We start from the raw sequence: 57,671 nt of genomic DNA on the forward strand, positions 1-57,671 counted from the left end.
TCAGTACGCGTCCCGATCCAACCGGCGGCTACAACACGGGCCTCGGCGATATCAATCTGTTCGACATATTTCTGCTGAGTCAGAGCGGAACGCAGATCGGCGTGGGGCCGCTCGTGACGTTGCCCACTGCGACCGACCCCAGCCTCGGCACCGGCAAGTGGCAAGCCGGCCTCGCGGCCGTCGTGGTGAACGCGAGCAAGGCCAGGTTGATCGGCGCGCTGATTCAATGGCAGCACTCGTTCGCGGGCCAGAGCAGCCGGCCCACCGTACAGTCCCTCACCGCCGAGCCCTTCGGCATTTTCAACTTGCCAGGCGGCTGGTATATCCGCTCCACCGGCATCTGGACGTTCGATCTGCAGCACGGCAGCTATTACATCCCCGTGGGCCTCGGTGCGGGCAAAGCATGGAAAAGCGGCACGACGATCTACAACGCATTTATCGAGCCGCAATATTCGGTGGCGCACTCAGGAGCGGGCGTGCCACGCTGGCAGATATTCGCCGGCCTCAATCTGACCTTCGGCAAGTAGATACGACAACTCGCGAGGCGCGAAAAAATGACGTTTCGTCCTTTACTGGTAGTGAGCGTGTTCGCGGCACTCGCCGCGTCCTGGGCGTCGCCGGGCTACACACAGACGAACGGCGCCGCGCCGCCCGCCGCGTTCACGGCGTCTGCCGCCGACGCGCGTGGCATCGCCAAAGACGCGTTCCTCTACGCGTATCCGATGCTCTACAACTACAAGACGCTGTACGAGCAGGCCGTGGATCCCGCCGCGAAATCCTACGTCGGCGGCTTTGGCCGGTTTCGCAATTATTCGCAGCCTTATGGCCCGGAGAAAAAGGACATCGTCACGCCGAACAACGACACGCCGTATTCCTGGGCGTGGCTCGATCTGCGGCGCGAGCCCTGGGTGCTGACGGTGCCGGCGATCCCCGACAAGCGCTATTACGTGTTCCAGTGGATCGATCTGTTCACCTATAACTTCGCGTACGTCGGTTCGCGCACCACCGGCGACGGCGCGGGCCACTACCTGTTCGCGGGACCGAACTGGCATGGCGAAACGCCCAAAGGTATCGACAAGGTATTTCGCTCCGAGACGGATTTCATCGTCACGCTGGGTCGCACCGCGCTGCTCGGACCCGCGGACGTGAAGAATCTGCAGGCGATCCAGAAGGGCTACAAGCTGACGCCGCTCTCCGCGTTCGAGCACAGCGCGCCGCCTCCGCCAGCGCCGAAGCTGTCGTTTCCGAAGTGGGACGAGGCGAAGGCGACCTCGATCGACTTCATCGCCTACCTGAATTTTCTGATGCAATTCACGCAACCGACCAACCCCGCCGAAGCCGATTTGATGCAGCGGTTCGCGACCATCGGCATCGCGCCGGGCAAACCGTTCGATGCGTCCGCCCTGCAACCGGATCAACGCGCCGCGCTCGAAGCCGGTGTCGCCGACGGCAAAGCCGCGCTCGCGAACGCGGAAAAACAGACTACGAGTTCGTTCGATCTGTTCGGCACGCGGCAGGATCTCGGCAGCAACTACACGACGCGCGCCGTGGCGGCCGCGATGGGCATCTACGGCAATACGAAAGAAGAAGCGGTGTATGTCGGCACCCGTCTGAATGCCGACCATCAGCAATTGCTCGGCTCGCAGCCTTATGTGATTCATTTCGACAAGCAGGATTTGCCGCCGGCCACATTCTTCTGGTCGATGACCATGTACGACTTGCCCGCGCGCCACCTGGTCGCGAATCCGATTCACCGGTATTCGATCGGCGACCGGACTCGCGGCCTCAAATACGGCGACGACGGTTCGCTCGATATCTATCTTCAACATACGTCGCCCGGGCCGGCCAGGGAGTCGAACTGGTTGCCCGCACCGGAGGGCGCGTATGACGTGATCGCGCGAATCTATGGTCCGGAGGCGGCGGTGTTCAACGGCAAATGGACATTCCCGGTCCCGCGGAAACAATAGCGGCGCCTGAACCAGAGAGGGGCTCGAATGAAAGCGCACAGCGTCCGGTATTGGCAAGGCCACACCACCCGTCTCGCCCTCGCGATGTGCGCGCTGGGCGCGGCGCAGGCATCGATGGCGACGGAAGGCGGCATAGGCCGTCCGATCACGGGGATGCAGGTCACGCCGTATGCCGGCGTGGTGCCGCCCACCGCCGACTGGATCGTGTCCATCACCTCGATCTATTACGAAGGTTCGCTCGGCGCGAGCAAAAGCATTCCGATTGCCGGCACCGTGACGGCCGGGATCAACTATGACATCTCGTACAACCTGATCAACGCGATCCGGACCTGGGGCATTACCGCGGGCGGCTGGAATTTCGCGTCGTCGTTCGGCGTGCCGGTTCAGTACACCGACGTGTCGTCGTTTCACGGACGCTTGCCGAACGACACCGCGACGCAGTTCAGCGATATCTTCTTCACGCCAGTGGTTGCGGGCTACCACCTGAGCAAGACCGATCACATCGCGCTCAGCGTGCAGATGTACGCGCCGACCGGCGCCTATAACCCGAACCGGCTCGCCAATGCCGGGCAGAACACCTGGACCTTCATTCCGACGCTGGCCTACACGAAGCTGATTCCCGCGCAGAACATCGAGTTGTCGGTGAACTACGGCATCGAGTTCTATACCGCGAATAGCGACACGCATTATCACAACGCGCCGCTCAGCGTCCTCGACCTGATGGCCGTGAAACGCTTTACAGGTGGCTGGGGTCTCGGCGTGATCGGCGGCTACATTCAGCAATTGGGCAACGACACGGGCGGTCTCGCCGAATTCACCGGCGGCTCGCGAGGTCATTCGGTGGGTATCGGCCCGATGGTGTCGTGGTCCGGCAAGGTCAGCAAAACACCGGTGTCCGCGTCGCTGCGCTGGGTCAATGAATTCGAAGTGGAGAACCGGCCCAAGGGCAACGCGGTGCAGTTATCGATCAGCGCGACCTTCCAGTAACGGACACGCGTGGCCTAGGGAGTGTCCCTGGGATTTCGCGCCGTTTGCAACACGCGTTCGCCAATCTGTCTTGATTAGACTGCAGGATGGCGTATTCGCGCGCTATACGGCGCATGGTGTCGATAGCCCGAGGTGCTACGCTCAGGAAAGCAGCCTTCGCGGCAGTGAGCCGCCGTTCAGCGGCAGAATCAGCAGCTATCAGAACATACCGCGAAGCGCGATTGCCTGTGAAGGGCGAAACATCGCTGCGGGAGCGACTGCGATGAAAATCAAAACTTATATTCTATTGACGCTGGTAGTGTTTAGCAGTGCTGCTTTCGGATGGCAGCCGCTGGCCTATCCCATTCGCAGTCAGAGCCCTTATCAGCGCAGCATCGACACCGCGACCTGCTATGCGGCGGCGAACCGGCAAACCAAAGTCAACATAGCGCACGAATCGCAGATTCCGCCGCGCCACCCTGCTGTTACCAAGACCTCATCGACCGGTGTGCCTTCGCGGCCGCCGTTGCCGCCCAGCAGCTTCTCGGCCACGCCGCCCGGCATCGGCATGCCGGCCGACGCGAGCGCGCCCGGCGCCAGCGCACCGGTTGCCACCGCCGCAGCGGGCGCGTCAGGGGCCAAGGCAAGCAACGCAACTAATCCAGCTAGTTCAGCCAACGCGACGGCGGCCACGCCCGCTTCGAATGCGACGGCGATGGCCGCCAATTCCGCATCGGCGACGAGTGCGGACAATGGCGCCTCGGAAACCGCCGCGGCAAGCGCAACGGAGGTCGCTGCGGCCTCGGGCGTGAAGCTGCCGCCGCTGCCGGCGCCCGAGCCGCCGATGACACAGTATTGGGCCGCGTATGGTGCATGCATGCAGGCGCGGGGTTACGTGGTAACACAGTAACCCGGCTTGCACGCCTCGCTGCGGAGCCTTGTTTTCCTTGATTGTGGCGTCCTGTATTCGACGCCCTTTTGCGAAACGGCAATGCTTAGCGACATTACTTCCGATCAGCATGATTATCCCCGATGCGGCCACTGCGGTGAGCCGCTAAGCGGCCGTTTTACGCGCTGTCCTTCGTGCCATGCGCATCCGGTCGAGACACTCGACGCGCATCCGGCGCCGCCTCCGTCTTTGAAGATTCCGTTGGAGCCCCCCCCCTCGACGATCGACGCGCGACTGCCCGCGCGCAGAATCTGGCGGCCTTCGTCGCGCGCGCTGGTCAATCCCTACGACGTGGTAGAGGAACCCGTGGTCGACGCGCCACCGCATCAGCGATTACGGCAGTCGCTGGTGATCAGCGGTTCGGTGCTGGTGGTGGCGTCCGCGGTGTACCTGGGTTTCATCCACAGCAACGACTCGGGCGTCGGACCGCCCATCGAAGTCTCGGGCAAGGTGAAGACGCAGAATGTCGTGCCGCCGATTGCGGTGGTTCAGCATCCCGCAGCGCCTTCGACGAATCGATCGGCAGCCGCGGCAGCGCAGCGGTCCACGACGATGGCGGCCCAGCATGCGCCCGTTGTCACCGCTCAGCGCCCGTCGTCAACCGCAAGCACAACCGCGACTGCGACCACAACCGCGACGACACAGCGCCCTACCGTCGTCGCTTCTCAACATGGTCCGCAGGTCGCCGCGCAGCACGCCGCAAACGCCACCGCCACCGAGACCACGCAGCGCCCTGCGATCGTCGCTTCCCAACGTAGCCCGGCTGTCACCAGTCAGCGGCCTACGACCGAGACGACGCAGCGCCCTGCGGTCGTCACCGCCCAACGCACCCTCGCCGCCAACACCCAACGCTCCGCGGCAGCCAACGAACAGCGACCGACACTCGCCGCCACTCAACGCACGCCGGCCACGGCCACGACCACCCCACGCCCCACGGTCATCGCCTCGCAGCGCGCCGCACCCGTACGCTTGCCGCCGCTCCCGCCCGCGAATCCACCGTTGCCCGCACCGCGCCGCGTCGCGGCCGCCGCGCCGGACACCCTGCGCACAGCAAGCAACGCCGGCAACTCCGGCAGCAACTCGCCGGATAAATCGCGCACGGACGTCTCGCGGCATATCAAAGCCGCACGCTTCGATCTCCAGCAAAACAATCTGTCGGCGACCCGCGCGCGACTCGCCGCAGCGATCGCCGTGCAGCCGGATAACCGTGACGCCCTCAACATGCGCTCCACGCTCAACACGCGCGAACAGCAACGCGACGCCCTGCTGAGCCTCGCGCGAAGTTGCGGCACGATCGCGCGCTGGACCTGCGTGCGCCATAGCGCGGGCAGTGCGCTGCAAATCGACTCGAGCAGCAAGGAAGCGCAGCGTCTCGTGATGCTCGCCGCGCGCGAAGCCGAGCCGGCGTTCACCCTGCCTGCGCCGTCCATACCCGATCCCGTGCCGGATCCACAGTTGGACAATCACCATTGATTGAGCCCGGCATCGCAAGACCCTCGCCGCGAAGCCACGCCATATAGACCAACGCGCCAGCGCGCCACGCCCTACCGCGTCGGCACCGCGAGCTTCACCTGATTGGCGATTGCGCGGTAGCGAGCCGCCGTATCCCTGAGCGTCAGACCGGTGAGCGAGCGTTGCGCCCGCGCCTGTCCCAACGCGGCGACCACGGCCTCGACATAGCACCGCATATCTTCGGTATCGACCAGTTGCACGTTCGGAAAGCCGTTCGCGAACGCGAAGGCCGGAATCCGGTTCGCCACGATCGGCACGCCGGAGGCCAACGCTTCGAGGAACGCCACGCTATGCGCCTCGGACTGCGACGGCATCACGAACACGTTCGACTCCGACAGCACACGCGCCACGTCGGTACGCGGCCCGGCGACCACCACACGTTCGCCGATGCCGAGCTGGTCGGCCAGCGCGATCACCTCGGCCTGATACTCGGGGTCTTCGATCACGCCGTAAAGCACGAGACGCGCGTCGTCCACCTGCTTGAGCACTTCGCTGAACGCGCGCACCGTGAGGAGCTGATTTTTCAACGCGGTGTAGCGGCCAATCTGCACGACTTGCGGCGCGCAATCGCTGCGCGCCACGCTATCCGTAAACGAAAAACGCGCCAGGTCCACGCCGTTGGGCACCACCGTCATCGACGGATGCGGGCCGATGGCCTTCACGTAATCGGTCACGCCTTGCTGCGACACGCCGATCACCACCCGCGCGCGACCCTTCAGGAGATGTTCGACGCGCCGGAACAGCGGCCGCTCGAAGTCGTTGCCCGCCGAATGCATGACGTACACGACCGGCACACGCAGCGGCAACGCGCGCGCGTAAAACGACGGAATGGTTGCGTGCGCGAAGATCACATCGGGACGGAAGCGCTGCACCGCGCGGAACAACTGCCACAGCTTGACGGGCAAACCGTGCCGATGCCGCGGGAACCAGCACTGCACGTCGTGGCTCTGCAGTTCCTCGCGCAACGAAGCGAAATCGGCATGCGCGGGCAGCAGCGACGCCACGCACACCGCCATCCCTTCGGCGGACTGGTCGAGCGCGAGGTCCTTCGCCAGGACTTCCGCGCCCGATAATCGTGGCGCAAGCACCAGATGGAAAACTCGCATCACGACGTCCTTGCAGTCAGCGTCCTGAATAGCATCCACGCCGCAGCGCAGCCGAGGCCGAGCGTCATCGACCAGGCAATGCCCGTCACGCCCCACCAATGCACCGCGGGCGGCGCACTCACCAGCAGCACGACGACCTGAATCGCCGACGCATGCACGGTCGCCTTCGCATCGCCCACCGCGCGCAGATACGCAACGAGCACGGCGATCAGCGCACCGATCGCCATGTTGATCACGAGGATCCGGAACAGCGGCACCGCGGGCAGCCAGGCCGCGCCGAGAATCAGCGAGAACAACGGCTCGGCGATCATCCTGAGCACCACGACGAACGCGGTCAGTCCCACCGCGATCGCCAGCAGATAGATCTTGATGACGCGCGACGCCGACTGCGGATTGCGCCTGTGGTGCGCCGCGAACGTGGGAAACAGGTATTGCGACATGGCGATCGCCGCATCGGCGAGCAGCATCTGCGCGAGCCGCGACGACATCTGATAGCTGCCCAGTTGCGCGGGCCCGAGCAGTTTGCCGACCACCACCTTATCGAACTGATTGAGCAACAGATTGATCACGCTGCTCGCCCAGATCCAGCGGCTGAACCCGACATAGTGACCGATGCCCGACCACACCGCGCGAATCGGCGGACGCGGTTTCATGGTGGCCCAGGTCAGCGTGCTCTTCAAGCTTTCGCCCGCCACGAGCCCGATCAGCACCGAAGCCGCACCCGCGCCGAAATACGCGAGCGCGAGCCCAACCGAGCAATCGACGAACGACGCCGCCACTTCGACGCCGGCAATGTGCTGAAAGCGCCGCTCGCGCTGCACCACGTAGTAGGTCGGTGAAGCCAGCCCGCGCAACAACGGCAACAACGCGGCCAGTTGTATCAGCACGAGCGAACCGTTCAGATGGAATTGACTGCTCAGCAGCGGCGCAAGCGCGACCAGCAGTAAAGAAATGAGGACGCCGCGCGCGGTCAGCGTCGTCCAGACCGCGCCGAGTTGCGGACGCGTGGGCGCATGCTCGCCCTGAATGACGGCCTGCGCGAGCCCGGTGTCGGACAGCGCTTCGGCAATCGCCACCGCGAGCAAGGCCACGCTCACGCTGCCGATCGCCGCCGGCCCGAGCATGCGGCCGATCGCGAGGAATTTGATCGCCACGAGGCCACGCACGGCGAACTGTTGCAGCAACACCCACGTTGCCGCACTCGCGCCGAAACTGCCCGCTATCGACACTGCCGGAAGCCTGATCGCCCGCAAGCTGTCTCTCCGTCAAAACCTGGTGCGGCCAGATGGGCGCCAGGCAGCGATAAAAGTATCGCTGCGAACGCCGCCGGCGCACAATTCATTGGGTTGCACCAGCAAGCTGGCGGGGTTTTCCTCGAACTCCAGTCTCGACCTTACCGCGAGAGAATCGGCGACAACCGCCATCAGCTAGGCGTGGTCAGCCTAAGCCAACAGACCCTGGTACGTTGGCACACAAAGCGGGTCAAATTAGCCATTACCCTTACGCGGGCGATGCTAACGTTGCTCCGCTAGCGCCTCGCAACAGCCGGCGCTCAGGTACTTTTTTCTCCTACCACGCACAGGTTACCGACGCGATGGAACAAGACTACGTCCTGATAGTGGAACCCAATCTGACCGGCCATCGCTGGCGCTATGTCGAGTGGACCATGCAGGCCTGCGCGGAAGCCGGTTACCCATGCATTCTGGTGACCGAATGCGCGAACGAAGATCACCGGCTCGCGCGTCAGATCACCGCCGCCAACCGCCCGGACCAGCAGATCGCGTTCGTCGATCCCGAAGAGCCGCAGCGCGGCCGTTTGCCGGATCCGAATCCGTACTGGCGCTTTCACCGCTACTTCAAGCGCGTGCATTCGATCCTCAGCCGCATGCAGAACATCCGCCTCGTGGTGGTGCCCTACGTCGATTACTTTTTCTATTCGTTGCCGTTTCTCGGCTCGCCGTTCGGCAAGACGCCATGGATCGGCATCACGATGCGGGCGACGTTCCACCACCACAAGGTCGGCATCAAGGCGCCCGATCGGCCGGTCGTCAACGCGATCAAGGCGCAGTTGTTCAAGCGCGCGATTCGCACCGGCGGACTGCGTACGCTGCTGACCATCGACCCCACGTTGCCCGAATGGGCCGCGCACCATTCGTCGAAGAGCAGCGCGAAAGTCGCCTATGTCGCCGATCCGTTTCCCGACGAGCACGCGGAAAATCCGGTGCTCGCGCGTGCGCGTCTCGGCCTCGATCCCGACCAGCGCTATCTGCTCGTGTACGGCGCGATCACCGAACGCAAAGGCATCTACGAACTGGTGCACGCGCTGACGCGGCTGGAACACGCACCGACGCTGATCGTCGCCGGCGAACAGGACGACGTGACCCGCCACTTCATGCGCAATCACGTGCGCAGTCTGACGCCCGCGCCGCTGGTGCTCGACGAGTTCATTTCTAACGACATCGAACGTGATCTGTTCTCCGCCTGCGACGCGGTGTGGCTCGGCTACAAGGGACACTACGGCATGAGCGGCGTGCTGGTGCAGGCGTACCGGTTCGGCAAGCCGGTAATCGCGACGGAAGACGGGTTGATTGGCTGGTTCAGCCGGCGCTGCGAGTTGGGGCCGATTCTGAGCGATTTGAGTTCCGCGTCGATTGGCCGCGCGATTACGGAAACCATGACGTCGTGGCCGCATCCGCGCGAAGCCGAGCCGGCCGCTCGCGAAGACCTGCTATCGCGGCACACGCTCGGGCAATTCAAGCAGACCTTGCTGCAGCAGATGGCTTGAGTTTCAGCGTCACGCCGCCCAACTCCGCGACACCTCCTCCGCAAAAAACGAGGCGTCCATCATTACGATGGACGCCTCGTCACATTCAGCCCGTCAATCTAACTAGCTAGCTAACAGCCGACCGCCACTACCGGCAATCGGCCACAACGCAACCCTCTCACTCAAGATAACTGCCCACCCGCGGGCACTTCCTCGCGCACCGAACTGCTGCGCTTTTCCGGGAACAGCGCGTTGCGCATCAGCAGGAACGGGTATTCGATCGCGCGCGTGGTCACGTAGCCGATAAAGATGGCAATCGCGAATTGCGCCGTCAGCGCGAGCACCCAGATCAGGCTCGGCGGAAATCCCATTGCCGTGGTCTTGCGAATCAGGATGTCGCCCGGCGCGAGCGCCAGCGAATGCCACAAGTAAATCCCGTACGAATAGAGGCCGATCCACGCCACGCCGCGGTAAATCCACGACTCGCGCAGCGAGCCGGAATACTCGAGCACCAGCACGATCAGCGCGGCGAAACCGAGCGCCTGAATCGTATAGCCGATGCTTTCGTCGAGCGCGAGATTTTTGGTCGCGAGCACCAGCCACGCACACAGGATAACGACGCCGAGAATCAGCAGCCCTTTGCGCCTGGCGAGCTGATGATAGACAGCGGGCTTCATCCAGTAGATCGCCGACAGAATCACGCCGACGAGCAAACTGTCGATCCGGTACTGCGTGTAGGCGAACGCGCCATCCAGATCGCCACCCGCCACCGCGAAGCAGCGCGCGGTCAGCACCACCGCGCAGATTCCGGTCAGCACGCCGACAATCGTCCATGCACCGAGCTTCCAGCGCGCAAACAGCAACAGCAGCGCGGGCAGCACGAGATAAAAGTGTTCTTCGACCGCGAGACTCCAGGTCTGGGTAATCGAGGTGCCCAGATAGTTCTGCAGGTGGGTCAGGTTCTGAACGAGGAAGGTATTCCACGGGTGCCGTCCGGCTAGCACATGGAAAGCAATCAGCACGTAGTAAGCGGGCCAGATGCGGAAAATCCGCCGCACGATAAAGCGCCGCGCATCGACGTGGCCGGTTTCAGCGTATTGGCGAAGCAACAGGCCGCCCACCAGAAAACCGCTCAGCGTGAAGAACAGATTCACGCCCTCGCGGCCGAAATTTTTCAGCGGATATTCGATGACCTGAATCAGGTAATTACCGGTTTGGACCGCGTGAAAGTGAAATCCCATCACCGCGATGATCGCGATGCCGCGGACGAAATCGAGTTCGATCGCCCGTCCCCGTGTCGTGGGCCGCGCCCCGCCGAAAAATTTCATGTTTTTCCCCTGTCATCTGGTGCAAGCGATCCCGCACTAGGGCATGGCCCTTTTTGCATCTTCCGTGGCTGCGTCCGTGTGTGCGCGCCAACTTCAAGACATTGGCCGACAACCTGTACCGATGTGCACGGCTCTTGCCGTAGCGAACTTGCATGGAACCCAGGTAAGCGCCAAAGCGCCAACGGGGGTCTATAGATAGGCACTTGCCGCCGTCGCCAGAACCCAGGCAATCGACGACGAATGCGGTCCAGGTAACTAACGTATTGGGAGATTCCCGCACAATGGCCCGATACGTGACCGTCCGCTGCAGACGGACGGCGAAACGACGGCGACGGGGGAGGGATCAGCAATGCGCCATCAGTATGCAACGCCCTGGATATGGATTTTTCTGCTTCCGCTTGCCTGGGACTACAAGGCCACTGACGCCAATGTAGGCCACCTCGCACAGTTCGTGTTCGTGGTCCCGGCGTTCGCCGCCGGCCTCGCGCTGTTGCTGGTCGCGCCGCGCTTTCGCGAGCGTTCGCGGCTGCGCTCGGTCGTCACCGCCAGCATGCTGCTATGCGTGTTCGGCAGCGTGGTGGCCCAGTTCGTGCAGGATAACGACGTCGGCAACTATCTGCGCACGCTGCTGCCCTTCGTGCTGTTCCTGCTCGGCTACCTCGTGGCATGCCGGCCGTGGAGCGAATCGCGCCTCTCCCAGTTCGAACGTGCGCTGTTCGTCGCCAATCTGATTAGCGCCGTGTTCACCTTCGTCTACGGCCTGGCGACCAGCGGCGATCTCGAGGAAGTGCGCTACCGCATCATCTCCGTGACGTTGCTCGGTTTGCAAGCCGTGCTGCTGCACGAGTTCGTCGTGGCGCGGCGCTTCTCGCTGTTCAACGTGAGCGTGTTCGCCGGCACCGTCGTCGTCGAATTGCTGAGCGTGACGCGCAGCCTGCTGCTCGGCACGGTGCTGCTGTTCCTGCTCGCCGTGGCGCTGAGCGCGCCGACACTTCAGCACATCTGGCGCGCGTTCGGCCGCAGCATCGTGGTCGGCGTCGTGCTGGCCGCGATAGCCGGCGTCGCGGTCGTCAGTTTCCCGACCGTCGCCGAACACTGGACGCAGCGCATTTTCGCGTCCGCGGAAACGGAATCGGGCAAGGATCCGACCACCATCACGCGTCTCGCGGAAATGCGCGACCAGTACGATCAGGTGACAGAATCGCCGTCCACCGTGCTGTTCGGCGAAGGCTACGGCCACTATTACCGCTACTCGCCGGCCTATCTGCCGGATCTCGCCGGACAGATCTCCGACGAAGATTTTTACGCGATCCACGAATGGGCCGCCGGCCACAATTTCTGGGTCTACCAGTTCTTCGCGGGCGGACTGCTGTTCGGCATCGGCATGCCGTTGGCGACGCTGGCGGCGCTGGCAATCTGCTTCTTCTCGTATCGCTACTGGCGCGCGGTGGTGCCCGACGCGCCGATGCTGCCGGTGCTCGGGCGCGCCATCATGCTGTTCGCCGCGTTGCCGGCCACATCGATCGGCGGCAATCCGCTCGGGCCGCGTTTTTCGGGCCTCGTATTCGGCATCGCGCTCGGCCTGATGATCGCCACGCACTCGCGCTTGCAGCGTGCGTTGCCGGCGCGCGTGAGACGTCCGCGCAGACCGCCGAATTGGCGGCCGGGCGTGATGCCCGATCTACCGGGTCGCATCCAGCCCGGCATGGGGCGTGCCGACCTGCCCGCCGCGCTCGGCGCGTCGCGCGGCTCGAACGACTCACGCGATGGACGTGATGGACGTGACGTACGCGATACCCGCGATACCCGAGCTTCTCCTTCATTCGGCGCGCTCGTGCCCCACACTTCGCCGACGCCAGGCGCCAACCGACCGACTATCGCCCGATGAAAATCCTCCATCTGCTTGCCAGTGTCGATCCCCGCGCGGGCGGTCCCGTCGAAGGCGTCCGCCGTAGCGGTATCGCGATGCAGGACGCCGGTCACGACATCGAAGTCGCCACCTGCGATGCACCCGGCGACGCCTACCTCGCCGCGTTTCCGTTCGCGGTGCACACCTTCGGTCCGACGCAAAGCCGCTATGGCCACAACCCGCGTCTCGCACCGTGGCTCGCCGCCAACGCGAAACGCTTCGACGCGGTGATCGTGCACGGTCTGTGGCAATACCACGGCTTCGCGGCATGGAAAGCGCTGCACAACAGCGAGGTGCCGTATTACGTCTACGTGCACGGCATGCTCGACCCGTGGTTCAAAGAGACTTATCCGCTCAAGCACATGAAGAAGTGGCTCTACTGGCCATGGGCCGAGTACCGCGTGCTGCGCGACGCACACACCGTCATCTTCACGACGGAAGAAGAACGCACGCGCGCGCGTCAATCGTTCTGGCTGTATCGCGCGAATGAGCGGATCGTGCCGTTCGGCACGACCGTGCCGCCGCTCGACGCCGCACCGCTGCGCGAAGCTTTCCTGCAAGCGGTGCCCGGTCTGCGCGGCAAACGCATCGTGCTGTTTCTCGGCCGTGTGCATGCGAAAAAAGGCTGCGATCTGCTGATCGACGCGTTCGCACGCGTGGCGGGCCGCGACCCGGCGCTGCATCTGGTGATCGCCGGTCCCGACGAAAGCGGTTGGGGCGTGACGCTGCGCGCACAGGCCCAGGCGGCCGGCATCGCGCATCGGCTGAGTTTGCCCGGCATGTTGCAGGGCGATCTCAAGTGGGGTGCGTTCCATGCGAGCGACGTGTTCGCGCTGCCCTCGCATCAGGAAAACTTTGGCGTGGCGGTGGCTGAAGCGCTGGGTTGCGGACTGCCCGCGCTGATCTCCGACAAGGTCAACGTGTGGCGCGAAATCGAAGCGGACGGCGCAGGCCTGGTGGCGCCCGACACCGTCGACGGCACCGAGAAGAATCTGCTGCGCTGGCTCGATCTCGACGACGCCGCGCGCGAACAGATGCGTGCGCAAGCGACTCGCACGTTCAATGCGCGCTTCCGGATCGAGACGATGGTCAGCGCGTTGACGGCGCTGCTGGAAACGAAGGGCGCGCCCGTCGATGAGCGGGACGACCCGACGCCGCTCGCCACGCTGTGCGAAGCGACGCAGCAAAGCCGCTAGGCCCGCGTTAAAAAACACGGCCCCAAAAAAGTAAGGCGCGCTCACTGCGCGCCTTACTTTTTCCAACGCTCACCCGACCCGATTCAACCGCACGAAGGCGTCACTGCTCCTTCATCAACGACGTCAGCGTCGACGCCGCGATGGGTAGCACCTCGACCTGCGGCGTCGCCTGAATCGACATCATCGCGCTGTTGGCCGCTTCCGCCCGCGTGTTGCCGACGATATCCGGCACATCGAGCTGACGCACCAGATGACCCGCGAGCCGCAACGACAACGCGGCGATCGTGATGGTCGGGAAGTTCGCGCCGACCGTCGGAAACACCGAACTGCCGCCCACATACAGATTGCTGATGCCATGCACCTTGCAATCGCGATCCACCACGCCTTCGCGCGGCGAGTCGTGCATGCGTGTGGTGCCCATGTGGTGCCACGTGCCCTCCAGCTTCGTCGGCCATGCGCGGCCTTCGAGCGGCGCGTCGAGTTGCACGTCGGCGACGCCGGCCAGTTGCAGCTCCTGCGCGAGCAGCGCGAAGGTTTTGTCGAACGTGCGTTGCACCTGGTCGCCCAGACGCCACTCGACCCGCACGCGCGGCATGCCGAAGCGGTCGCGTTTATCGGCCGACAGCGTGACGCGGCTATCCGGATCGGGCACGGCTTCGACGATCGCCTGCAGCGTCACGTCGGTGATCAACGCAGGCCATTGCAGCAGGCGCGTCAACCCGTAACCCACGGTATCCAGCGGATGCGCGATCATCGTCTCGATGTCCCGCTTCAAACTGCGCCCGGGCTGATCCTTCTGCAACAATGCTTCCTTGCAATGGATCAGCGCTTCGGAACCCGCGCTGCCCTCGCCGTACCATTTCGAATAGAGCCACACGCGGGAATTCAGCAGCTTCTCGCGCGCCATCCATTCCTGCTTCGGCGCGAACTGCGACGAGATCTTCGTGCCGTGCGCCGACACCGCGGCGTTCTGGTAGTGATACTTGATGTCGTACAGCTTGTTGCGCGCGTTGCCCGGACGAAAGCGGACCTTGCCCGACATCATGCGCGGATGATCCATGAAGTAGCGGCCCACCAGATCGTGCGCATTGCCGAGGCCGGCCGCCTGCACGTCGTTCGACGCGAGCAGCAGGCGCGCATTTTCGATCCCGCCGGTCGCCAGCACGAAAATCTTCGCCTGCATCGTGAGGCGGCGGCCACTGATCGTGCCGACTTTCACGCCGGTAATCGTGGTGCCGTCGGCGTTGGCGTCGATGTTCAACACGTTCGCATGCAGGTACACGCGCACCCGCGACGATTGCGACAGCTCGTCGCGATACACCTTGCCGAAACGCACCGGCGGGCTGAACTGCGCGACCGTGTCGCGCATGTCGCCGGTCGAGAGCGGCAGGCGGCGCACGTCGGGACGACCGATCTCGCGTTCCCAGTAAGCGGGGTCGAAATTCTGCGGGCCGAGCTTCAGCAGTTCATGCGTGCGCGCGTAGTACGGCGCGAGTTCGTCGAGACCGAACGGCCAGCCGCTGTGCGCAATCCAGTCGCGCTTCTCGAAGTCCCACGGATCGAGCGGACGGCACCAGCCACCCCAACAGTTGCTGCTGCCGCCAAAATAACGGCTGCGCGAGCCATCCGCGAACGAGTACGGTAAGCCGGCATTTTCGCCGCGATAGAGGTCGCGCGTTTCGTCGTCGGGACCGAAGCCGCCGCTCTCGAGCATGCAGGCGTCCACGCCCGCCCTCGACAGTTCGAGCGCCAGCGTAATGCCGGCCACGCCCCCACCGATAATGCAGACCGTCGTGTCAATGACCGTGTTCTGAGCAACCGTACGAGTGTCGATAAACATCCCCTGCTCCCGTCTTCTTCATGCATTTCCGGCGTGCGTCCCTGGCGCTTGCCGACCCGCCCGGATCGGCCAAGCAGACTCACGCGCGCGTCGCGACCCGGCGCCGTCGGCGTCGCCGCGGGCGTCGACCGGACGGCATCGGCGTTCCCATGGCGGCGCCCGGCATGTTCCGGACAGCACGACTTCGGCCTCCTCAGCGTAAAAACGCTGCGGTTCTATGTCTGTGGTTCAGGTCACTGAAGTAAACCGTTTCCGAATGAAACGGCACGGATTGCCGCCATACACGCCCTCGGCTTCGAGCGAACGATGCACGACCGACAACGGCGTCACCACCGCCGAACGGCCGATCGTCACACCCATCTGCACGACGCACTTCGAGGTGATCCACACCCCGTCTTCAATAACGATCGGCGCGACCTGCAAATCCATCGTGCCGCTCATATCGTGCGAGCCGGCGGTCAGGAACGTGCCTTGAGAAATGCAGACGTTCGAGCCGATGCGGATCGGCGCCTGGTTGTAGATCCACACGTCCACGCCGAACCAGCACTTGTCGCCCACTTCGAGATTCCAAGGCGCCTTTACGCGGATCGGATGCACGAACCGGCAACCGTTGCCGATCTTCGCGCCGAACAGGCGTAACAGCGCGACGCGCACCGCCGACAGCGGCAGCAGTTTGTTGTTGATCACGCAAGCTTCGAGCACGAACCAGATCAGTTCGATCAGCGGGCCGCGCGCCGCGCGATAGTTGCCTTTTCCAGCGAGACTCAGGTCGATGACACGACCTGTTTCGTGCGCCTCTTCGGCTTGCGGAGCACATCCGATCTGCGGATCGTCGGCAACGTTACCCATCAGCTTTCTCCGAACCACGAACGGTGGTAAACAGATTGCAGGCCACACTGCAGTTTCCTTACATTATGTTGCGGCGCCTTGCGCGACTTTGTGGCGTGGCCGTGTGGGCAAGCGTTTTGGCGGCTACGCGCGGCATGGATGGCGCACGATAGCTGTACCGTGACCGCATCACCCGGGGGACCACAATGAACAACTCGCTTCGGCAACCCGCCACCTGGCTGTTTCTCGCACTTAGCGCAAGCGTCGTACCGGCACTCGCATTCGCGCAGAACAATCCCGCACCGGCCGCTAACGCCGGCACGAGGTACGGCACCCTCCCGCAAGCACCCGTCGATCGTCGCGCCAAACAGCGCACCAGCGAACAAACCCTGCTCGGCGCACCGCGTCCTTACGGCACCGCCGACATGCAGCAAGGCGATACGGACGACGCGCAACGCACCGCCCTGCTCAACGAACAACGCATGACCGTGCTGGGTGGCGGGCAAGGCGCGCAACCCGCAGCGCTCGGCAGGGGCAACGGCAAGGCGCCTGCGCCCGGCGCGGCGCAACTGCGGGTGGCCGACCAGGCAGGACCGCAACTCAAGGCCGCCGACGGGCTGACGCCCGAAGGCGCCGTGAAGAACACGTACGCCGATCCGTACGCAACGGGCAAGCACGCCGTCTATCGTTCCCCGTGGTAAGTGCGCATTCATGACGTGGGCCGCTTGCCGGATCAATCCGGCGCGGCTTCCTCCGCCGTGGCCGGTTTGCGCCGGCGCCGGGCCGCCGCGGTCGAATGCCGAGCACCGAAAAACGGCGCTTCGGCTTTGACCCGTTCGCGTGGTGCGTCTTCACGTCCACCCAGGCGCTCCTCGAACGTGCGGATCGTCGCCTCCGGCGAGAGCGCACGCTCCGCATAACTGCGCGCGGCCTTGCCGAGTGCCGCACGACGTTCGGCATCGCCCGCGAGCATGGTGAGCGCCGCCACCAGCGCCTTGGCTTTGTCCGGCGGCACCACCACACCGCGCGGCGCGACCGCTTCGTAGAGCGCCGTGCCGCGACGCGCCATGGCCACGGTCGCACGGCCGCTCGCGAACATGCCGGTGAGCTTGGACGGCATCACCAGATCCGCCGCGTCGCCGCGTTGCGGCAGCACGTGAATGTCGGCGAGATTGAGTAATTCGTTCAGACGCTCGGTGGGCTGCAACGGCATGAAAATGCAGTTGCTCAAGCCCGCGCAACGTTCGAGCAGACTTTCGCGCGCCGCGCCGCTGCCGCAAAAAACGAACGTGAGATCGGTCCGCTCGGCCAGCATCACGGCCGCGTCGGCGAGCGTTTCGATCCCCTGCTTCGCGCCCATGTTGCCGGAGTACAGCACCACCTTCTGCCCGGCGGGAATCCCCAGTTCACGGCGATAGTCGCTGGCGCGCGAGAGCGGAAAAATCGCCGACACGTCGACCCAGTTCGGCAGGCAAACAATGCGCGAAGGCGCCACACCCTTGGCCGCCGCGCGCGCGCTCATCTGCCGCGTGATCGACGACACCGCATCGAACCGCCGCAACAGCGTGCTTTCGATCCAGCGCGCAAAACGCGCGCCGCGCGGGCTTTTCAGCAGGCCCAGTTCGAATGCCGCGTCGACCTCGTAGTCCTGAATGTGCAGCCATGCGCGCGCGCCGGTAACGCGTGCGAGCGTCAGCGCGGCGGGCGCACACATCAAGGTGGGAGCGATCAGCATGACCGCGTCGGGACGCCATACGGCCTGCCAGGCGATCAAGGGAAGCGAGCTCAGCGCGAAGCTCGCGAGGTGCACCATGCGCTTCAGGCCGCTCGGCCGCGACGGCACCCACAGCGGTGCGCGCCACAGCGATACGCCGTCGCGCATTTCGCGCTGATAGCGCCACGCCGCGTAGCCCGCCGTCACGCGCCACTCCGGGTAATAAGGCGGTGCGCACACCACACGCACCTCGTGCCCCCTGCGGGCTAGCAGCACGGCCATTTCCGCCGTGTACTTGCCTGTCCCCGTCAGTTCCGGCGCGTAGTTGATGCCGTAGATCAGGATCTTCATTATGGCTGCCAGAACAGGTTAGGGCTTCACAGGCGCGACGCCGCAACAGCGCGCGTCAATCGCTCAACATCAGGGCACAGCCTCGGGCAATATTCGCGGCGGCCGACGGCGGATCGAAACGGCGGATCACGTCCATGCAACGATGTGCGGTGCCGCCGGCGTCGGCGAAGGCTTCCATGGCCTTGAGCATCGTGCGCTGCAAGCCGGCCACGTCGCCCGCTGTAAACGCATAACCGCTCACGCCGTCGATCACCAGTTCCGGCACGCAACCGCAACTCTCGCTGACCACCGCCGGGCAACCGTGCGCGAGCGCCTCGTTGACCACCAGCCCCCACGGTTCGCTATAGCTCGGCAGCACCATGCAGGTCGCGCCGTAGTACTCGCGCGTGAGCGGCTCGTCCTGCAAACTGCCGGCGAACGTCACCGCGTCTTCGAGCGCGAGCTCGGCCACCTTCGCATGCAGCACCTCGGCCATCGGTCCGGTGCCGACAATGCGCAGCTTCGCCGCGGGAATACGCCGCCGCAAACCGGCGAACGCTTCGATCAGCGTGCCGATGCCCTTTTCTTCCGAGAGCCGCCCGACGTACAGAAACACCGGCGGATTACCGGCACGCGCGGCGACCCGCTCGACCAGCGCACGCTCCGGCGAAAACGAGCCGGGTAGCGCGGCCGCCTGGCACGGCACGAAGATCTTGTCGCGCTTCGCCCCGAGCGACAGCAGATACTCGCGGCTGCGTTCGCCGAAACCGAAATAGCCGTCGCACAGCGAGAAAAACACCCGCTTCGGGATCGACGTGAGCAGCTTCTTGGGCCGGTCGCGCGCGGTGGAATCGCAAAAAACCGCGCGCCGTTTGCCGGTCACGATGCACGCCGCCAGCATCGCCCAGTATTCCGGGCGGTGATAACCGGGCAGCACGATCAGATCCGACTTGGCACGCAGCACTTCCCACGTGAGCCGGGCGATCAGCTTCATTCTCGGCACGTCTTCGTAGCAGCCGTCGAAGAGTTTCTGCATCGGATAACGATGGAACGAGTAGTCCACGTCGGAGAAGCCGATCCGGTCATGCTCGGTATCGGCGATCTGCACCATCGAATAGCGGATCGCGCCCGACGCCGAGATGTTATGCAGGGCGGAGAACACCACACCCTTATGGCGCGACCATACGACGTTGTGGAAGATCGTGACTGACGCGGTCATGTGTATGCCACTCCAAAAAAGTCGTCCATGCATGCGTGGCGCGGTCCGCGCACGCACTGCGTTTGAGGCATTGCCAACAGCCGCTGTCGCGCGGCTATGCCTGCAACGCGGCGGCGCTCGAGCCGGCGTGCAGTTCGACGAATTCCCTATACGTGGCCGCGATACCCTCTTCAAGCCCGATCGTTGCGCGCCAGCCCATCTGCGCAAGCCGCGAGACGTCGAGCAGCTTGCGCGGCGTACCGTCGGGTTTCGAGGCGTCGAACACCAGTTCGCCTTCGAAGCCCACCACCTTGCAGATGCATTCGGCCAGCTCGCGAATCGACAGATCCTCGCCGACGCCGACGTTGAACAGCCCTTCCGTCACGTTGTGTTCCAGCATGAACAAGGTCGCGGCGGCCAGATCGTCGACATGCAGAAACTCGCGGCGCGGCGTGCCCGAGCCCCACACCGTCAAGCTCGCCGCGCCGCTCAGGCGCGCTTCGTGCGCCTTGCGCAGCAGCGCCGGCAACACGTGGCTACTGGCCAGGTCGTAGTTGTCGTTCGGGCCGTACAGATTGGTCGGCATCAACGCGACGTACTGCGTGTTGTACTGGCGGTTGTAGGCGTCGCACAGCTTGACGCCGGCAATCTTGGCGATCGCGTACGCGTCGTTGGTCGGCTCCAGCGGCGAGGTCAGCAGATACTCCTCGCGGATCGGCTGCGGACATTGCTTCGGGTAAATGCACGACGAGCCGAAGAACACCAGCCGCTCCACCTGCGCGCGATACGCCGCGTGAATCACGTTGGCTTCGATCACCAGGTTTTGATAGATGAACTCGGCCGGGCGCGTCGCGTTGGCGAGAATGCCGCCCACGCGCGCGGCGGCCAGCAGCACCACGTCGATCCGTTCGGTTTCGAAAAAGCGCTGCACGGCGGCCTGATCCGTGAGATCGAGCTCCGCGTGCGAACGGGTGATCACGTTCGGATACCCCGCGGCGGTGAGTTTCCTCATCAGCGCGGAGCCGACCATGCCGCGATGGCCCGCGACGAAAATGCGTGCTTGTTGGTTCATGGCCGTTACTCGTGATGTTCCAGCGCCGTGAATCCGGCCAGCGTGACCAGCGCGTCACGTCTCGCGATCTGATAGTCCGAGCGCACCATCTCCTTGACGAGCGACTCGAACGAGGTGGTCGGCTTCCAGCCGAGCTTCGCATGCGCCTTCGACGGATCCCCGAGCAGCGTCTCGACTTCGGCGGGCCGGAAGTAGCGCGGATCGACGCGCACGATCACGTCGCCGGGCGACATCTTGATCTCGCGCCCTTCGACCTTCTCGACAATGCCGACTTCATCCACGCCGCTGCCTTCGAAGCGCACGGTCACACCCAGCTCCGCCGCCGCGTGCTGCACGAACTGCCGCACGCTGTACTGCACGCCGGTGGCGATGACGTAGTCCTCCGGCATCTCCTGTTGCAGCATGCGCCACTGCATCTCCACGTAGTCACGCGCATGGCCCCAGTCGCGCAGCGCGGACAGATTGCCGAGATAAAGCGTCTTCTGCATGCCGACCGCGATCCGCGCCACTGCGCGCGTGATCTTGCGCGTCACGAAGGTCTCGCCCCGCACCGGCGATTCGTGATTGAACAGAATCCCGTTGCACGCATAGAGCCCATAGGCTTCGCGGTAATTGATGGTGGTCCAGTACGCGAACAGCTTGGCGACCGCATAAGGGCTGCGCGGATAGAACGGCGTGGTCTCCGACTGCGGCACCTGCTGCACGAGGCCGTACAGTTCCGAGGTCGAAGCCTGATAGAAACGTGTCTTCTTTTCCAGCCCGAGAATCCGGATCGCTTCAAGAATCCGCAGCGCGCCGAGGCCGTCCGCGTTGGCGGTGTATTCCGGTTCCTCGAACGACACCGCGACGTGGCTTTGCGCCGCGAGGTTATAAATCTCGTCGGGCTCCACGCGTTGAATCACGCGCAGCAGGCTGGTGGAGTCGGTCAGATCCGCGTGGTGCAGAAAAAGCCGTTGGTCCGGATCGTGGGGATCGCGGTAAAGGTGATCGATACGGTCTGTATTGAACAGAGACGACCGGCGTTTGATGCCATGCACGTCGTAATTCTTGGCGAGCAACAGCTCCGCCAGATACGACCCGTCCTGTCCGGTGATGCCGGTGATCAGCGCGACCTTGCGTTCCATGGAGCGACTCCTCGTGTGAGCTTTTAGATTTAAGTCCCGGCGCCCGCCGCCTGGTTGAAGGGTCCGCGGCGGGCTCCGTTGTCAACCTGCAATGCTGTCGTACCCGTAATACCCGCCCTGATAGCCCGAACCGAGGAACGCGCCTTCCTGCGGCACATCGGTCAGCAGCACCCCTCTGAGCCCGACCCCGCCGTTGCGCAGCCGCTTGGCCGTTTCGGCGATCTCGTTGAGCGGATGGCGGCCATGGCGCACCACCAGCAGCGTGGTGCCCGCGTGCTTGCCGATCAGCGTGGAGTCGGTCACCGCCAGCACCGGCGGCGTGTCGACGATCACGAGGTCGTAGTGCGATTTCAGTTCTTCGAGCATCGTTTCGAAACGCTTGCTCATCAGCAGTTCGGACGGATGCGACGGCAGCGTGCCCTTGGCGAGCACGTCGAGGCCCGGCAGCACGTCGCGCTGCACCATCGACATCAGATCGCCGCCGCTCAGCACGTCGGACAAACCAGGCTGATGGCCGATGCCGAAGTGCGAGTGCACGTCGCCGCGCCGCATATCGCCGTCGATAATCAGCACGCGCTTGTTCGCCGACGCCACCAGCGCCGCGAGATTCACGGACAGGAACGACTTGCCGGTATCGGGCCGCGAGCCGGTGATCATCACGACGTTGTTCTCGGCGTGATCGAGCGAGAGCTGCAACGAGGTGCGCAGATTGCGCACGCCTTCCACCGCGATATCTTCCGGCGCCTGTTGCGCGAGCACGTGCAGACCACGGCGGCGCAGCATGACGTTTTCCTGCAGACGCAACTGGGTCTGGCTGCGCGGCACGACCGCGAACACCGGTACGCCGAGCACCGCCTCGAGTTCGTCCGGGCGTTCCACGCCGCCGTACATCGCGCGCTTGAAGAAGGTCAGCAGAATGCCGAGCAGCAGGCCGCCGCCGAGCGCGATCAGAATCGCGATCACGCGCTTCGGCCGCACCGGTTCGTCGGGCGCTTCAGCGAAGTCCACCACGCGCACGCTGCCCACCTGGCCGGCCTTGGCCACGCGCAATTGCTGCGCGCTGTTCAGCAGGTTGGTGTACAGCTCGGTGTCGACATGCACATCGCGCAACAGACGCAATGCGGTCTGCTCCGTGTCCGGCATCACCGCCACGCTGCGATTCATGTTGGCGGCTGCGCCTTGCAACGCGGCGATCTGTGCGTCGAGCGCGGCCACCGCCGGGTGATTCGCGGTGAAGCGTTGCGACATCTCAGCGCGTTGCTGTTGCAGATCCATCAACTTGGTCTTGTTGTCGACGATCTGCTGCAGCAGCAGACGGCTTTCTTCACCAAGGTCGACCGTGCCGTGCGTGTTGCGGAACTTGTTGTAGCGTTGCTCGGCGTCGTCGAGTTCCTTGCGCAAGCCCGGCAATTGCTGATCGAGGAAAGCCAGCATGTGCTCGGCTTCGGTCGAACGGCTCTCCACGTCCTGCTTGACGAATTCGCGCGCCATGCTGTTGACGATCGCGGCGGTCAGGCCGCTGTCGCCGCCTTCGAGACTCGCGCGGATGATGCCGGACTGCAGCGTGGTTTCCTGCACCACTAGCGCTTTCTGCAGGCGGTCCACCGTGCTCAGCGTCGACGCGCGCGTCAGTTCGTAACGCGAGCCGGGCGCGCCGACCAGCTTGTCGACGTGCAGCGCGATCGGGCCGTCGGCGGTATCGGTTTGCACCGTCTCGCCCACCTTGCCCGACAGGATCGCAATGCCGTTCTTGTCGCGCAGCACATATGAATTGTCGCTGCCGGCAATCAGCGTGAAGGTCGTGTCGTACATCTCTTTCGAGGTGTCGAACTGCGACACCGTGATGCTCTCGTCACCCCATGCATAACCCGACAGGTTGATGAACTGCGGCAGCTTGAATCCCCACTGCCCGTTCACCAGCCCCGCGATCATGCCGCCGATCAGCGGCATGTAGCGCGGCGCGGCCGAAATGTCGAGGTGCAGCGTCTTGACGGTTTCTTCCGTGACGAGCCGCGACTTCAGCAACTCGATCTCGGCGGCGGTCGACGGTTTGGTGTCGAACATGCCGGTGAGCGGCGGCAACGAATCCTTGCCGTTCGCGTTGTTGTTCGCCGTCTTGTCCTCGACGTGGAATAGCACATCCGCGCGATACGTCGGCGGCGCGAGGAAGGCGTACGCGCACCCCAGCGCGAGCGCGATCAGCGTCACCATCACGATCGTGCGCCAGCCGCGCACGATCGTTCGCAGATAGTCCGACAAGTGCAGCTCGTCCGGTCCGGACACGTCGGTGTAGCGATTTTCGAAGTTGATTGCCATTTTCTTCACCCAACAAAGCCCGGCGGTTCAAGGTCAATTTGTACGTTTTTTATTTCGCAAGGACAGCGCCTGTCACGGCCGCGTTGATCGCCGGCAGCAGCAGGTTCAGCACACGGTTGAAGCGGACCAGTCCGCCCTGGCCGACATACACGACGTCTTTCGGTTGCAGCTCGAACTGATTGGCGAGCAGCATCGACACCGGCGACGTGGCGTCGAGGTGATAGACCTGCGGCGAATCGCTCATCGAGTTACGGATCACGAACAACTGGCGAGCCGCCGCCGTGTTCGAATCGAAACTGCCGCTGTCGGAAATGGCTTGCGACAGTGTCAGCGAGCCGTTGCGCATGGGCAGAATGGTCGCGGGCTTGTTGACCTCGCCCATCACATACACGCCGCTGTCTTCACGCGAGGCCACGCGCAGCATGTCGCCCGCTTGCAGATAGATGTCCGACGGATTGCGGCCGCGTTTGATCAGATCGTCCACATTGATCTGATAGGTGACGCCGTTGCGGATCAGATCAACGCGGCTGCGGTCCGCATTCGGGCTGAAGCCGCCGCCCTGGCTGATCGCCATGGTCAGCGACATCGGAATGTCGTTGAGCGATTGCGCGCCAGGAGTGCGCACTTCGCCGTCCACGTAGACCTGCGCGTTACGGAACGAGGCGACCCGTACCGTCACTTCCGGCTTCTGATACACGTTGCTCAGACGGCGATGCAGTTCCTTCTGGATCGCCGCGACGTCCTTGCCGGCCACATGCACGGTCCCGGCGTACGGAAACTGCACGTCGCCGCTTTCGTCGATCAGAAAGCCGGGCGCGGCGTCCGTGGTCTTGGCGTTCTGCGCGGGTTGCCCGAGCGCGGCGGCCAGTTCCGGGTGATCCCACACGACGATCTGCAGCACGTCGCCCGGGCCGACCTTGTACGCGGTCGGCTTGCCGAACAGCGCCACGGTCTGAGGCGGCAGCGTCGTGGACGTCTGCATCGTGTTCATCTTGCGCAGCAGCGCGAGATTGATATCGGTGATCGGGATCTGCTGTTGCGCCGAGGGATCGGTGCTGTAATCCCCACCCGTGTCCTGAATGGCGGCCGGCGTGATCATCCGTTGGCCCGGAACGCTTCCGCATCCGGACAGCAGTGTTGCAGTAGCGAAAACCAGGAGACTTCCCGTGCGTATACCAAGCGAGCTCATGATGTTTCCTCCTTGCGCCACGGCGTTGGTCCTCAGAGGAGGTCGCGCCAAGCGTGCTTGTTAACTACTTCTTAGTAAGCGTTTCGATGCACCAGTCCGGCAACGATCGTCGCGCCGATGATCCGCATGTCGAGTGCGAACGACCAATGCCCCAGGTAATACAGGTCATGTTCGACGCGACGCTCCATCTTTTCGATGCGGTCCGTTTCGCCACGAAAACCATTGATCTGCGCCCAACCCGTAATGCCCGGTTTGATGCGGTAGCGATTGATGTAGCCGGCAACCACTTTCTGATAGAGGTCGTCGTGCTCGAGCGCATGGGGACGCGGTCCAACGACCGACATGTCGCCACGCAACACGTTAAAAAATTGCGGCAGTTCGTCGAGGCTCGTGCGGCGCAGGAAAGCGCCCACTCGCGTGACGCGTGCGTCATGGCGCGTGGCCTGGCTGATCGTGCCTTTGGCCTCGGTGTGCAGACGCATCGAGCGAAACTTGTAGATCGTGAAGACGCGGCCGTCGGCGCCCTTGCGCTTCTGCTTGAACAGCACCGGTCCGCGCGACGAGCATTTCACCGCGAGCGCGATCGCCAGCAGAATCGGCGCGAGACCGAGCAGCGCGCTGGCCGCGAACAGGCGGTCGAAGATTTCCTTCTTCAGCATGGAACTGGCCGAGAGCGGCGACGCCACCAGATTGATCGCCGGCACGCCGAGCAGATCGATCACGCCGCTGCCTTCGAACAGCGCGAGGCTGCGCACGTCCGGCATGAAGCGGATATTCACCAGGTCGTCGCGGAACTCGCCGATCAGCGAGCAGATCAGCGGCTCTTCGGTAAGCGAGAGCATCAGCCACAACTCGTGGACGTCGTTGGTGCGGATGTACTCGGCGAGCGCGTCGACCTTGTCGAACACCGGTACGCGCGCGGCGGTCACGGGCGCCACGTCCGGGCGCGTGTTGTACACGGCGGTCGCGCGAAAACCGGTGGTCGGCGCGGAGTCGATACGGCGCAGAATCGCGTCGCACTGCGAGCCGCTACCCACAATCGCGACCTGATGCAGATTCATGCCGGCGCCGCGCGCACGCGCCAGCGCGGCATGGGCGATCAGCCGGTAGGCGATCATCAGGCCGCCGGTCACCGCGGTCCAGTACGAGAACCACAAACGCGACACGAAGTCCGCGCGATGCAGCGAATACATCAGCACCAGTGCCGAGGCTTGCACCATCAGCCAGGCGAGCGAAACCTGACCGGCCAGTTGAAGCTTGGAGCGGCCGCGCCACGATTCATAGACCCCGAAAGCCGGGAAGATGGCCAGTGCGAACGCGGCGCAAAACATCACGAGCGCCCAATAGAACCCGGTTTGAGCGAGGTAATCGAAGCGGATCTGCGACGCGACCGCCGCCCCCGCCAACACCAACGCGACATCGAAAACTCGCGCGAGCAAATCCTGAAACTTGCGCATTTTGCTTACCTCGTTCCTGACGTTCTTGTTCGCGAATGAGTCCTGGCCTTATTGCTGACGAACGCTGCCGGATCGGGCGCTGGCCCGCCCGATTCCCCTGCGATGAGAAGACGCGGAACGACCCGCGTTTTCTCACGGGCAGCGGCCGTAGTTGTCGTTGAACCTCACAATGTCGTCCTCACCGAGATAGGTGCCGGACTGGACTTCAATGATTTCGAGCGGCACCTTGCCCGGGTTTTCGAGCCGGTGGCGGGTGCCGAGTGGAATGAAGGTCGATTCGTTTTCGCTCAGCAGGAACGTCTCTTCGCCACGCGTGACGAGCGCCGTGCCGCGCACCACGACCCAGTGTTCGGCGCGGTGGTGATGCAGTTGCAGCGACAGTTGCGCGCCCGGTGAGACGACGATGCGCTTGACCTGGAAGCGCTCGCCGTGATCGATCGAATCGTAGAAACCCCACGGGCGACGGACCTTGCGATGCGCGTCGGCTTCGGGCGCGTGCTGCGCCTTGATGCGCGACACCAGCCCCTTGACGTCCTGCACGTGCGAGCGGTCGACTACCAGCACGGCATCGGCGGTTTCGACCACCACGACGTTGGTAGTGCCGACGCAGGCGACCAGCCGGCCTTCGGAGTGCGCATAGCTCGACACCGCACCTTCGAACGTCACGCGACCGCGCCCGGCGTTGCCGTTGGCGTCTTTGTCCATCGCGGCCCAGACGGCGTCCCACGAACCGAGGTCGGACCAGCCCGCGTCGAGTTTGACGACGACGCCGGAGGGATTCGACGGTGCGGTTGTGCTGGCACTTGCGGTCGGGTTCGCGGTGATGTCGCTCACGTTCGAGCCGTCCGCCGATTCCGTTGCGGGCGCATCGGTCTCGGTCAGCCGTTCCATCACCGCGTAGTCGATCGAATCGGCCGGTGCGCTCAGAAACGCTTCCAGCAACGGACGGAAATACGCGCCGTCCGTCTTGCCGCCGGTGAAGGCGCGCTCGCACGCCGAATGCATGTCCGGCTGCAAACGCTTCAGCGTGTCGAGCCACACACTAGCCCGCACGATGAAGATGCCGCTGTTCCACCAGTAGGTTCCCGCCGCCACGTATTGCGCCGCGATTTCTTCCGCGGGCTTCTCGACGAAACCGTCGATCGCGTGGCTGCCGTCGCCCAATGCAGCGCCGATACGGATATAACCAAAGCCGGTATCGGGCCGCGTCGGCGGCACCCCCAGCGTGGCGATCGCGCCTTGCTCCGCGTAGCGCGCCGCGCTTTCCAGCGCGCCCTGCAACGCGGCGATATCCGCAATCGAATGATCCGCCGGCATCACGATCAGAATCGCGTCGTCGCCGTCCGCGCACGCAAGCGAGGCCGCCAAGGTCAACGCGGGCGCCGTATCGCGGCGCGCCGGTTCGACCACCAGCCGTGCTTCGACGCCGTTGGCGTGCAGTTGCTCGGCGATCACGAAGCGGTGTTCCTCACCGCACACGATGATCGGCGCAGCGTCGACCTTCCAGCCGGACGGAAAGCCGTTCATGCGACGCGCGGTGGCTTGCAGCAGCGAATCGGAACCGACCACGTCGATCAACTGCTTCGGATAGTTCTCGCGCGACACGGGCCACAACCGCGTGCCCGAACCACCGGCGAGAATCACCGGGACGATGCGCGCACAACGCGCTCCGGCCGCTTCGGTAACTGCACCGTTCGGCCCGGCCGACGCAGCGCTCACAACTCCCTGGGTCAACATAGTTCCAATCCTTATCGTTCTCTAAAATCGACGGAAATACTTTCCGCAGGCCACGCGACGCGCGGCCTTGTGGCTGGCCTTGTCTGCGCTATTCGCCGACCATGCGGCGGCTTTGAATCCGGAACTCGGTGGGAGAAATTCTCATCCGCTTGCGGAACACTTTCGCGAGGCGGTCACCGTTGCCCATGCCGGTGCGCCGCGCAATCTTGTCGACCGGCAATTCCGATTCGGTCAGCAGACTGCAGGTCACCGCAAGGCGTTCGTGCAACAGAAAACTCGAGGGCGTGATGCCCATTTCCATCTTGAAGCGACGTAGAAAGTTGCGTTCGCTCATCGCGGCGAATTGCGCGGCGTCGGCGATCGAAATGGACTGCTGGCAGTTTTCCTGCAGCCAGCGAGCCGCCGCGCGGACCTTGTCGCCGGGGCTCAGGCCGCCGTCTTCGCCGAGCAGCGGCGCGAGGTTCGAGCAGGAATCGGCGAGCAGGCGTTCGGCCACCGTGCGCGCCGCACCGCCGCCCAGATCGCGTTTGATCATGGCGAGCGCGCTGCGCATCGATTCGAGGCGGTCGCCGGCGTCGGCGTTGGGGTTTGCGTTGGTGCTGGCGTTCGTGCCGGATTCTGTTGGACGCGTGGTGGCCGATTGCTGGCCGAATTCGCCGCTCTCTTTGCCGTCGGGCAGGTAAGCGGCGTCGAGTAACGCGCGCCCTTCGGCGATCGGCCGGATCATGCCGGTGTTGCGGCGCACCCGGCGCAACCAGGCGATCAGGCGTTCGTCGCCGGCGGCAGCGAAGGCGCCTTTGCCACCCGCCACGTACAACGCATCGAAGCCGCCGTAATGCCTCGCGTCGAGCCCGTCGGTCCAGACCCGCAGCGCGGACGACGAAGTCACCATGCCGCCGTCGGCCGACAGGAACGACACGTCGTACAGCCAGCCGCCAGAGCCGGACGAAGCCAGTTCGTTCGCCACCTGAAACACCTCGGCAACGACGCCCGCGCCTTGCAGCGAACAGTCGTTGAACATCAGTATCGCGATGCGACGCATTCCCTTGTTCGGAGCGTGCACCCAGCGCAGCATTGCAGACTCGAGACTCGCGCAGGTCATAGTCATCCTCGTCATAAAACGGATCTACTTTTCACCTTGAACGGCCACACAGAGAGGCCGGCTCTGTGCAGTGCATCATAGTCACCGTAAATCAAGCATTTAGCCGCCATGACCGATAGAGCAGACATGTTGGCGTGCGAATGGGGTGACCAGCCAGTGATTTTCGGAACAATTCTTCCCGGTCCGAATTTTCAGCGAATTAATTGCCGATTCGACATATGAAAGAATTGGCGTTCTGCGAATGTTAATGCAAATAAAAACGCCATTTCGTTCGCCAGCACACATACGGCAACCACTCGAAATACCGAAGCTACAATTTATTTTCAACCGACATTTGACCGTTTTGAAGCCGTTTTTTCTTGTGATAAATGATCAGCGAGTACAATTTGCTTTACTGCTTCAGCATTCGCCTGCCTGACGCCAATTCGACTTTCTTCTGACGATACGAACAGGGAACCGCATTAACGAAAAGCATCGCCTAATATAAGCACTTCACAGCGCTGCAAAATTATTTAATTGGTTGTTATTGGATCGGCTGAATATAAAAGCGACGATTAATGTTTCAAACGTGAAACACGGTAAAAAGACTGCTTTAACGAACCCGGCAATAGACGGGCCAATGGCGGAATGTGTCGGCTGCAAGACGGTACATTTCCGCCAGGGGATTGCGGAAATACACTATGTTGTTTGCGCAACACCTCGACGCGCGAAGCCGGTCGAGGCGGGTTCGACCTGGTGCGCTAGCAGTCCGCCGACGAATTCGCGCACGAAGAACCAGACGGGGAACACATGTCGAACGGATGCGAAGATCGCGCGCGGCGAACGCTCGCCAGCGCCTGGGGCACTCATGGACGGGCCTTGCGTGCGGCTACCTCGATGGCGGCTGTCATGCTGTCTATGTTCTGCGCAGTGCAGTGCAGCGCGTCCGGCGCAGCGCCGGACGCCAACATCGCGAAGGCCGGGGAGAAAGCCGAGTTCAGCGCCGACGGCAGGAAGTGGGCCACGTGCGCGGCGGAAAACGGCGTCTGCCGATTCGGCGGCACGCGCGACGTGCTGTACGGCACGCCCGAACAGCACGTCGTGAAATCTTTTTCAGGCAGTGCCGACTGCAATAACGGCGTGTTCGGCGATCCGGCGCCCGGTGCCGACAAGCGCTGCGCGGTCGCGCTCACGGAGCGTCGCGCGGACGCGGCGGGCAGCAATGCGTCTGCTTCAGTCAGCGACCGAAGCACGACGCTGGCCAGCTCACCCGCCGTCGCGGCAACCGAACTGAAAGCGCCGCCCGGCCAGGGCCTGCGCTGTTCCGCGCCGACCTCGCAAGTCAGCACGACAGCCGACGGCGCATTGCTCGAAGCCGACACACCGAGCGACGGCACGCGCCTGTTCGCTGTCACGCGGCCGTTCGCGCTGGTGTTCGTCACGCGCCCGACGCAAGCCGACACGCTTGTCTGGCAGATGCGCGATAGCTGGAACGCCGTGCGCGCCAGCGGACGCTTCGCCGTGCCGGCGGGCGCGACGCTCTCTACACTGAGTTGCGCGTCCACGGTAGCCGGCTACTTCGCGGTCTCCGCGTCGCTGGAACGCGCGCATGGACAACTCGAATCGCGCGGCACGCGTCCCGCCGGTATCGCAACGTTCGGCGTGCTGCCCGACACCGCGTCCGCGCTGCCCGCAGTGCGCTTTCCCGCTGAAGATCTGCATCGCTTCGGCGGCCAGGGCACCGCCTATCTCGCGCCGGGACAGCATTGCTGCGACGGCGACGGCTACCGTCCGGTCTATACCGCGCTCGGCTTGTCGTGGGTCAACGACAACCGCAACTGGTACGTCGAAGAGCCGAAGCAAAGCGGCACGTTCAATGTCGCGACGAAACAGCTCACGCCGTTCTTTCAGCGCGGCGACATCATGCGGCTGATCCAGCTCGACGGCATTCCGGCGTGGGCGAGTCCGACCGGCAAAGAAACGCACAGCTACGCGCCGACGTCGCTCGCGCAAATGAAGGAATACATGACGCGCGTCGGCGCTGAATCGAACCGCGTACGCACGACCTATTTCCCGCAGCAGCGCGACAACTACTATCAGGTGACGTGGGAGCCGGACGCCGACGGCGGCTTGCCGTGGCGCGACAGCGACGCAAATTTCATCGCCATGTACAAGGCGGTATGGGAAGGCATCCACCAGACCGATCCGCATGCGGTGGTGATGGGGCTCACGTATTCGTCGGTGCAGGGCAACGTCAAGTGGATGCGCCGGCTCGGACCGCAAGGCATTGGCCGCTATATGGATGGCATGTCGATTCACGGCTATTACGACATCGGCACGTCGCCGTCGCATCCGCCCGAACGCGTCGCCGACCCCGGCAATCGGGGCACCGTGTCCGGCGCGCTGCCCGCCGCGATGCGCGCGCTGCGCCACGAGATGCGTTTGTATCTGAAGCCCGGCGCGCCGCTGTTCGTGACGGAGACCGGCATCAGCTACGACATCGGCGAGTCGTACGGCAAGAACACGCCCAGCGCGAACGTTTTGTACGCGCAGGCCGCGGTGGTGGCGCGCACGCATCTGATCCTGCTCGGCGAAGGCGCGGACATGAGCTATATCTTCTACCTCGCAGATATGCCGGACGCCGCGCCCGGCTACGGGATCTTCTTCGAACTCGATCATCCCTCCGGCGCCTACGGCCCGGCGCGGATCAGCCCGAAACCCGCCGCGCTCGCGGTGGCCGCGATGACGCGAATCATTGATGGCACCAGCACGCTCGGACCGCTCAAGGCCTTGCCCGAGGGCGTTTATGCGTATGCATTCCAGCGGCTCGGCGGCGGCAGGATCGTGACGGCCCTCTGGACCCACGACAACGACGCCTGGAACGCCAGGTCCGGGTTCGACGCGAACCGCAGCGTGGACTACCGGTTGCGGGTCGACGCGCCCGGCACCGCGGGCAACGTGAGCGCGTTCGACATGATGGGCAACGTGACCAGCTTGCCGTACCGCGACGGCGTGGTGAGTCTGAAACTGTCGCCCGCGCCGCTCTATGTGGTGTCCGGCAATGCGAGCGTATTCAAGGACGCAGTGACCACGCCGGAGGGCTACGTGGCGCGTTAGAGGCGCGATCCGATGGTAGTTCGTCGTGATATGACAGGGCCGATGATGATTGGCGCACACAGCATTCGCGCGGTCACGGGTTAGCATGAATCTCGATACGCAGAAGCGGACGCCTCGCTATGAACGGCCTTGCATGGACCTTGCTGGTGCTGGCTGCGATGGTCGGCGCGTTTCTGTTCGCGACGATCGGCGCGGTGTTGCTCGCGCTGTTCCTGGCGAGCGTGACGAGCCGGCTGACTAAAAACGATGAGCATCGCGACTATTAGTGCTGGTGTGGTTGTGACTGTGGCTGTGACTGTGGTTGTGGCGACACGTTGACGACGCCTGGCGCCTGAGCCGTACTTAAGCGATGCCCAAACACCGCCCGTTTTGCCGGAGATCACATGCTGACCGAGATGGACTTTCTGGACATCGTCCGCCTGACGCCGCTGATCGCGATCGATCTGATCGTCAGCGATCACCAGGGCCGCGTGCTGATCGGTCATCGGCGCAACCGGCCGGCGCGCGGTACGTGGTTCGTGCCCGGCGGACGCATCCATAAAGACGAAACGCTCGACACCGCGTTCGCACGAATCGCCGACGCCGAACTGGGCATTGCCAGATTGAAGCGGTCGGGCGCGCGCTTCGAGGGCGTGTTCGAGCATCACTACAGCGACAACTTCGCCGACGAGCCCGACGTCTCGACTCACTACATCGTGCTGGCGTATGCGCTGACGCTCGCCAGCAGCGCGCCGATCGGGCGACCCGACCAGCACAGCGGTTATCTCTGGCTCACGCCAGCGGAATTGCTCACGCGCGCCGACGTCCACGAGAACACCAAGGCTTACTTCCGTTAGCCGATTCGCTGATTCGCTGATTTGCTGATTCGCCGTGCAAGCTTTCATCGAGCTGCGCGGTTCGACACCCGCGCTCGCCCACCCGCTCGCGAACTCCTCCCTACTGTGAGTTCGCCAACGCGCCACGCCATTCCGCTGAAGTATGATTGAGCCCTCCTTCAGGGCATCGAATCATTATGCGATCAACGGCAGCCAGGCTAGTTCGCGTTTCATCCTTTGCTTTGCTTGTGATTGTGTGGCTCACCGCGCTGCCGGGCGTCGCACGCGCGGCCGGTTGTAACGCCGGCACGCTGGTCACCGTAGTGGCCCATCTCGACGACGATCTGCTGTTCGTCGACCCCGCCATCGCCGAGCATCTCGACGCCGGCTGGTGCGTCACCACCGTGCATCTGATCGGCGGCGCCAACGGCGGCAACTTCGCTTATGTGCAAACGCGCGAACGTGCGTCGCGGCTTGCCTATGCACGCATGGCCGGCGTGCCGAACGACTGGATCGAGTCGAACGTGACGATCGCCGGCAAGCTGGTGCACCAGATGGTGCTGAAGGCGAAGCCTCAACTGCGCCTGCTCGAATTGCGTCTGCCCGGCGGTGGCGTGCGCGGCGGCCGCGTACCGCTCGGCCTGTTGTGGGAGCAGCACGCCACGCTCTCCACCTACCCCATGAACGACAACGGCACCGTGCGCCTGCAATACGATCGCGACGGCTTGTCGGCCACACTGCAGGCGATCCTCGCGCAGGCGACGCTCATCTACACGCTCAATCCGGACACCGTGCCGTTCATCGAGCATCCCGATCATATTTACGCCGCGCGCATTACGCGGCACGTCGCGCAGACGCTCGGCAAAAGCGTGCCGATCGTCTATCACGTGACCTATCCCACCGGCGGCTGGCCCGCTAATCTCCCGAGCGCCGAAGTGCAGCGCAAGCGCGATATCGTCGCCAGCTATTTTTCGATCGACGGCAGCGAGTCGTCGCATGTGTTCGGCGAGTTTCAATGGGACGGTAACTGGATCGCGCGCCGCTATGCATTCGCCGATCGCAGCGATCGTCGCGTCGCGGATTTCCAGTCGCATCCGATCCAGCTTTTCAACGCGGCCGCAAGCGAATGTCTGACCTCCGGGGGATCCGGCCGCGCGCCGATACTTGCCGCCTGTAACGGCTCAACCGATCAGCAATGGCGCTGGGACCCGCTCAGTGCGTATCCCGGCAATTCACGCAATGCCGCGCTCGTCAGCGTGGCGACGTCGCAATGCATTGCGGAACGCGACGGCTATCTGACCAGCGAGACTTGCGATCAGTGGGACATCGCGCAACGCTGGACGCCGTGGGACTTCGGCCTCGTCTATACGCCCATGCGTCATTGTCTCGGCGAGACCGGCGGCAAGCTCACCATGCGCGGTTGCGCGGCGCTGACCACGCGCTTTCGCTGGGCGGCCACCCAGCGCACGCAGGCGAACGATCTGCGGCTGGCGGGCGCAATGACGGGCGACGTGAGCGGCACCGGCAAGCAATCCGCTGTGTATGTGCAGCGCCAGCACGACGGCCCCGGCTTCAACGTCTACGCTGCGTCGCTCGCGAAAAGCGCACCGCCTGCGCTGTGGTACGCGAGCGCCGTGCCGTTCGATCCGCAAGCCACCGCGCCGAGTTGCGCGGGCAACGCGTTGTGCTTCGACAGCGTGCGCTTTCTGCTCGCCGATTTCGACGGCGACGGCCGCGCGGATCTGATGGTGATCACGGCACGTCAGGGCGGCACCGCGTTCTGGTTGCTGCGCAGTAACGGCAATCGCTTCGAAGCGCCGCGCCTGTGGCTACAAACCGGGCCCGAGTTCAAGCCGGAACTGACGCAGCAATATGTGGCCGCGGATTTCACCGGAACCGGTCGCGCCAGTGTGCTGATCGCGCAGAAGCGGGCCGATAGCGGACTCGATCTTTGGGTCGCCGCATCGCAACGCGCGTCCGCGTCCGCACCGACGCTTTTCGCTCAGGCGAAAAACCTCGCGCAGAACGCCGATCTGTTAGCGCTCAAGACATCGGGTTCACGTGCATCGCTGGTGGCAATGGAAGAACGCGACGGACGGCTTGCCGTCACGCCGATTGCCAACGACGGCACGCGCATGAACCTCGGCGAGCGCAAACCATTGCCCGCGAGTTTCATCCCCGGCTTCGTGAAGGTCGCGACCGGCGCAGTGCAGGGACCGGACAGCAACACGTTGATTCTGCTGACACCGCATCTCGACGGCTCGAACGACGACGCGTTGATCGACGTCGCCACCCTCGACATGGCGCAACCTGCAAGCGCACCGATCCACGCGGCAGCGTTGCACGGCATGTCGTGGTCGGATGTGTTTCCGGTGTTCGTGCGCGACCGGCATCGTGCGGCGCTCGTGCTGTATCGGCGAGTTGACGCGACGCTGGGGAATTTCTATTTCACCGGCGGCGCACCGGCGCTGACGCTCTATCCGGCGGGACAAAATCTCGCGCTCGGCGCCGCGCAGGAATTGGGCGAATTGCCGGGACTGTTTTCGGAGACGCTGCGAATCGACCGCCTCGCGCAATAGCGCGAGCGGATCGATTCGACAGGATTCGGACGGGGACTAAAACAGAGTACAGGCAGAGTTCAGGCGGAGACTTGCAACGGCTGCACGAATTTACGCGCGATCGTCATATAGCGATCCGCCGTGTCGTGCAGCGTGTAGCCCGACAGTTGCCGATCGGCGCGCGGCATGTCGAGCGCATGCAGCAAGGCGCTGCCGTACGCATCGGGATCGGCGGTATCGACCAGACTCACGCTGCCGAATGCCGTCGCGAACCCGAACGAAGCAATCCGGTTCGCGACGACAGGAATACCCGAGGCCAGCGCTTCCAGAAAGCCAATACTCTGCGCCTCGAAGCGCGACGGCATCGCAAAGACGCGCGACGAACGCAGAATCGCGGCCACATCGGAGCGCGGCCCACACACCTGCACCTTGTCCTGCAAGCCGAGTTGCTCGACGAGCGACACCACCGCCGCGTGATAGCCGACATCTTCGACCACACCGCACAACAGCAGACGCGCAGCCGGTTCGGTTTGCAGCACGCGTTCGAAAGCGCGCACCGTATGCAGTTGGCTCTTGCAATCCATATAGCGGCCGAGCTGGACGATCTGTTTGGCCGGCACGTGCAAGGCGGGCGCCGGCGCGTCGCCGTATTCGGCGAACTGCGAGGCGTCCACGCCGTTGGGAATCACCACCATCGACGGATGCCGGCCGATCTCGCGCAGGTAGTCGTCGATATTTTGTTGCGACACGCCGATGATCGCCTGCGCGCGACGTGACAGCAGACGCTCGGCGCGCTTCAACGCGCCGTTCTCGAAGTCATTGACGCCCGAATGCATCACCCACGCGATCGGCGTATGAACCGGCAGCAGGCGCACGTACATCGCGGCGAGCGTGGCATGCGCGACGATAAAGTCCGGCCGGAAACGACGCACCACGCGATACAGGTGCAGCAGCTTGCCGACCCGCCCATAGCGAACCTCGGGAAACATGCAGGTGACACCCGCCGCCTGCAGTTCGGCGCGGATATCCGCGAAGTCGGTCTGCTGCGGCAGCAGCGACGTCATACAGACTTCATGCCCGCCGCGCTGATGATGAATGGCGAGCCCTTTGACGAGTACTTCTGCCCCGGACAACCGCGGTGCGTGAACCAGTTGAAGAATTCTCACGATTGATCTCTCTGGATAACCGCCTATTTTGCGCAACGGATGAAGAAGCCGATCCCGCCAGGTTCGGGCCCCAAATGGCGCCTGCTTCCCACCATCTTTTATCTGGCGCGTTGCCGGTACGGAACGCGTCATGGTCTCGGTAAAACAGCGACAGATTCACTACACAATCCGAGTCGCGAAGAAACCTTACACCGAAGGTACAGCCCTTCTCCGCCATCTCCAAGGCTTTGCCCGCTATGCAATGAGCGCTAACGCCCATTTCTCTGCGGATTGGGCCCGCTCACTTGGTTAGGTATCCGTTCCATAGTTTTTCGACCCCATTTCAAAATGGCGGAAAAGTACTAGTTTCTCCTTACATAAGTTTTGATTGGATCAATGCAATTAGTACCGCGTATTTGTTCATACGTAACGACTCGTTACTTCTTTTAAACAGACGAGTCGGTATGGTGACGGTCGATTCTTCCCAATCGCTGCTTTATGTTACTTACAGAACAGTAAAAGCTTCATTGATCAGTGCAGCGAGTTCGCAAGCTGCGATCACTTGCGCTGTTCTGCGAAACGTCGGTTGTTTTCGTCGTACCTTCCCCCGGTCGTTCGATTCCGCCAGGCCAAACGTGACTCACGTCACGGTGGATTCGTACGACTTGAAATTCGCTGAAGAGAAACGTGTTTGGGGCCGACAACCCGGGAAGGCATCACCCTGGCGCAACCGGACAGTTGCGCACACCCGATGGCCAGTGCCGACCTTTCGTTGATCGGCCGGTCTGCAAATGAACCCCGTTGTTCGCCCGGACTCCCCACGCGCCTTGCGCGATGAGCTGGGCGAATCATCAGCAACGCAAGGCTGACAGATCGATGAAATCGCAACTACTCGTACTCTCGACCCTATCGCTCGCGCTCGCAGCCTGCGGCGGCGGTGGCGGTGGTAACGGCGCCACCAGCACGGCGGCGACCCAGGCCAACGGCGGCACCACCGCCAACGGCACGAACGGCACAGGCGGCTCGACCGGCAGCGGCAGCACCACGCTGAACGCCGCGGGCACCTCGAACGCGGCCATGAACTGCGCGGCGCCGGCCAACTCGTCGGGTTCGGGCAGCGCCACGATTTCCGCCGACACGCCCAGCGCCGACGGCACCCGCATCTTCCCGTCGGGCAGCACGTTCCAGCTCGCGTTCAGCACCAACGTGCCGGGCGCGGACACGCTGAACTGGGCCGTCACCGACACGCTCGGCAAAGTCGCCGCCAGCGGCAGCGCACCGGTGCCGAACGGCTCTACCACGATCACGCTGAATTGCTCGTCGACGCTCGCCGGCTATTTCGCCGCGACCGGCACGCTGGCGAAGAACGGCGGCCAGTTGCCGCAAGCCGGCACACGGCCGGTGGGTATCGCGACCTTCGGCGTGCTGGCGAATCTGTCCGGCGTCGTGCCGGCGGTCACCTATGCGCGTCAGGAGCAGCATCGCTTCGGCATGCAGGGCGCGAACGACAACGGCCCGCTGCTTGCCGACCTCGGCATCTCGTCGACGATCGACGACCGCCAGATGTCGACCATGGAGCCGAACGGCGCCAACACGTTCAACCCGGCAACCAGCACGCTCGATCCGTTCTACAAGTCCGGCAACGTGATGCGCCTGATCCGCCTCGACGGAATTCCCGCGTGGGCGAGCAGCACCGGCGCGTTCCAGGACGACGTCAGCGCGCCGACGAGCCTGTCGTACTACCAGAACTACATGAGCCGCGTGGGCACCGAATCGAACACGATTCGCTCGACCTACTTCCCGAACCAGTCGGCCAACTACTACCAGGTGACGTGGGAGCCGAACGAGTTCTGGACCGACACCGACGCCAATTTCGTCGCGCTGTACCAGTCCGTCTATCAAGGCCTGCACTCGACCGATCCGCACGCGGTGGTGATGGGCCCCACCGACGCGTTCCCGAGCCTGACCACGACGCGCCTGAAGCGCCTCGCGCCGCTCGGCTTCGGTCAGTACATCGACGCGGTCGCCACGCACGGTTACTACGACGCCGGCACCTCGCCGTCGCATCCGCCGGAGCGTTACGACAGCGATGCGTCCACCGCCTCGGGTTCGCTGCGCGGCCAGATGCAGGCGCTGCGCGCCGAAATGGCCACCGACTACCGTCCGGGCATGAAGCTGTTCTCGACCGAGGCCGGCATCAGCTACGACCTCGGCAGCGCGTACGGCCCGAACTATCCGACCGCCAACGTGCTGTACGCACAAGCGGCTGTCGCGGCGCGCATGCACATCATCACGCTGGGTGAAGGTGCGAATCAGACCTACGTGTTCTACGGCGCGGATTATCCGGGCGAAGTCGGCTACGGCACGTTCTTCGATCTGAGCGACGCGCAAGGCGCGTTCGGCGCGACCAACCTCAGCCCGAAGCCGGTCGCCATGGCACTCAGCGCAATGACGCACACGCTCGACGGCACCACGACGCTCGGTCCGGTGAACGGCGCGCCGAACGGCGTCTATGCGTACGCGTTCCAGCAACTGAACAACGGCGCGGTGATCACGGCTTTGTGGACGCACAGCAATAACGCGTGGAGCGCGAGCAGCGGTTTCAGCTCGACCTATAGCGTGCCGTACACCCTCACCGTCGATGCGCCGGGCACGAGCGGTACGGTAAAGCTGATCGACATGATGGGCAATGCGTCGACCGTGAACTACAGCAACGGTGCGTTGACGCTGAACCTGACCGAATCGCCGGTGTATGTGGTGTCGAACAATGCGTCGATTGCTCAGGCGAACTCGACGGTGCCGGTGGGTTACGTCGGTATGTAAGTGGTACTCGCGAGTTGCTATTCGCTACTCGCACGGATAAAAAAACGTCAGTCGGCTCACGGGCCGGCTGACGTTTTTTTTGGGCGGCTCATTTTCAGCGACTCGAACACGAGCCCGCCTTCGCCCGCGCTCAGCTTTCTCCCAACTGCCCTTCCAAACCGCTCAGTTCCTGTTCGCGCTCTTTCGACAGCTTGCCGATCGGCGGCCCCGCGAAACTCTTGCGCACGCCCGCGCCGTACCAGATCGTCAGCAGCACCGCGAGCAAACCGACGATCACGTACACCACTTTCTGATTCGGCGGCTGCATGCCGACATAGGCGAGCACCAGCGCACCGAACACCGCCGCCACCGCGAACGGCTTCGACAGCATGCCCAACTGGAACGGCCCATTCTCGGTCCACGTGCGGCCTTCGGCAAGAACGCCGGCAGCAATCGGCATCGCGTACGAGATGAACAGGAACACCGCGCTGCCCGCGCTCAACACCGTGAATGCATCGCCGTAGAGCGTCACCACGATCGCCAGCACCGCCGACGTCCAGATCGCCGCGCCCGGCGTGCGATGCGTCGCGTTCACTTTACGCAGCCACTTCGAGGCCGGCAAACCGCCGTCGCGGGCAAACGCGAACATCATCCGCGAGGTTGACGTCACCGCTGCGAGACCGCACACGTAGTTGATGAAGAACATCAGCAGTTCGATCACGATACGCAGCGGCCCTGGAATCGGCGCGAGAATCGCTTCGAAGAAGCCCGTGCCCTGCTTCACTGCCGCGCCGATATCCGGCATCACCAGCACGAATGCGCAGACCATCACATAGCCAAAGGTCGTCGACCAGAACACCGAACCGACGATACCGCGCGGCACGTTGCGCGCCGCTTCATGCGTCTCCTCCGAGGTATGCGCGGAAGCGTCGAAGCCGGTGATCGTATAGGCGGTCAGCAGCAGGCCCGACAGAAACGCCACGACCATGGTCTGCTTCGGCCACGCGCCGCCGTCCACACCGGTGAAGTTGGTGAACGTATAGAGCCGCGACAGATCGATCTTCACCGGCGAATACACCAGCAGCGACCCCACCAGCAGAATCGTCACCACGAAGATCAGATAGCCCGACAGGTCGGTGATCTTGCTGGTGATGCGAATGCCGCGATGATTGAGGAACGCTTGCGACGCGGTGATCACGGTGAGAAACAGCGTCTGCTGCCACCAGCCCAATGAATCGGGACTCACGCCGAACATCGGCGCGATCAGTGTGCGGAAGAACGGATCGTAGGTGCCGTAGTTGATCGCCGCGACCACGAACACGAGGCCGAGCAGATTGAGCCACGCGGTCAGCCAGCCCCACGTCTTGCCGCCCAGAATCGAACTCCAGTGATAGAGCCCGCCCGCGGTCGGATACGACGACGCGATCTGCGCCATTGCCGCGGCCACCACCAGCGCGAACAGCGAGCCGAGCGGCCAGCCGAGTCCGATTGAAGCGCCGCCCGCCGCCGACAAGCCCATCTGGAACGACGTGATGCCGCCCGACAGAATGCAGATCAGCGAGAACGACACCGCGAAGTTCGAGAACGCGCCCATGCGGCGGGACAGTTCCTGCGCGTAGCCCATCTTGTGCAACAGCTTGACGTCGTTGTCGGCGGAATCCGTCGACGGCACGGCCGGGTTGATGTCCATGACGCGATCCTTTGAACAGGGTGAAAACGAAGCGTCGGCGCGGCCGGGCCGCGCGACGCGCTAGCAGCTCACGCGGCCGTGAAGCAGTTATCGACGTACAGGTGTGCGCCGTTGACGAAACTGGCGTCGTCGCTGGCGAGGAACAGTGCGGCGCGCGCCACTTCGTCCGGCGCGCAGAGACGGCCTTGTTGCGCGGACAACGCTGCTTCGCTCGCATCGAAACCGTATTTCGCGAGTGCGCTGATTTCGCGACGGCCGTGCGGCGTGTCGATGAAGCCGGGACACACCGCGTTGCAGCGAATGCCGCGATCGCGATACTCGACCGCGATGGAACGCGCGAACATCGCGCATGCGCCTTTGGTGGTGCAATACAGCACTTCGAGCGGCGTCGCCGCCACCGACGAGATCGACGCCGTGCAGACAATCGAGCCGCCGCCTGCGGCGAGCATGTGCGGCAGCACGGCGCGCGTCATCATGAACATGCTCTTCACGTTGACGTTCATGAGCCAGTCGTAGTCGTCGTCGGTCGTGTCGATGAACGGTTTCACGACGATGCTGCCGGCGTGATTGAACAGCACGTCGATGCGTCCGAAGCGCGCGACGATGTTCGCGACCGCGGCGTCCACGGCGTCGCGCTTCGAGACGTCGGCGGCGAATAGCTCGGCGGTGCCGCCTGCGGCGCGAATGCGCGTGACCACTTCTTCGCCCACGTCCGTGTTGATATCGACGACCGCGACCTGTGCGCCTTCGCGTGCGAACAGCAGCGATGCCGCGCCGCCCGCGCCCGTTGCGCCGCCTGAGACGATGGCGATCTTGCCGTCCAGCCTGCCTGCCGATTGGGTCATGCGTGACTCCTTCCTGGTGCATTGCGTTGTGCACAAAGTAGGCGCGGCAAAAAACGACGACTATCCAAAATTGGCAAAAAGTAAAAATCCCGTAAAAATTCGCGTTGCTGACGAATGCATTACGACCGGGTTGAAACGCTTGCCGGGTTGGTGGCGAAGGTCCGTCGGGTCACGCCGGACGCCTTGACGGTGCGGTTTTTTTTTCGCATACACTGGGCGGCACGAGGCTTTCGGGGAGTGCCCACGAATCGGGAGAAGCATATGCAGCCGGTCAATCGGACCAACAGTGCAGTCGAGATTCGCCGTTGCCGCAACATCGACGAACAGGCGATGTTGCTCGATGCATGGAACCAGAGCTATTGCCAGATTTCGCGCGGCACGTTCGACGGGTCGGTGAGTTCATTTTTTGCCGGCGGCGTGCGGGTGCTGGTGGAGCGGTTGAATCGCACGGTGTATCAGCGTGGGCAGGTGGCCGGGTCGCGGGTCGCCGTGGGGATTCCGTTTCAGTTGGAAGGGCATGCGTTGCTATGCGGGCAGACGAGTCATCGCGATGGTTTGCATGTTTTTTCCGGCGATGGCGGGTTTGAGTTTTTGTCGCCTGATAAGCATGTGGTGGTCAATCTTGAGATTGAGCCGGAGGCGGTTGAGGACGCTTTGGTGCGGGCGCAGCTTGAGGAGATTGCCGTGCGGTTGGGGGCCCGGCCCGGGGTGCTGAATGTCGATCCTGCCAGGTTGCAGGGGTTTCGTGAGGTGCTGAAGCAGTTGCTTGATGCGGTTGCTGCTACGCCTACTCTGCTTGATGATGCTGGCGTGGCTGCTGCGTTTGAGAAGTCGGTGATTTTCGGGCTTGCTGAGGTTTTGCCGCCGATGCGGGTTGGTGATGCGCATGCGCATTTGCAGGGTGAGGCGCGGACTGCGCGGAATTGGCAGCTAGTGCGGCAGGTTCGCGGGCTGGTCGAAGAGTCGCCGGATTGTCCGCTTTCTGTTGCTGAACTCTGTGCCCGGTTTCGGGCTAGTCGCAGGACGCTGCAGTATGCGTTTGAAGATACGGTTGGGGTTAATCCTTCGGCTTATATTCGGGCTGTTCGGTTGGATCATGTTCGGCGTGGGCTTCGGGGGGCTCAGTCTGTTACCGAAGTCGCTACAAGGTGGGGGTTTTGGCATTTTGGGAACTTCTCTAATGAGTATCGTGGGCAGTTTGGGGAGTTGCCTTCGGAGACCTGGAGGAGGGATCGGGGGGTGTGACGTTTTGTGGTGGGGTTGCCTGCGCGGCGCTTTGGGTGGTCCGCTTGCGGTGTTGGCCTTTCCTTGCTTTTTTAGTGGTCTATTTGCGTTGCCCCTGTGCGGGGCAATGCTCTCAACTTAAGCCCCACTGCATCAAGCGAGTTTGTACGCGAGATGGAAGTGGGGCTTGGCTTTTCTTGGTGGTCTTGGATAAGAGCGTGACGGCTGTACCCGGCATCGGGTCAGGCGGATCACGTCCAGCACACCGGCGAGGCGGTCCAGGCAGTGTCGGACACGCAGCAGGCACCCGCCGAGGATCGGCTTGAGTGCGCCCAGTGCGTACACCCGATTAGGCCGGCTGGCGTGCCCGTCATCGTGCGGCGCATCAAGCTCGCTGAGCAATGTGCAAAGATTGTCAGCGAGGATTTTTGCGCCGAAGTCCTGCTGCAATGCCAGGTAATCGAGGCCCGTGACGGCTTCCAGTCGCAGCCGGTGTTTCAGGCGTTTGAACGCTTCTTCGACGCGCCAGCGCTGATGATAGAGCGCGCCGAACGATGCAGCCGGGTAACGCTCGCTGTCCAGCAGCGAGGTCATCAGCACACGCACTCGACCGCTTGGGGTGACGTCCCGGATCAGGCGTACGGTAGTCGGCCTGCGCATCAGTTCATAGTCGCGGGCATCCTGCTCGCCAGGCGCTTCCAGTGTCACCACATGCTCGGTTTTACCGCTGCGGGCAAAGGCGGTGACGCACTTCCAGTTACGTGCGTCGACGCGCATGCAGAACTCAATATCGCGCTGTGCCAGCGCCGCCACCATCGTGTTGCCGATGTAGCCGCGATCGAGCAGCAGCAGATCGGTACGCGGCTGCAGCACGTCCAGCGCTTCGAACAGCATCTGCCGCTCGGCGCCGTCGGCGGGATGAAGCGCCGCGTGCAGGGTCAGCTCGGAGCCCGGCAGAAACAGTGCAAACGCGTAGTGATCGGCGCGCAGTTCATGGCCGCGACGCGTGCCCACGCGCAGGCGGCTGCCGTCAGCGGCGACCAGCCTCAGGCCGTGCCAGCGCATCGAATCGATATGGGGTTGAGCCAGCGAAATCAGGCGGGCGCGGGCCAGTTCGAACAGGTCGGCCGACAGTCCGCGTCGGGCCTTGCTGAACGCCTGCGCACTGACGGCGCGGCTGCGTGCGCCGTGCTCACCCAGTGCGCCAAACAGCGCGTCGAGCTCGGTCTGCACGCTGGCACACATGCCCGACATCATCAGCGCGGCCATGCGCGGCAAGGTCAGTGTGCGATTGCGGGTAAAGGCGGTGGGAGAACGACGCACGCGATCGGCGAGCGCCGGATCGAGCAGGAAATCGGAGAACTCAGCCAGAAGCCGCGAGGACGCTGGTATTTGAGTTCATATCGTTGATTTATCAGTGAGTTATGTGATGAAGTTTACAGGGGCAATGCCTCGTTTACAAGCACTTTGGGGCTTAAGTTGAGAGCATTGCTGTGCGGGGCGGCACCTACTTTTCTTTGCCTGCCGCAAAGCAAAGTAGGCAAAAGAAAGCGGCTCACACCGCTAGCTCATAAGCGGGTCCCTCGCGCAGCCCACGGTAGTGGCTCATCTGGAATCTGGGTTCTCGCGCATTCCGCGTTCGTGACACAGCAGTCATTATTCCGGCGGCGCTTCGCGCGCCGTCGCGGTTGTTCACGCACTGCCCCTGCTAAGTGGGGGACTCGCGCAGTCGCGGTAGTGGCTCATCTGGAATCTGGGTTCTCGCGCATTTCGCGTTTGTGACACAGCAGTCATTCTTCCGGCGGCGCTGCGCGCGCCGTCGCGGTAGTTCACGCACTGCCTCTGCTAAGCGGGGCCCCCGCGCAGCTGCGGTAGTGGCTCATCCGGAATCCGTGTTCACGCGCGTTAATGTTGAAGGCGAAAATCCATATTCAGCAAATCGGGCACCCAAAACGGCGTGCCCGTCTGTGTTTTCGAGTGCGGTTCATGATCGCGTTTTTTCCGTCGCGGCGAAATTGCCGCGAGTCACTTTCAGTGCGTAACTACCGGACGCCGCGATGATGTTTTCGAGCGAACTCGCTTGGTCGGCATCGAACCAGTTGCAGAAGTACTCCTGCTAGCTTCTGATGCCTCTTGCGCGGTTTTTGTCAGGAGCTCCGTTGCGTGGCGCGCCGTAAGTTGCATTTGAGGAACACCCTTCGAATCAAGCGCGATGATGCCGTACAACTCACGGTCCACCTCGACCTCTTGACGGTATTCCTCGGCGGTTTCCACCCAGAGTCCGAGTAACGTCCGCTGGCGTGTTCTTTCGTCGAGCGTGATGGCCGGGTTCTGGTAAATCGAAGTCGCTAGCGTCGACAGTGTCTTCAGTTGCGCTATTTGCCGTTCAATAAGCCGGAAAGCAGATAACGCGAGTTTCTCGTACTGAATAGCGTCAACACACGGCCGAGAAGCGGCTCGAGAACTCTTGGGGGATTTACTCATGTGCGATCTCCATTGCTGACATGGATCGCGCTTAGCAGGCTTCGACACCTGTTTGTCGTGGTGCTCACGAAAAAACGAGTCTAAAGCCTACTGCTCGTCGAGTGATCACCCGCGCAGGCTAAATAGAGCGCAGCGGCCTCATTTCCGAAATTTCCCAACAGACTTGTCAGAGTTAAAAGTAATCAGCGATGCCGATTGAATCTGCGCTACTTGCGCGCGATTGCGATTGCGATTGCGATTGCGATTGCGATTGCGATTGCGATTGCTTGAGAGTTTGCGACAGCGTGCTTGCCGCTGTCTGAAAACTGACGTCGTTTCGACGCCGGCCGTTCCGGCGAGCGCGCAGCGCGAGGCGGGAGGAATGACTGCTGTGTCACGGCGCGGAATGCGCGCGAACCCAGATTCCAGATGTACCACTACCGTGGCTGCGCGAGGAACCCGCTTAGCAGGGGCAGCGTGTGAACAACCGCGACGACGCGCGAAGCGCCGCCGGAAGAATGACTGCCTTGTCACGAGCGCGGAGTGTGCGAGAACCCAGATTCCAGATGAGCCACTACCGTGGGCTGCGCGGGGGAGCCGCTTATGAGCTGGCGGTGTGAGCCCGCTTTCTTTGCTTACTTTCTTTGCGGCGGCAAAGAAAGTGAGTGCTGCCCCGCATAGGGGCGACGCTAATAGACCACCTTGATCACAAGGAAAGGCCAACACCGCAAGACAACAACCAAAAAGCACGCCGCAGGCAAATAAACCCCACCAATCCCCCAAAACAAGCGCACACTACCTCCCAGCTCCAGGAAGGAGCATAAACCGCCAAACTGGGGAGTCCATCATGGCAAAAGGTCAAATGCGCAGCAACCGTGAAACAAAGAAGCCTAAGCAGGACAAGAAGCCGCAGCCGGCGACATCGCCATCGGGCGGCACGCCGATCCGGGTAGCGCCTAGCGCATCGACGCCTGCGAAGAAGAATTAACGATTAAGGTGAGCGCCCGCCACACCACTGGCGGGCACGCCTGACCAGCAACAAGCATCAAGCGACAACCATCAAACCCAGCTACCTGGAAATATCCTCCAACGCAACATCCCGCGTCTTGGGCCCCAGCAACCCGATCGCCACCATCACCACCGCCATCGCGCCGGAGATAAAAACAAACACCCCATTAACGCCAAACTGGCTCAAACATCCAGCAATAACGAACGCAGAAAACATCGCCGAAATCCGGCTCCACGAATAAACGAACCCAACAGCCCGCGCCCGAATACTCGTAGGAAAAAGCTCCGCCTGATAAGCGTGATAACTATAAGAAATGATATTGCCCGCCAGCACAAGACACACGCCCAAACTCACCAGCAACACCGTCTCCCGCGCCTGACTAAAGGCCAACCCGCACACCACATTTACCGCCGCCATAAAAATAATCACCGTCTTACGTTCGAAGCGGTCGGCAATCAACAAGCCCAACAACGGCCCAAGCGGCGCAGCAATCGCGATAATGCTCGCGTACATCAAGCTGGTCGTCACCGTAATCCCCTGCTTGATCAGCAACGTCGGAATCCAGTTCGCAAAACCGTAATAGCCCATCGTCTGAAACACGTGGAAGATGATCAGCATCAGCGTGCGCTTGCGATACGGCGGCACCAGCAGATCACGAAACGCCGCCCGCGCACGCACCGGCTCCGGCATCGCCGGCTCTGGCAACGGCCGGCCATATTCGCGCTCCACACGCGCTTCGAGACGCGTCATCACCGCATCCGCTTCATCGATCCGGCCTTTCTGCGCGAGCCAGCGCGGGCTCTCCGGCAGACGTCGGCGGATCCACCACACCACGATCGCGCCGACCACACCGGTCAGCACGACGAGGCGCCAGCCATCGATTCCGAAATAACGATGCGGCACCAGCAGATACGACAGAAACGCGACGATCGGCACCGCGCAAAAACCCACCGCCTGCGAACACGCCGACGCCCGTCCACGGACATGCTTCGGCACCAGCTCGGAGATATACGTGCCGATCGTCACGATCTCCACGCCAATGCCGATCCCTGCAATGAAGCGCCAAAGATTGAGCCCGCCCGCCGTATCCTGGAACGCCATGACGATGTTGGCCGCCGTGTACCACAGCAGCGACCATGTGAAGATCGCGCGCCGGCCAAAGCGGTCGGCGAGAAATCCGCACGCCGCCGTACCGATGAACAGACCCGCGAACAACGAGGCGATAAAACTCGCCACGCCGCTAGTGCCGAACAGCCCACGCGTGGTCGCGGTGAGAATGCCGCTGCGCACGAGTCCCGGCGCGATATAGCCGGAGAACATCAGGTCGTACAGTTCAAAGAAGAGCCCGAGGCTCAGCAGCATCACCAGCTTCCAGATCGAGAGCGTCGCCGGTAGACGGTCGAGCCGCGCGGAAATACGCGCGCCGTCCAGCGCAATGCCATCGGCGCGGCCGCCGCTCGACACATCCGTGCCCGAAGGCACACCGCCCAACGCGCCGGCATCGCCGACCGCTGTCGCATATACCGCATGATTCGACGACTTCATCGCCTGTCTCCTTGGTTGCGGTCGGCCAGAGTTAACGCTTTGGCTCTTGCGCCGATCCCATGCAACGTGTTGCTAAGTTCCGGTCTTAGCGCCGGGTGAAATTGATTGACCACATTCAATGCTTCTCGCGATGCATCGGCCTCAAGCCGCCTCAGGCCGCTTCGCGCGGCGCCTGCGTCAAACCACCACCCAGCGCCGCGATTTGCGCATCGTCATAACCCAAACTGCGCAGCACATCGACGGTATGCTCGCCGATCTTCGCGATCGGCTGACGCGGCTGCAAGCGCGCGCCATCGAGCGAAATGGGCAGCAGCGGCATGCCCGTTTCGCTACCATCATCGAGTGTCAAACGCGCGAGGCCGCCGCTCTCGTTCAGATGCGGATCGTCGAACAATTCTTCGGGTTTCGTAATCGACGCGAACGGAATATGGTCGCGTTCGAACTGCGGCACGAGCGTCGCGCCATCGCATTCGCGCAAGGTCTCGCCGAGCGTCTTCAGCAGCCAATCACGGGCCAGCACGCGATCGTTGTTAGTCGTGAGGCGCGGGTCGGCCAGCAGATCCGCGCGACCGAGAATCGCGCACAGCGCGCGCCATTGACCGTCGCCGGTCGCGGCGATAAACATCTGCTCGTCATGAGCCAACGTGAACACGTCGTACACAGCCCATGCGCTGATACGTTCGGGCATCGGCGCAGCCGGCACACCGGTCGCGGCGTACTGCTGCATGTGCTGCGCGGACAGCAGCACACAGTTCTCGAACAGCGCGCTCTGCACTTCCTTGCCGCGTCCGCTCACATGTCGTTCGTGCAGCGCGGCGAGCACGCCGATTGCGCCGAACATGCCGCCCATGATGTCGTTGACCGAACTGCCCGCACGCAGCGGACGTCCCACCGGACCCGTCATGTACGCGAGGCCGGCCATCATCTGCACGACTTCATCGAGCGCGAGGCGGTGCTCGTAAGGGCCGTTCAGAAAGCCCTTGTGCGACACGTAGATCAGCTTCGGATTGCGCTCGCGCAGCGACGCATAGTCGAGACCGAGACTCGCCATGCGACCGGGCTTGAAGTTCTCGACGAACACATCGGCGGTATCGACGAGCTTGTGCAGCGCGGCCAGTCCCGCTTCGCTATCGAGGTCGAGCGCGACACTCTTCTTGTTGCGATTGAAGGTACGAAAGAAGCCCGCGCCGGTGCCGAGCAAACGACGCGTGCCGTCGCCGCGCGGCGGTTCGACCTTGATCACTTCGGCGCCGAGGTCGCCGAGAATCATCCCGCAGGTCGGACCCATCACCATATGCGACAACTCGATCACGCGAATGCCGGCGAGCGGCAAGGCGCCCGCTTGCTGCGGCGAAGCCTGAGCAGAAGAAGAAGCGGAAGCAGAATGCGTAGTCATTGCAGCACCTGTGATTCGGTAGAGTCGAAAGAGGAACCCGAGGAAGGACCAGCAGCGGTGAACTGCTTCGGCAAACCGGCACGTGCCAGATAGCCGTACAGCGGTTCACCGGGCAACGCGTCGGCGAGCACGGCGCGCGACGCGAGCAATCGCGTGAGGTCGATGCCGGTGTCGTAGCCCATGCTGTCGAGCATGAACACGAGGTCTTCGGTGTTGACGTTGCCGGTCGCGCCCGGCGCATGCGGACAGCCGCCGAGACCAGCTAGCGACGCGTCGAATTCGCGGATGCCGTGTTGCAACGCGATCAGCGTGTTGGCAAGACCGAGGCCGCGCGTGTCGTGGAAATGCAGCGAGCGCAGTGTGTCGCCCACCGCGTCGCGGACCAGTTCGATGATCTCGCCGACCTGGCGCGGCGTCGCTTCGCCCGTGGTGTCGCCGAGCGCGATCACATCGGCGCCGGCCTGCGCGGCGGCTCGCGCGATCGCGGCAATGTCGGCGTACGGCACCGCGCCTTGCAGCGTGCAGCCGAACACCGTCGACAATCCGGCGATCAGTTCGACGCGGCGTCCGCGTGTTCCGGCACGAACGTGACCGTCGGCAGTTGCCGCGACGCCTGCGTTAGCGTCTGCACCTGCATCGCTCGCCGCGCTATCGATCAACTCGCGCATTGCCGTGAACGCGTCGATCATCTCCGCGGGCGTCTTGCGCACATTCGCGAGACTATGCGCGGCGCTCACGGAGATCGGTGCGACGATCCGGTGCACGCCGGCTTCGAGCGCCCGTTGCGCGCCCTTCAGATTCGGCACCAGCGCGGTCACGATCAGATCGTCGTAGGTGAGCGCGTGGGCGATGACAGCCTCGGCATCGGCCATTTGCGGCAGCAGCTTCGCGGGCACGAACGACGCGACTTCCATGTGTCGCACACCGGCGGCATACGCGGCGTCGATCCAGCGACGTTTGAATTCCGTGGGCATGGTGCGGGCGATGCTTTGCAGACCGTCGCGCATGCCGACTTCGGTCACGACGACGCGCTCCTTGATATCACTCATGATGTCGAATCCCGATCTTGAAGGTCGCGTTGAATGCGGGGAATGAAGCAACTGAGTGACAGCGTGCGCGCGCCCGGTCGCGCGTAAAAGTCTGCGTTGACGACGCACTCCATCGCCGCTCACGATGGCCGCGCAGGCATGCGGGACGGGCGTAAGCCGTCGCAAAGGGGAAACCCTTAAGGGCTTTTCAGGGGGAATGGGAAGAAGAAGGGAGAGTGGCGCGGGCGCGGAAACAACACCCCACGCCGCGCTTCAAAGCCCCTGCAACAAATGCTCAAGCAAATGCGAAGCCGCCAGCGTCAACGCCTGACGATCACGCACGCAAATCACAAACCGCCGCTCAGCCCACGCCTCGCGCAACGGCACGGCGACGATGCCGTATTCATCCGCAGCATGACGGGGCAGCGCTTCGCGCGGCAAGATCGCCACCGCGAGACCAGCCTGAATGAAACGATAAGCCGCATCGAACGTCGACACGTACGTTCGATAATTCAACTCGTGGCCCTTCTCCACCGCGATACGCTGCATCAGCGCATTCACCGACGCATTCGACGCAAGGCCGAGATGATCGAACGCCAGCGTCTGCTCGAAGCCGACAGCGGCCTCCCCCGCGAGCGGATGCGCGCGCGGCACGATCAGCGCGAGATGATCGGCGCGGTAGGGCAAAACATCGAGATTGCCCATCGCCACCACGTCGCGACAGATGCCGAGATCGGCGACGCCTTCCTCCAGACCGCGCACGATCTCCGTGCTTACGCGCTCCTCGACATCCACGCGAATTTGCGGATTGCTCTTCAGAAACGACGACAGCGCCTCGGGCAAAAACTCCACCATCGACGACACGTTCGCCAGCACCCGCACATGCCCGCGCGCCCCGGCGGCGTATTCGCTGAGTTCGGCCTGCAAGCGCTCATGGCCACGCATGATGAGCTTTGCGTGCCGCAACAGCGCTTCGCCGGCCGCGGTCGCGCGCACGCCGCGCTGGCTGCGCGACAGCAAGGCGACGTCGACCAGCGCCTCCAGATCGGCGAGCCGCTTGCTGACCGCCGACGGCGCGATGAACTCGCGTTCGGCCGCGCGCGCAATCGTGCCTTCCTCGCAGACGGCGATGAACAGGCGCAAGGTCACCTGATCGATTTGCCACATGAGCGGGCCCGCTCCCAGAAGGTGAAGTGAGAAAATTATGCCCGAGGAAAGCGCGGTTAAAGTTGGCCCCAGGGTATCCACGGCCGTCGAACGCCGTGTGTTGCAGCGAGTTGTACCTGATAACCATGCTCGCCTGAAACGAAGAGCAATCAGCGAACAACCTTGCCCGGTTTTTTAAGTCTCGCTATGCTGGGATGCTTTTCATTTTCAGTGCGCCGCCATGCAGCGCTGAAACGAAACACGACGTCCCGTAACAAACCACAATAATCAACCAGGGGTCTTAATGTCCACCACCAGCCTCTTCCTCACCTCCGCCGGCGTCGGTCTCGCGATTGCCGCGCCGGTCGGCCCGATGGGCATGCTGTGCATCCGCCGCACGCTAACCGGCGGCCCGCGCGCGGGCCTTGCGATCGGCTTCGGCATTGCAAGCGGCGACGCCATCTACGGTTTGATCGCGGCACTTGGGCTCGTCGGTATCTCGCAGTTCATGCTGGCGTATGACCGTCCGTTGCATTTGCTCGCCGGTCTGTTTCTGCTTTATCTGGGTGTGCGCACGCTGCTGCAAAAAGCCCCCGCCGACGACACCAACGGCGCAGGCAACGGCAAGCTCGCGCAAGTCGGCCGTGCCGGCGCGCTGCGTGCCTATGCGAGTTCGTTTCTGCTCACGCTGACCAATCCGCAGACGGTGATCATGTTCGCCGCGCTGTTCACCACGCTCGCGCCACGTGGCGCGTTTTCGTCGGGCGTTGCGCTGACCACGGTCGGCGGTGTGTTTTGCGGCTCGATCGCGTGGTGGTGTTTCCTCGTGACGGTGGTGTCGCTCGCGCGTCACGCGATCGGCAGCAAGCTGCGCGTCGCGATTGACCGGATGGTGGGGATCACGTTGGCGGTATTCGGCATCGTCGAAATTCGCCGCGCGCTTTGAGCGTAAGCGGCGATAACACGCCAGCGTGGCAGCACGCGGGGGCGGCTTCGAGCCGCTGTCCCTGCGCGCGTTAGGGCGTTCCGTACGCGGACGCGGCAGTTTTGCGACAATAGCGCCTTTCGCCGCACGCCGGCGCGTCGGTAGCGGCGCCATCGCCGGACTGCAGACGCGCGGCTCAAGCCGCCGCGCGTGCCGACCTCGTCACCTAACCTGTTCACCCCATCCGACCGTCAGCGGTCCGCTCAATGGCTCTTCCCCACATCGATCTGCTGTACTCCGTCTCCGGCCTGTTCGTCGGCTTTCTGGTCGGCTTGACGGGCGTCGGCGGCGGTTCGCTAATGACGCCGATCCTGGTCCTGCTGTTCAACGTGCATCCGGCTACCGCGGTCGGCACCGACCTGCTGTACGCGGCCGCCACCAAGGCGACCGGCACGCTCGTGCACGGCCTGAAGGGCTCGGTCGACTGGCAGATCACGCTGCGGCTCGCCGCCGGCAGCGTGCCGGCCGCCACGCTCACGCTGATCCTGCTGCATCGCTATGGGATGGACACGCCGGGCGCCAGCCGCATGATTCAGATCGTGCTGGGCGTCGCGTTGCTGGTGACCGCAGTGGCGCTGGTATTCCGCCCGCAACTCGCGGCGCTCGGCGCGCGCCGTCAACGCCCGCCGCGCCAGAGTCGAACGCTCGTGCTGACGATGCTGACCGGCGCGGTGCTCGGCGTGCTGGTGTCGTTGACGTCGGTGGGCGCGGGCGCGATCGGCGTGACGGTGTTGCTGCTGCTGTATCCGTTGCTACCGACCACGCGGATCGTCGGTTCCGATATCGCGCATGCGGTGCCGCTCACGCTGCTGGCGGGCGCCGGTCATTGGCTGCTGGGTTCGATCGACTGGTCGATGCTGCTGTCGCTGCTGGTGGGATCGTTGCCGGGTATTGCGATCGGCAGCTTTCTGTCGTCGCGCGCGCCGGACAAGCTGCTGCGCAATCTGCTCGCCGCCACGCTGACGCTGGTCGGGGTGCGGCTCGTGCTGGCCTGAGGCGCAAGCCCTCAGCCCTCAGCCCTCAGCCGATCGTCACTTGAAGAACCTGCACGTCAGATCGGATTCGAATTGCCGGATCCACTGACCGCGCCGGTCGTGATAAGACTGCGCCCAGCCGCCACGGCGCACCGTGACCAGACGCTCCTGCGCGGCATCGCCCGGATTCACGCACGCGCTGATGTCGAAATGCGCCGGCGCGAAGCCGTGCCGCGCGCAAACCAGTTCGAAAGCCGCCCGATCGCCGATCGGCAGATCCGTGTAGCGCAATAGCGTGGTTTCCATGGCATCGACTCCGGTTTCGCATGCATCACAGTACGCTCCGGCCTACGGCAATTGTGTGTCGCAGCACACAGATCGGAACGCGGCGCCGGCCGCGTCTCAGCCCGCAACCGCCGTGGCCCATCATGACCGCACCACAAATCCGCGCGACGGAAAATAAAGCGAAAAAAAATCCGCCGGGGCGATACCCCGCACGCGAGACGTTCCGTCTACGAACCGTGTTTCTGCTGGGTCGCCGCGACGCGTCGCATAACGGTCTCGCGCATTACAAACGCAACGCCGATCAACAGCCCGAGGACACCGCCGATAGCGGCCAGCAGAGCCGCACCCGGAGTGTTCGAGCGAGTCGGCGTATAGGGCGCCTCGACGATACGCGTCGGATAGGTCAGCAAGGGGCTGGTTGCCTGCTGCAGGTCGCTCGCCTGCTCTCTCAAGCCCAGGATCTGCTGATTGATCAACGTCGCCACATTGGTCACCAGGACGTTGCGCGGGTCGCTGGCGTTGGCGTTGCGCTGTGCCGTCGACGACCGGAGCGTTGCGGCAATGTGTGCGTAGTCCTGTTCAGCCTGAGCAAGCTTGGCGGACGTGCTGGCTAGTTGGCTTTTCAGGCCATTGACGGCGGGATCGAACATCGCCTGATGCGGGGCCGCAAATATCTTGAAGGAGGCCGCCAGTGCCGCTGTCGCCGCGTCCCGGGAATAGGCCGAGACTTGCACCATGATCAGATCGGGATTTCTGGCAGGCATCGCCGTCAGCGTGTCGAATACGACTTTGGCGTCCCGGGAGCCGCTGTCGGGTGCCGGCAGGCCAAGCTCATTTAGCACGCGCAAGTGCATGGCGGGCAGGTTGTAGCGGTCGACGGCGGTCAGCTGATTCTCGATTGGACGGATTTTCACGCCGCCCTCTCCCGAGGAATCACCCTGCGGCAAGGAGATTTGCCCGACCTGAATGGTCATTCTCGCCACCCATTTGGGCTGAACGAAGAAAGAAACTACGCCGCCGGCCAGGGCTCCCAATACGCCGATCAGAATGATCTGCCTGATTGATCCGGTTGCCTGGGTAACCAGGCCATAAGAAGCGCGGCGAGTTGCCGCAGTAGGGTGGTGCATACTGTAGGTAGGTGTCTTTTTTGTGGCGAAACTCAAAGAATTATATCTTGATTCGCGTACGTATTACTTGCAACTCGCTTTGCTTGCGGCAATTCCTGCCGCCATGGAATCCGCGATCCGTAGGGACAGAAGATCAGGGTGTCTACTAATCGACACCCGCATCGCGCAATACTCGCTTCGGGCATCGAAACCGGAAAACAGGCCGAATATCGGCCGCTGTTAAAAGGAATGCGTGGGTTGAAGGGAAATTACAGATTTTTTGAAAGCAGATGAAAGATTGATAAGCCCCAGAAACCGAAAAAGCGTTATTTCGCGCTCGCGAACATAATCTTCGGCGATGCACCGGCCGACTCCCCGCCAAATACCGATTCCGTCCGGCAATTGCGTTTCGACTCACCCAAAGAAAGCAGCCCATGGTTCCAAAGAACGCATGGGCTGAGACAAAAGAAAAGGATCCGCCAGGCAGCGCAACCCACGTTCGGGGTGGATAACCATCCATTAGCGCCGGCGATTGCCGGCGCTTTCTGCGCGGCCGGCCGCCTGCTTACTGCTGCACGACGGTCAGCTTGTTCGACACCGACGTCACGCCCGCGACGCCCTTGGCGGCGTCGCCGGCTGCGTCGATCTGGCCTTGGTCAGGCACCGAGCCCGTCAGGGTCACCGCGCCGCCACGGGCACGCACGGCGATGTTCGATACGTCGATGCCTTGCGACTTGGCCAGCACGCCACGCACCTTGCGGCCGAGTTGGCCGTTGGCCTTCTTGGTCGCCTTGGCGCTTGCAGCCGGCGCTGCGGTCGTGCTCGGTGCATCGCTTGCCTGAGCGTACACATTGCACGCCACTACCATTGCCACCACCGAGCCCAGCGTTTTCAGAAAACCGACCGATTTCATATTTCTCTTCTCCTTAGCTACACATTGGACCGCCTATCAAAGCGGCTTCGTTACGACTACCCGCGGCCGCGCCACGCGCGCGACAAGGCGCGGCTGGGCGAGGCCGACTAAGGCTGCAACACGGTGTGCGAGAGGCGAGAGAGGCCGGGTAACGCATGCGCATGCAAGCAAACGCCACGGTACGAAACCGGCAAGCCGCGAAGTTCGCCGACGCGCCCGGTTCTTGTCAGTCATGCCGGGTCGCGCCGCGCAAACATCGGTTCGCGGCAGCGATGCACAATTTAATCTAGCCGGGCCAGAAGCGCAAAGGGTTTAGTCATCGGCGCGATGTTTGACGGTTTGGGTTTAACGCCCTTTCACCAGGGTATTCACGCTGTATTCATCGCGCATTCACGACCCATTCGCGGCGCACTCACGCCGCGTTCACGCCGCGTTCACGATTTGTTACGGGTTTGTCGGCGCGGGCGGCCGCCGCGCGTTTCGCCGTCGCCTCAATCTCAGGTACCATCGGCGCGACACACGCTGCCACGCGGCCCGCCTGAGATCCGCGCGACTCACCACCGTGCCGGCCCGGCCAGGCGCCGCATGCCGGTTCACGCGCCGCCCAGCCGCGCCCCGTTCACCTTCGACCGTCGCCGTCACGTCATCCGATGAAGCCTGCCACCGGGCGCAAACGCCCTCCCCGTCTCGTCGCCCGTTTCGTCGCGATCTCCTGGCGCGATCTCGCGGTCTCGTTCGGCCCGATCCTGCTGATCGCCGTGGCGGCGGTCTGGGTCGCCGTGCGGCTGATCCAGCCCGCGCCGCCCAGCACGCTGACCATCAGCGCCGGCCCCGAGGGAAGCACCTTCTGGAACGCGGCGCAGAAGTACAAAACCATTCTCGCGCGCAACCGCATCACCCTGAACGTGCTGGCCTCCGAAGGCTCGCTGCAGAATCTCAAGCGGCTCTCGGACCCGAAGTCGAACGTCGACGTCGGCTTCGTGCAGGGCGGCGTCGCGCCCGGCCCGGCCAGCGAAGGCCTGATGTCGCTCGGCAGCGTCGC

At 63.3% G+C, this 57,671-nt stretch carries 45 protein-coding genes (2 of these 45 only partly in view); 19 read left to right on the forward strand and 26 right to left on the reverse strand.

What is annotated here, in order from left to right; translation table 11 throughout:
* The 5 genes from FA94_RS15680 to FA94_RS15700 form a co-directional block, all read left to right on the forward strand.
* Positions 1 to 527, forward strand: the 3' portion of a protein-coding gene (locus tag FA94_RS15680; RefSeq protein WP_035552763.1) for a hypothetical protein. Its footprint begins 268 nt before the window's first position; the window shows 527 of its 795 coding nt (coding positions 269-795); the start codon falls outside the window, past its left edge; it ends in the stop codon at positions 525 to 527.
* A 27-nt stretch (positions 528 to 554) separates the two neighbouring features.
* Positions 555 to 1,967, forward strand: a complete 1,413-nt coding sequence (locus FA94_RS15685) for a DUF1254 domain-containing protein (RefSeq protein WP_035552765.1) — start codon at positions 555 to 557, stop codon at positions 1,965 to 1,967.
* A gap of 27 nt (positions 1,968 to 1,994) precedes the next feature.
* Positions 1,995 to 2,954: a SphA family protein gene (locus FA94_RS15690; protein WP_051980593.1), complete on the forward strand. Its 960-nt coding sequence runs from the start codon at positions 1,995 to 1,997 to the stop codon at positions 2,952 to 2,954.
* A gap of 262 nt (positions 2,955 to 3,216) precedes the next feature.
* Positions 3,217 to 3,843 (forward strand): hypothetical protein, encoded by a 627-nt coding sequence (locus FA94_RS15695; protein WP_035552768.1) that lies wholly within the window; start codon positions 3,217 to 3,219, stop codon positions 3,841 to 3,843.
* Between the two features lie 240 nt (positions 3,844 to 4,083).
* Positions 4,084 to 5,355 (forward strand): hypothetical protein, encoded by a 1,272-nt coding sequence (locus tag FA94_RS15700; RefSeq protein WP_156126640.1) that lies wholly within the window; start codon positions 4,084 to 4,086, stop codon positions 5,353 to 5,355.
* Between the two features lie 71 nt (positions 5,356 to 5,426).
* Here FA94_RS15700 and FA94_RS15705 read toward each other — a convergent pair whose 3' ends face one another.
* Both FA94_RS15705 and FA94_RS15710 read right to left on the reverse strand, forming a co-directional pair.
* A complete protein-coding gene (locus FA94_RS15705; protein ID WP_035552772.1) occupies positions 5,427 to 6,500 on the reverse strand; it encodes a glycosyltransferase in 1,074 nt (357 codons plus the stop codon).
* Positions 6,500 to 7,753, reverse strand: a complete 1,254-nt coding sequence (locus FA94_RS15710) for an oligosaccharide flippase family protein (RefSeq protein ID WP_035552775.1) — start codon at positions 7,751 to 7,753, stop codon at positions 6,500 to 6,502. Before FA94_RS15710 ends, FA94_RS15705 begins: the two co-directional genes overlap by 1 nt.
* A gap of 341 nt (positions 7,754 to 8,094) precedes the next feature.
* Here FA94_RS15710 and FA94_RS15715 point away from each other — a divergent pair, with 341 nt between their 5' ends.
* Positions 8,095 to 9,285 carry a glycosyltransferase gene (locus tag FA94_RS15715; protein WP_035552778.1) on the forward strand — a complete coding sequence of 397 codons (1,191 nt, stop codon included), beginning with the start codon at positions 8,095 to 8,097 and terminating at the stop codon, positions 9,283 to 9,285.
* Between the two features lie 161 nt (positions 9,286 to 9,446).
* Here the strand turns inward: FA94_RS15715 and FA94_RS15720 are convergent, their stop codons facing one another.
* Positions 9,447 to 10,592, reverse strand: coding sequence for an acyltransferase family protein (locus FA94_RS15720; RefSeq protein ID WP_035552779.1), 1,146 nt, complete (start codon positions 10,590 to 10,592; stop codon positions 9,447 to 9,449).
* A 349-nt stretch (positions 10,593 to 10,941) separates the two neighbouring features.
* Between FA94_RS15720 and FA94_RS15725 the strand changes: the two genes are divergently transcribed.
* Positions 10,942 to 12,480: an O-antigen ligase family protein gene (locus tag FA94_RS15725; RefSeq protein WP_035552781.1), complete on the forward strand. Its 1,539-nt coding sequence runs from the start codon at positions 10,942 to 10,944 to the stop codon at positions 12,478 to 12,480.
* Positions 12,477 to 13,697, forward strand: coding sequence for a glycosyltransferase (locus FA94_RS15730; protein WP_035552782.1), 1,221 nt, complete (start codon positions 12,477 to 12,479; stop codon positions 13,695 to 13,697). The genes FA94_RS15725 and FA94_RS15730 overlap by 4 nt, the downstream gene beginning before the upstream one ends.
* Positions 13,698 to 13,797: 100 nt before the next feature.
* Here FA94_RS15730 and FA94_RS15735 read toward each other — a convergent pair whose 3' ends face one another.
* Positions 13,798 to 15,537: an FAD-dependent oxidoreductase gene (locus FA94_RS15735; protein ID WP_035552784.1), complete on the reverse strand. Its 1,740-nt coding sequence runs from the start codon at positions 15,535 to 15,537 to the stop codon at positions 13,798 to 13,800.
* A 228-nt stretch (positions 15,538 to 15,765) separates the two neighbouring features.
* Complete coding sequence (locus FA94_RS15740) at positions 15,766 to 16,386, reverse strand: DapH/DapD/GlmU-related protein (RefSeq protein ID WP_035552786.1); 621 nt, start codon at positions 16,384 to 16,386, stop codon at positions 15,766 to 15,768.
* A gap of 185 nt (positions 16,387 to 16,571) precedes the next feature.
* Here FA94_RS15740 and FA94_RS15745 point away from each other — a divergent pair, with 185 nt between their 5' ends.
* Complete coding sequence (locus tag FA94_RS15745; RefSeq protein ID WP_035552788.1) at positions 16,572 to 17,066, forward strand: hypothetical protein; 495 nt, start codon at positions 16,572 to 16,574, stop codon at positions 17,064 to 17,066.
* Positions 17,067 to 17,098: 32 nt separating this feature from the next.
* On the opposite strand, the gene FA94_RS15750 is transcribed toward FA94_RS15745, so the two are convergent.
* The 9 genes from FA94_RS15750 to FA94_RS15790 all read right to left on the reverse strand — a co-directional run bounded on the left by FA94_RS15750 (position 17,099) and on the right by FA94_RS15790 (position 29,604).
* Positions 17,099 to 18,430, reverse strand: a complete 1,332-nt coding sequence (locus tag FA94_RS15750; protein ID WP_035552790.1) for a glycosyltransferase WbuB — start codon at positions 18,428 to 18,430, stop codon at positions 17,099 to 17,101.
* A 55-nt stretch (positions 18,431 to 18,485) separates the two neighbouring features.
* Complete coding sequence (locus FA94_RS15755) at positions 18,486 to 19,628, reverse strand: glycosyltransferase family 4 protein (protein ID WP_035552792.1); 1,143 nt, start codon at positions 19,626 to 19,628, stop codon at positions 18,486 to 18,488.
* 94 nt (positions 19,629 to 19,722) lie between these two features.
* Positions 19,723 to 20,679, reverse strand: coding sequence for a GDP-L-fucose synthase family protein (locus FA94_RS15760; protein ID WP_035552793.1), 957 nt, complete (start codon positions 20,677 to 20,679; stop codon positions 19,723 to 19,725).
* 5 nt (positions 20,680 to 20,684) lie between these two features.
* Positions 20,685 to 21,803, reverse strand: coding sequence for a GDP-mannose 4,6-dehydratase (gene gmd / locus FA94_RS15765; RefSeq protein ID WP_035552795.1), 1,119 nt, complete (start codon positions 21,801 to 21,803; stop codon positions 20,685 to 20,687).
* 81 nt (positions 21,804 to 21,884) lie between these two features.
* Positions 21,885 to 24,119: a polysaccharide biosynthesis tyrosine autokinase gene (locus FA94_RS15770; protein ID WP_035552796.1), complete on the reverse strand. Its 2,235-nt coding sequence runs from the start codon at positions 24,117 to 24,119 to the stop codon at positions 21,885 to 21,887.
* A 49-nt stretch (positions 24,120 to 24,168) separates the two neighbouring features.
* On the reverse strand, positions 24,169 to 25,308 hold the full coding sequence (locus tag FA94_RS15775; protein WP_035552799.1) for a polysaccharide biosynthesis/export family protein: 1,140 nt from the start codon (positions 25,306 to 25,308) through the stop codon (positions 24,169 to 24,171).
* A 71-nt stretch (positions 25,309 to 25,379) separates the two neighbouring features.
* Entirely contained in the window at positions 25,380 to 26,765 is a 1,386-nt protein-coding gene (locus FA94_RS15780) for an undecaprenyl-phosphate glucose phosphotransferase (RefSeq protein ID WP_035552800.1), read from the reverse strand.
* Between the two features lie 132 nt (positions 26,766 to 26,897).
* Positions 26,898 to 28,502: a sugar phosphate nucleotidyltransferase gene (locus FA94_RS15785; RefSeq protein ID WP_035552803.1), complete on the reverse strand. Its 1,605-nt coding sequence runs from the start codon at positions 28,500 to 28,502 to the stop codon at positions 26,898 to 26,900.
* An 88-nt stretch (positions 28,503 to 28,590) separates the two neighbouring features.
* Entirely contained in the window at positions 28,591 to 29,604 is a 1,014-nt protein-coding gene (locus FA94_RS15790; protein WP_035552805.1) for a helix-turn-helix domain-containing protein, read from the reverse strand.
* An 888-nt stretch (positions 29,605 to 30,492) separates the two neighbouring features.
* On the opposite strand from FA94_RS15790, the gene FA94_RS15795 reads away from it, so the two are divergent.
* From FA94_RS15795 to FA94_RS15805, 4 genes are all read left to right on the forward strand, one after another.
* Positions 30,493 to 32,700, forward strand: a complete 2,208-nt coding sequence (locus FA94_RS15795) for a hypothetical protein (protein WP_231584963.1) — start codon at positions 30,493 to 30,495, stop codon at positions 32,698 to 32,700.
* A 119-nt stretch (positions 32,701 to 32,819) separates the two neighbouring features.
* Positions 32,820 to 32,966: a hypothetical protein gene (locus FA94_RS39150; RefSeq protein ID WP_176059933.1), complete on the forward strand. Its 147-nt coding sequence runs from the start codon at positions 32,820 to 32,822 to the stop codon at positions 32,964 to 32,966.
* Positions 32,967 to 33,083: 117 nt separating this feature from the next.
* On the forward strand, positions 33,084 to 33,536 hold the full coding sequence (locus tag FA94_RS15800; RefSeq protein WP_035552811.1) for a GDP-mannose mannosyl hydrolase: 453 nt from the start codon (positions 33,084 to 33,086) through the stop codon (positions 33,534 to 33,536).
* A 176-nt stretch (positions 33,537 to 33,712) separates the two neighbouring features.
* Positions 33,713 to 36,094 carry a PIG-L family deacetylase gene (locus FA94_RS15805; protein WP_035552813.1) on the forward strand — a complete coding sequence of 794 codons (2,382 nt, stop codon included), beginning with the start codon at positions 33,713 to 33,715 and terminating at the stop codon, positions 36,092 to 36,094.
* A gap of 59 nt (positions 36,095 to 36,153) precedes the next feature.
* On the opposite strand, the gene FA94_RS15810 is transcribed toward FA94_RS15805, so the two are convergent.
* On the reverse strand, positions 36,154 to 37,239 hold the full coding sequence (locus FA94_RS15810) for a glycosyltransferase family 4 protein (protein ID WP_035552816.1): 1,086 nt from the start codon (positions 37,237 to 37,239) through the stop codon (positions 36,154 to 36,156).
* 855 nt (positions 37,240 to 38,094) lie between these two features.
* On the opposite strand from FA94_RS15810, the gene FA94_RS15815 reads away from it, so the two are divergent.
* Positions 38,095 to 40,041 carry a hypothetical protein gene (locus FA94_RS15815; protein ID WP_035562232.1) on the forward strand — a complete coding sequence of 649 codons (1,947 nt, stop codon included), beginning with the start codon at positions 38,095 to 38,097 and terminating at the stop codon, positions 40,039 to 40,041.
* 130 nt (positions 40,042 to 40,171) lie between these two features.
* Here the strand turns inward: FA94_RS15815 and FA94_RS15820 are convergent, their stop codons facing one another.
* Together FA94_RS15820 and FA94_RS15825 are read right to left on the reverse strand one after the other, a co-directional pair.
* Positions 40,172 to 41,710 carry an amino acid permease gene (locus FA94_RS15820; RefSeq protein WP_051980594.1) on the reverse strand — a complete coding sequence of 513 codons (1,539 nt, stop codon included), beginning with the start codon at positions 41,708 to 41,710 and terminating at the stop codon, positions 40,172 to 40,174.
* Between the two features lie 68 nt (positions 41,711 to 41,778).
* Positions 41,779 to 42,555 carry an SDR family NAD(P)-dependent oxidoreductase gene (locus FA94_RS15825; RefSeq protein WP_035552817.1) on the reverse strand — a complete coding sequence of 259 codons (777 nt, stop codon included), beginning with the start codon at positions 42,553 to 42,555 and terminating at the stop codon, positions 41,779 to 41,781.
* Between the two features lie 261 nt (positions 42,556 to 42,816).
* Here FA94_RS15825 and FA94_RS15830 point away from each other — a divergent pair, with 261 nt between their 5' ends.
* Positions 42,817 to 43,800, forward strand: coding sequence for a helix-turn-helix domain-containing protein (locus FA94_RS15830; RefSeq protein WP_035562237.1), 984 nt, complete (start codon positions 42,817 to 42,819; stop codon positions 43,798 to 43,800).
* Positions 43,801 to 43,932: 132 nt separating this feature from the next.
* Here FA94_RS15830 and FA94_RS15835 read toward each other — a convergent pair whose 3' ends face one another.
* Together FA94_RS15835 and FA94_RS15840 are read right to left on the reverse strand one after the other, a co-directional pair.
* Positions 43,933 to 45,171, reverse strand: coding sequence for an IS4 family transposase (locus FA94_RS15835; RefSeq protein WP_353611449.1), 1,239 nt, complete (start codon positions 45,169 to 45,171; stop codon positions 43,933 to 43,935).
* A gap of 639 nt (positions 45,172 to 45,810) precedes the next feature.
* Positions 45,811 to 46,263: a hypothetical protein gene (locus tag FA94_RS15840; RefSeq protein WP_035552821.1), complete on the reverse strand. Its 453-nt coding sequence runs from the start codon at positions 46,261 to 46,263 to the stop codon at positions 45,811 to 45,813.
* An 826-nt stretch (positions 46,264 to 47,089) separates the two neighbouring features.
* Between FA94_RS15840 and FA94_RS39155 the strand changes: the two genes are divergently transcribed.
* A complete protein-coding gene (locus FA94_RS39155; protein ID WP_176059941.1) occupies positions 47,090 to 47,230 on the forward strand; it encodes a hypothetical protein in 141 nt (46 codons plus the stop codon).
* 81 nt (positions 47,231 to 47,311) lie between these two features.
* Here FA94_RS39155 and FA94_RS15845 read toward each other — a convergent pair whose 3' ends face one another.
* From FA94_RS15845 to FA94_RS15860, 4 genes are all read right to left on the reverse strand, one after another.
* Entirely contained in the window at positions 47,312 to 48,796 is a 1,485-nt protein-coding gene (locus FA94_RS15845) for an MFS transporter (protein WP_035552822.1), read from the reverse strand.
* A gap of 151 nt (positions 48,797 to 48,947) precedes the next feature.
* Positions 48,948 to 50,192, reverse strand: a complete 1,245-nt coding sequence (locus tag FA94_RS15850) for a CaiB/BaiF CoA transferase family protein (protein ID WP_035552823.1) — start codon at positions 50,190 to 50,192, stop codon at positions 48,948 to 48,950.
* Positions 50,189 to 51,241, reverse strand: coding sequence for a hydroxymethylglutaryl-CoA lyase (locus tag FA94_RS15855; RefSeq protein ID WP_035552824.1), 1,053 nt, complete (start codon positions 51,239 to 51,241; stop codon positions 50,189 to 50,191). The genes FA94_RS15850 and FA94_RS15855 overlap by 4 nt, the downstream gene beginning before the upstream one ends.
* 252 nt (positions 51,242 to 51,493) lie before the next feature.
* The gene (locus FA94_RS15860; RefSeq protein ID WP_035552825.1) at positions 51,494 to 52,387 is read right to left on the reverse strand and encodes a LysR family transcriptional regulator; all 894 of its coding nucleotides are present in this window, start codon (positions 52,385 to 52,387) and stop codon (positions 51,494 to 51,496) included.
* A gap of 283 nt (positions 52,388 to 52,670) precedes the next feature.
* Here FA94_RS15860 and FA94_RS15865 point away from each other — a divergent pair, with 283 nt between their 5' ends.
* Both FA94_RS15865 and FA94_RS15870 read left to right on the forward strand, forming a co-directional pair.
* Complete coding sequence (locus FA94_RS15865) at positions 52,671 to 53,312, forward strand: LysE family translocator (RefSeq protein WP_035552828.1); 642 nt, start codon at positions 52,671 to 52,673, stop codon at positions 53,310 to 53,312.
* A gap of 245 nt (positions 53,313 to 53,557) precedes the next feature.
* On the forward strand, positions 53,558 to 54,346 hold the full coding sequence (locus FA94_RS15870) for a sulfite exporter TauE/SafE family protein (protein WP_035552832.1): 789 nt from the start codon (positions 53,558 to 53,560) through the stop codon (positions 54,344 to 54,346).
* Between the two features lie 36 nt (positions 54,347 to 54,382).
* Here the strand turns inward: FA94_RS15870 and FA94_RS15875 are convergent, their stop codons facing one another.
* The 3 genes from FA94_RS15875 to FA94_RS15885 form a co-directional block, all read right to left on the reverse strand.
* Entirely contained in the window at positions 54,383 to 54,631 is a 249-nt protein-coding gene (locus FA94_RS15875) for a hypothetical protein (RefSeq protein WP_035552835.1), read from the reverse strand.
* Positions 54,632 to 54,837: 206 nt separating this feature from the next.
* Positions 54,838 to 55,773 (reverse strand): hypothetical protein, encoded by a 936-nt coding sequence (locus FA94_RS39160; protein WP_197070211.1) that lies wholly within the window; start codon positions 55,771 to 55,773, stop codon positions 54,838 to 54,840.
* Between the two features lie 508 nt (positions 55,774 to 56,281).
* Positions 56,282 to 56,629, reverse strand: coding sequence for a BON domain-containing protein (locus FA94_RS15885; protein ID WP_035552842.1), 348 nt, complete (start codon positions 56,627 to 56,629; stop codon positions 56,282 to 56,284).
* A gap of 650 nt (positions 56,630 to 57,279) precedes the next feature.
* On the opposite strand from FA94_RS15885, the gene FA94_RS15890 reads away from it, so the two are divergent.
* Positions 57,280 to 57,671 carry the beginning of a TAXI family TRAP transporter solute-binding subunit gene (locus FA94_RS15890; protein ID WP_035552845.1) on the forward strand. 1,102 nt of this gene lie beyond the right edge of the window, so 392 of the gene's 1,494 nt are visible here — the first part of the coding sequence; the start codon lies at positions 57,280 to 57,282; its stop codon lies beyond the right edge, outside the window.

The organism is Burkholderia sp. 9120 (assembly GCF_000745015.1).
GTDB lineage: Bacteria > Pseudomonadota > Gammaproteobacteria > Burkholderiales > Burkholderiaceae > Paraburkholderia.

What these genes read in the sequence shown, in the direction of transcription:
- FA94_RS15720 (WP_035552779.1), bottom strand. Translation starts at nt 10,592, where the DNA reads ATGAAATTTTTCGGCGGGGCGCGGCCCACGACACGGGGACGGGCGATC.
- FA94_RS15820 (WP_051980594.1), bottom strand. Translation starts at nt 41,710, where the DNA reads ATGGACATCAACCCGGCCGTGCCGTCGACGGATTCCGCCGACAACGAC.
- FA94_RS15885 (WP_035552842.1), bottom strand. Translation starts at nt 56,629, where the DNA reads ATGAAATCGGTCGGTTTTCTGAAAACGCTGGGCTCGGTGGTGGCAATG.
- FA94_RS15855 (WP_035552824.1), bottom strand. Translation starts at nt 51,241, where the DNA reads ATGAGTGATATCAAGGAGCGCGTCGTCGTGACCGAAGTCGGCATGCGC.
- FA94_RS15850 (WP_035552823.1), bottom strand. Translation starts at nt 50,192, where the DNA reads ATGACTACGCATTCTGCTTCCGCTTCTTCTTCTGCTCAGGCTTCGCCG.
- FA94_RS15745 (WP_035552788.1), top strand. Translation starts at nt 16,572, where the DNA reads ATGAACAACTCGCTTCGGCAACCCGCCACCTGGCTGTTTCTCGCACTT.
- FA94_RS15790 (WP_035552805.1), bottom strand. Translation starts at nt 29,604, where the DNA reads ATGACCTGCGCGAGTCTCGAGTCTGCAATGCTGCGCTGGGTGCACGCT.
- FA94_RS15830 (WP_035562237.1), top strand. Translation starts at nt 42,817, where the DNA reads ATGCAGCCGGTCAATCGGACCAACAGTGCAGTCGAGATTCGCCGTTGC.
- FA94_RS15875 (WP_035552835.1), bottom strand. Translation starts at nt 54,631, where the DNA reads ATGGAAACCACGCTATTGCGCTACACGGATCTGCCGATCGGCGATCGG.
- FA94_RS15685 (WP_035552765.1), top strand. Translation starts at nt 555, where the DNA reads ATGACGTTTCGTCCTTTACTGGTAGTGAGCGTGTTCGCGGCACTCGCC.
- FA94_RS15755 (WP_035552792.1), bottom strand. Translation starts at nt 19,628, where the DNA reads ATGACCGCGTCAGTCACGATCTTCCACAACGTCGTATGGTCGCGCCAT.
- FA94_RS15785 (WP_035552803.1), bottom strand. Translation starts at nt 28,502, where the DNA reads ATGTTGACCCAGGGAGTTGTGAGCGCTGCGTCGGCCGGGCCGAACGGT.
- FA94_RS15775 (WP_035552799.1), bottom strand. Translation starts at nt 25,308, where the DNA reads ATGAGCTCGCTTGGTATACGCACGGGAAGTCTCCTGGTTTTCGCTACT.
- FA94_RS15840 (WP_035552821.1), bottom strand. Translation starts at nt 46,263, where the DNA reads ATGAGTAAATCCCCCAAGAGTTCTCGAGCCGCTTCTCGGCCGTGTGTT.
- FA94_RS15725 (WP_035552781.1), top strand. Translation starts at nt 10,942, where the DNA reads ATGCGCCATCAGTATGCAACGCCCTGGATATGGATTTTTCTGCTTCCG.
- FA94_RS15780 (WP_035552800.1), bottom strand. Translation starts at nt 26,765, where the DNA reads ATGCGCAAGTTTCAGGATTTGCTCGCGCGAGTTTTCGATGTCGCGTTG.
- FA94_RS15870 (WP_035552832.1), top strand. Translation starts at nt 53,558, where the DNA reads ATGGCTCTTCCCCACATCGATCTGCTGTACTCCGTCTCCGGCCTGTTC.
- FA94_RS15705 (WP_035552772.1), bottom strand. Translation starts at nt 6,500, where the DNA reads ATGCGAGTTTTCCATCTGGTGCTTGCGCCACGATTATCGGGCGCGGAA.
- FA94_RS15805 (WP_035552813.1), top strand. Translation starts at nt 33,713, where the DNA reads ATGCGATCAACGGCAGCCAGGCTAGTTCGCGTTTCATCCTTTGCTTTG.
- FA94_RS39155 (WP_176059941.1), top strand. Translation starts at nt 47,090, where the DNA reads ATGGCAAAAGGTCAAATGCGCAGCAACCGTGAAACAAAGAAGCCTAAG.
- FA94_RS15815 (WP_035562232.1), top strand. Translation starts at nt 38,095, where the DNA reads ATGAAATCGCAACTACTCGTACTCTCGACCCTATCGCTCGCGCTCGCA.
- FA94_RS15735 (WP_035552784.1), bottom strand. Translation starts at nt 15,537, where the DNA reads ATGTTTATCGACACTCGTACGGTTGCTCAGAACACGGTCATTGACACG.
- FA94_RS15845 (WP_035552822.1), bottom strand. Translation starts at nt 48,796, where the DNA reads ATGAAGTCGTCGAATCATGCGGTATATGCGACAGCGGTCGGCGATGCC.
- FA94_RS15825 (WP_035552817.1), bottom strand. Translation starts at nt 42,555, where the DNA reads ATGACCCAATCGGCAGGCAGGCTGGACGGCAAGATCGCCATCGTCTCA.
- FA94_RS15730 (WP_035552782.1), top strand. Translation starts at nt 12,477, where the DNA reads ATGAAAATCCTCCATCTGCTTGCCAGTGTCGATCCCCGCGCGGGCGGT.
- FA94_RS15695 (WP_035552768.1), top strand. Translation starts at nt 3,217, where the DNA reads ATGAAAATCAAAACTTATATTCTATTGACGCTGGTAGTGTTTAGCAGT.
- FA94_RS15800 (WP_035552811.1), top strand. Translation starts at nt 33,084, where the DNA reads ATGCTGACCGAGATGGACTTTCTGGACATCGTCCGCCTGACGCCGCTG.
- FA94_RS15865 (WP_035552828.1), top strand. Translation starts at nt 52,671, where the DNA reads ATGTCCACCACCAGCCTCTTCCTCACCTCCGCCGGCGTCGGTCTCGCG.
- FA94_RS15715 (WP_035552778.1), top strand. Translation starts at nt 8,095, where the DNA reads ATGGAACAAGACTACGTCCTGATAGTGGAACCCAATCTGACCGGCCAT.
- gmd (WP_035552795.1), bottom strand. Translation starts at nt 21,803, where the DNA reads ATGGAACGCAAGGTCGCGCTGATCACCGGCATCACCGGACAGGACGGG.
- FA94_RS15860 (WP_035552825.1), bottom strand. Translation starts at nt 52,387, where the DNA reads ATGTGGCAAATCGATCAGGTGACCTTGCGCCTGTTCATCGCCGTCTGC.
- FA94_RS15760 (WP_035552793.1), bottom strand. Translation starts at nt 20,679, where the DNA reads ATGAACCAACAAGCACGCATTTTCGTCGCGGGCCATCGCGGCATGGTC.
- FA94_RS15750 (WP_035552790.1), bottom strand. Translation starts at nt 18,430, where the DNA reads ATGAAGATCCTGATCTACGGCATCAACTACGCGCCGGAACTGACGGGG.
- FA94_RS15740 (WP_035552786.1), bottom strand. Translation starts at nt 16,386, where the DNA reads ATGGGTAACGTTGCCGACGATCCGCAGATCGGATGTGCTCCGCAAGCC.
- FA94_RS15795 (WP_231584963.1), top strand. Translation starts at nt 30,493, where the DNA reads ATGCTGTCTATGTTCTGCGCAGTGCAGTGCAGCGCGTCCGGCGCAGCG.
- FA94_RS15690 (WP_051980593.1), top strand. Translation starts at nt 1,995, where the DNA reads ATGAAAGCGCACAGCGTCCGGTATTGGCAAGGCCACACCACCCGTCTC.
- FA94_RS39150 (WP_176059933.1), top strand. Translation starts at nt 32,820, where the DNA reads ATGAACGGCCTTGCATGGACCTTGCTGGTGCTGGCTGCGATGGTCGGC.
- FA94_RS15770 (WP_035552796.1), bottom strand. Translation starts at nt 24,119, where the DNA reads ATGGCAATCAACTTCGAAAATCGCTACACCGACGTGTCCGGACCGGAC.